Origin of the sequence: Bradyrhizobium embrapense, from assembly GCF_001189235.2 — a bacterium.
In the GTDB taxonomy this organism is placed as follows: domain Bacteria; phylum Pseudomonadota; class Alphaproteobacteria; order Rhizobiales; family Xanthobacteraceae; genus Bradyrhizobium; species Bradyrhizobium embrapense.
The window spans coordinates 1-57,671 of record NZ_LFIP02000014.1 but is presented as its reverse complement, the minus strand read 5'-3'; the positions used below and the strand labels follow the sequence as shown (position 1 = coordinate 57,671).

Annotated in this window: 38 protein-coding genes and 9 pseudogenes (1 of these 47 running past the window's edge); 27 read left to right on the top strand and 20 right to left on the bottom strand. The window is 58.6% G+C overall.

Annotated elements, in window-relative coordinates; all coding sequences use genetic code 11:
• On the bottom strand, window positions 1-45 hold the start of the coding sequence (locus tag AKN83_RS35105; protein WP_244522219.1) for an autotransporter outer membrane beta-barrel domain-containing protein. The gene continues 3,348 nt to the left of window position 1, outside the view; only the first 45 of its 3,393 coding nucleotides appear in the window; the start codon lies at window positions 43-45; its stop codon lies off the left edge, out of view.
• 970 nt (window positions 46-1,015) lie between these two features.
• Here AKN83_RS35105 and AKN83_RS35100 point away from each other — a divergent pair.
• Window positions 1,016-1,411 (top strand): MFS transporter, encoded by a 396-nt coding sequence (locus AKN83_RS35100; protein ID WP_143278146.1) that lies wholly within the window; start codon window positions 1,016-1,018, stop codon window positions 1,409-1,411.
• Between the two features lie 1,694 nt (window positions 1,412-3,105).
• Here AKN83_RS35100 and AKN83_RS35095 read toward each other — a convergent pair.
• The 4 genes from AKN83_RS35095 to AKN83_RS40255 form a co-directional block, all read right to left on the bottom strand.
• Window positions 3,106-4,413: a type II toxin-antitoxin system HipA family toxin gene (locus tag AKN83_RS35095; protein ID WP_050399955.1), complete on the bottom strand. Its 1,308-nt coding sequence runs from the start codon at window positions 4,411-4,413 to the stop codon at window positions 3,106-3,108.
• Window positions 4,413-4,667: a helix-turn-helix domain-containing protein gene (locus AKN83_RS35090; protein ID WP_050399954.1), complete on the bottom strand. Its 255-nt coding sequence runs from the start codon at window positions 4,665-4,667 to the stop codon at window positions 4,413-4,415. Before AKN83_RS35090 ends, AKN83_RS35095 begins: the two co-directional genes overlap by 1 nt.
• A gap of 197 nt (window positions 4,668-4,864) precedes the next feature.
• Window positions 4,865-5,086 (bottom strand): hypothetical protein, encoded by a 222-nt coding sequence (locus AKN83_RS35085; RefSeq protein ID WP_050399953.1) that lies wholly within the window; start codon window positions 5,084-5,086, stop codon window positions 4,865-4,867.
• 662 nt (window positions 5,087-5,748) lie between these two features.
• Window positions 5,749-6,102: a hypothetical protein gene (locus AKN83_RS40255; RefSeq protein ID WP_157113715.1), complete on the bottom strand. Its 354-nt coding sequence runs from the start codon at window positions 6,100-6,102 to the stop codon at window positions 5,749-5,751.
• A gap of 163 nt (window positions 6,103-6,265) precedes the next feature.
• Between AKN83_RS40255 and AKN83_RS35080 the strand changes: the two genes are divergently transcribed.
• Window positions 6,266-7,597, top strand: a complete 1,332-nt coding sequence (locus AKN83_RS35080; protein ID WP_050399952.1) for an MFS transporter — start codon at window positions 6,266-6,268, stop codon at window positions 7,595-7,597.
• A 121-nt stretch (window positions 7,598-7,718) separates the two neighbouring features.
• On the opposite strand, the gene AKN83_RS35075 is transcribed toward AKN83_RS35080, so the two are convergent.
• Window positions 7,719-8,723, bottom strand: a complete 1,005-nt coding sequence (locus AKN83_RS35075) for a nucleotidyl transferase AbiEii/AbiGii toxin family protein (RefSeq protein ID WP_050399951.1) — start codon at window positions 8,721-8,723, stop codon at window positions 7,719-7,721.
• Window positions 8,716-9,315, bottom strand: coding sequence for a DUF6088 family protein (locus AKN83_RS35070; RefSeq protein WP_050399950.1), 600 nt, complete (start codon window positions 9,313-9,315; stop codon window positions 8,716-8,718). The genes AKN83_RS35075 and AKN83_RS35070 overlap by 8 nt, the downstream gene beginning before the upstream one ends.
• Window positions 9,316-10,088: 773 nt before the next feature.
• On the opposite strand from AKN83_RS35070, the pseudogene AKN83_RS35065 reads away from it, so the two are divergent.
• From AKN83_RS35065 to AKN83_RS35050, 4 genes and pseudogenes are all read left to right on the top strand, one after another.
• Window positions 10,089-11,613 (top strand): annotated as a pseudogene (locus AKN83_RS35065) (Wadjet anti-phage system protein JetA family protein).
• Window positions 11,603-12,241: a DUF4194 domain-containing protein gene (locus tag AKN83_RS35060; protein WP_050399949.1), complete on the top strand. Its 639-nt coding sequence runs from the start codon at window positions 11,603-11,605 to the stop codon at window positions 12,239-12,241. Before AKN83_RS35065 ends, AKN83_RS35060 begins: the two are co-directional and overlap by 11 nt.
• A complete protein-coding gene (locus AKN83_RS35055) occupies window positions 12,238-15,672 on the top strand; it encodes an SbcC/MukB-like Walker B domain-containing protein (protein ID WP_050399948.1) in 3,435 nt (1,144 codons plus the stop codon). Before AKN83_RS35060 ends, AKN83_RS35055 begins: the two co-directional genes overlap by 4 nt.
• A gap of 2 nt (window positions 15,673-15,674) precedes the next feature.
• Window positions 15,675-16,844: a Wadjet anti-phage system protein JetD domain-containing protein gene (locus tag AKN83_RS35050; protein ID WP_050399947.1), complete on the top strand. Its 1,170-nt coding sequence runs from the start codon at window positions 15,675-15,677 to the stop codon at window positions 16,842-16,844.
• Between the two features lie 620 nt (window positions 16,845-17,464).
• Here the strand turns inward: AKN83_RS35050 and AKN83_RS35040 are convergent.
• From AKN83_RS35040 to AKN83_RS35020, 5 genes are all read right to left on the bottom strand, one after another.
• Window positions 17,465-19,132, bottom strand: a complete 1,668-nt coding sequence (locus tag AKN83_RS35040) for an ABC transporter ATP-binding protein (RefSeq protein WP_050399945.1) — start codon at window positions 19,130-19,132, stop codon at window positions 17,465-17,467.
• Between the two features lie 1,210 nt (window positions 19,133-20,342).
• Window positions 20,343-20,501, bottom strand: a complete 159-nt coding sequence (locus AKN83_RS35035) for a hypothetical protein (RefSeq protein WP_244522218.1) — start codon at window positions 20,499-20,501, stop codon at window positions 20,343-20,345.
• A gap of 1,489 nt (window positions 20,502-21,990) precedes the next feature.
• Window positions 21,991-24,219 (bottom strand): hypothetical protein, encoded by a 2,229-nt coding sequence (locus AKN83_RS35030; protein WP_050399944.1) that lies wholly within the window; start codon window positions 24,217-24,219, stop codon window positions 21,991-21,993.
• Window positions 24,220-24,826: 607 nt separating this feature from the next.
• Window positions 24,827-25,168: a hypothetical protein gene (locus AKN83_RS35025; RefSeq protein ID WP_244522217.1), complete on the bottom strand. Its 342-nt coding sequence runs from the start codon at window positions 25,166-25,168 to the stop codon at window positions 24,827-24,829.
• A gap of 280 nt (window positions 25,169-25,448) precedes the next feature.
• Window positions 25,449-26,687 (bottom strand): cytochrome P450, encoded by a 1,239-nt coding sequence (locus tag AKN83_RS35020; RefSeq protein WP_050399942.1) that lies wholly within the window; start codon window positions 26,685-26,687, stop codon window positions 25,449-25,451.
• 932 nt (window positions 26,688-27,619) lie between these two features.
• Between AKN83_RS35020 and AKN83_RS35015 the strand changes: the two genes are divergently transcribed.
• Both AKN83_RS35015 and AKN83_RS35005 read left to right on the top strand, forming a co-directional pair.
• Window positions 27,620-28,498: a radical SAM/SPASM domain-containing protein gene (locus AKN83_RS35015; RefSeq protein ID WP_083992383.1), complete on the top strand. Its 879-nt coding sequence runs from the start codon at window positions 27,620-27,622 to the stop codon at window positions 28,496-28,498.
• Between the two features lie 1,632 nt (window positions 28,499-30,130).
• Window positions 30,131-30,580 (top strand): RICIN domain-containing protein, encoded by a 450-nt coding sequence (locus AKN83_RS35005; protein WP_050399940.1) that lies wholly within the window; start codon window positions 30,131-30,133, stop codon window positions 30,578-30,580.
• A 278-nt stretch (window positions 30,581-30,858) separates the two neighbouring features.
• Here the strand turns inward: AKN83_RS35005 and AKN83_RS35000 are convergent, their stop codons facing one another.
• The 3 genes from AKN83_RS35000 to AKN83_RS40250 all read right to left on the bottom strand — a co-directional run bounded on the left by AKN83_RS35000 (window position 30,859) and on the right by AKN83_RS40250 (window position 33,422).
• A complete protein-coding gene (locus AKN83_RS35000) occupies window positions 30,859-31,629 on the bottom strand; it encodes a hypothetical protein (RefSeq protein WP_050399939.1) in 771 nt (256 codons plus the stop codon).
• Window positions 31,592-32,458 carry a nodulate formation efficiency C protein gene (locus tag AKN83_RS34995; RefSeq protein WP_244522216.1) on the bottom strand — a complete coding sequence of 289 codons (867 nt, stop codon included), beginning with the start codon at window positions 32,456-32,458 and terminating at the stop codon, window positions 31,592-31,594. Before AKN83_RS34995 ends, AKN83_RS35000 begins: the two co-directional genes overlap by 38 nt.
• A 748-nt stretch (window positions 32,459-33,206) precedes the next feature.
• Entirely contained in the window at window positions 33,207-33,422 is a 216-nt protein-coding gene (locus tag AKN83_RS40250) for a hypothetical protein (protein WP_157113714.1), read from the bottom strand.
• A 116-nt stretch (window positions 33,423-33,538) separates the two neighbouring features.
• On the opposite strand from AKN83_RS40250, the pseudogene AKN83_RS39045 reads away from it, so the two are divergent.
• The 3 genes and pseudogenes from AKN83_RS39045 to AKN83_RS34985 all read left to right on the top strand — a co-directional run.
• Window positions 33,539-33,745: pseudogene (locus AKN83_RS39045) on the top strand (IS630 family transposase); the annotation flags it as partial.
• A gap of 852 nt (window positions 33,746-34,597) precedes the next feature.
• Complete coding sequence (locus AKN83_RS34990; RefSeq protein ID WP_050399937.1) at window positions 34,598-35,542, top strand: hypothetical protein; 945 nt, start codon at window positions 34,598-34,600, stop codon at window positions 35,540-35,542.
• Between the two features lie 217 nt (window positions 35,543-35,759).
• Window positions 35,760-36,080: a hypothetical protein gene (locus AKN83_RS34985; RefSeq protein ID WP_050399936.1), complete on the top strand. Its 321-nt coding sequence runs from the start codon at window positions 35,760-35,762 to the stop codon at window positions 36,078-36,080.
• Between the two features lie 346 nt (window positions 36,081-36,426).
• On the opposite strand, the pseudogene AKN83_RS42170 reads toward AKN83_RS34985, so the two are convergent.
• Window positions 36,427-36,654 (bottom strand): annotated as a pseudogene (locus AKN83_RS42170) (ankyrin repeat domain-containing protein); the annotation flags it as partial.
• Between the two features lie 434 nt (window positions 36,655-37,088).
• Here AKN83_RS42170 and AKN83_RS34980 point away from each other — a divergent pair.
• Both AKN83_RS34980 and AKN83_RS41570 read left to right on the top strand, forming a co-directional pair.
• Window positions 37,089-38,072: an MBL fold metallo-hydrolase gene (locus tag AKN83_RS34980; protein WP_347336851.1), complete on the top strand. Its 984-nt coding sequence runs from the start codon at window positions 37,089-37,091 to the stop codon at window positions 38,070-38,072.
• A gap of 453 nt (window positions 38,073-38,525) precedes the next feature.
• Window positions 38,526-38,618, top strand: a pseudogene (locus AKN83_RS41570) (DUF3892 domain-containing protein); the annotation flags it as partial.
• A gap of 54 nt (window positions 38,619-38,672) precedes the next feature.
• Here the strand turns inward: AKN83_RS41570 and AKN83_RS39025 are convergent.
• Both AKN83_RS39025 and AKN83_RS41945 read right to left on the bottom strand, forming a co-directional pair.
• Window positions 38,673-40,227: pseudogene (locus tag AKN83_RS39025) on the bottom strand (ISL3 family transposase).
• Window positions 40,228-40,284: 57 nt separating this feature from the next.
• Window positions 40,285-40,458, bottom strand: a pseudogene (locus AKN83_RS41945) (IS21-like element helper ATPase IstB); the annotation flags it as partial.
• A gap of 492 nt (window positions 40,459-40,950) precedes the next feature.
• Here AKN83_RS41945 and AKN83_RS39020 point away from each other — a divergent pair.
• The 14 genes and pseudogenes from AKN83_RS39020 to AKN83_RS40230 all read left to right on the top strand — a co-directional run bounded on the left by AKN83_RS39020 (window position 40,951) and on the right by AKN83_RS40230 (window position 54,239).
• Complete coding sequence (locus tag AKN83_RS39020) at window positions 40,951-41,229, top strand: DUF3892 domain-containing protein (protein WP_050399935.1); 279 nt, start codon at window positions 40,951-40,953, stop codon at window positions 41,227-41,229.
• Between the two features lie 794 nt (window positions 41,230-42,023).
• Window positions 42,024-42,557 carry a transposase DNA-binding-containing protein gene (locus tag AKN83_RS41565; RefSeq protein WP_244486438.1) on the top strand — a complete coding sequence of 178 codons (534 nt, stop codon included), beginning with the start codon at window positions 42,024-42,026 and terminating at the stop codon, window positions 42,555-42,557.
• A gap of 40 nt (window positions 42,558-42,597) precedes the next feature.
• The gene (locus AKN83_RS41560; protein ID WP_244486437.1) at window positions 42,598-43,005 is read left to right on the top strand and encodes a hypothetical protein; all 408 of its coding nucleotides are present in this window, start codon (window positions 42,598-42,600) and stop codon (window positions 43,003-43,005) included.
• Window positions 43,006-43,310: 305 nt separating this feature from the next.
• Window positions 43,311-43,567: pseudogene (locus AKN83_RS41555) on the top strand (transposase); the annotation flags it as partial.
• Between the two features lie 381 nt (window positions 43,568-43,948).
• Entirely contained in the window at window positions 43,949-44,518 is a 570-nt protein-coding gene (locus tag AKN83_RS39010; protein WP_128089705.1) for a hypothetical protein, read from the top strand.
• A gap of 34 nt (window positions 44,519-44,552) precedes the next feature.
• A pseudogene (locus tag AKN83_RS39005) lies at window positions 44,553-45,593 on the top strand (IS5 family transposase); the annotation flags it as partial.
• 578 nt (window positions 45,594-46,171) lie between these two features.
• Window positions 46,172-46,342 (top strand): hypothetical protein, encoded by a 171-nt coding sequence (locus tag AKN83_RS40240; RefSeq protein WP_157113713.1) that lies wholly within the window; start codon window positions 46,172-46,174, stop codon window positions 46,340-46,342.
• A 336-nt stretch (window positions 46,343-46,678) separates the two neighbouring features.
• Complete coding sequence (locus tag AKN83_RS34945; protein ID WP_050399933.1) at window positions 46,679-47,884, top strand: HlyD family secretion protein; 1,206 nt, start codon at window positions 46,679-46,681, stop codon at window positions 47,882-47,884.
• A gap of 176 nt (window positions 47,885-48,060) precedes the next feature.
• Window positions 48,061-49,854 carry a glycosyltransferase gene (locus tag AKN83_RS34940; RefSeq protein ID WP_244522215.1) on the top strand — a complete coding sequence of 598 codons (1,794 nt, stop codon included), beginning with the start codon at window positions 48,061-48,063 and terminating at the stop codon, window positions 49,852-49,854.
• A gap of 9 nt (window positions 49,855-49,863) precedes the next feature.
• Window positions 49,864-50,952 (top strand): cache domain-containing protein, encoded by a 1,089-nt coding sequence (locus tag AKN83_RS34935; RefSeq protein ID WP_050399931.1) that lies wholly within the window; start codon window positions 49,864-49,866, stop codon window positions 50,950-50,952.
• A gap of 375 nt (window positions 50,953-51,327) precedes the next feature.
• A pseudogene (locus AKN83_RS34930) lies at window positions 51,328-52,418 on the top strand (IS5 family transposase).
• On the top strand, window positions 52,418-52,762 hold the full coding sequence (locus AKN83_RS34925) for a hypothetical protein (RefSeq protein ID WP_050399930.1): 345 nt from the start codon (window positions 52,418-52,420) through the stop codon (window positions 52,760-52,762). Before AKN83_RS34930 ends, AKN83_RS34925 begins: the two are co-directional and overlap by 1 nt.
• A 237-nt stretch (window positions 52,763-52,999) precedes the next feature.
• Complete coding sequence (locus AKN83_RS40235) at window positions 53,000-53,860, top strand: hypothetical protein (RefSeq protein WP_157113712.1); 861 nt, start codon at window positions 53,000-53,002, stop codon at window positions 53,858-53,860.
• A 34-nt stretch (window positions 53,861-53,894) separates the two neighbouring features.
• Window positions 53,895-54,239, top strand: coding sequence for a hypothetical protein (locus AKN83_RS40230; protein WP_128089702.1), 345 nt, complete (start codon window positions 53,895-53,897; stop codon window positions 54,237-54,239).
• A gap of 1,021 nt (window positions 54,240-55,260) precedes the next feature.
• Here the strand turns inward: AKN83_RS40230 and AKN83_RS41835 are convergent.
• Window positions 55,261-56,664: a GGDEF domain-containing protein gene (locus AKN83_RS41835; protein WP_050399929.1), complete on the bottom strand. Its 1,404-nt coding sequence runs from the start codon at window positions 56,662-56,664 to the stop codon at window positions 55,261-55,263.
• 785 nt (window positions 56,665-57,449) lie between these two features.
• Window positions 57,450-57,671, bottom strand: a 222-nt coding sequence (locus AKN83_RS34915; protein ID WP_172803664.1) for a transposase domain-containing protein, incomplete at its 5' end; no start/stop codon positions are given.

Genomic DNA, 57,671 nt, shown 5'->3' with positions numbered 1-57,671 from the left:
CAAGGCACTAGCCGCAAGCACGATAGTCGTAATTGTCTTCTTCATACTACAGATTCTGTTTGAGGTCTTGATTGCTGGCGTGCTTCGTCATCCAACTTGGCGCGCGTTCACGCAGATGCGCCAGCGAAGCGCAGCCGTCATTGATCGGACATCGGCCTCGCGCCTTCTTAGCCCGAGTCTGACGGTAGAACTTCAATTCGAAAGAAAGGCTAGTTCTCTGGAGGGAGGTCCGCCTTGATGAAGTCAAGTCAACTCACAAGCACGTCCCTCATTGCTGGTGACTTTGATTTCAACTTCCTCAAGCTCAAGCTCCGGCACCTCACGCTTGCCATTTGCGATCCGCCGAGCCGCGGTAGCCTGAGCGAAGATGACCGCCCGATGCTTCGCGGCCGTGGCCGATGTCGAGCGTTTTCATGGTCCCCGTTAACAATGCGAGCTCCTATTGTCTTTTGATCGCAGACAGATCCTGCATTCTGCCGCGCCAATCCCGACAAAGCAGGCGACTGCACGCAACTAACAAGCAGCGGAGCAAAAGTCGGGCCAAATCGCCTGATGCCTTCGCTGTGCGCAAACAGATGAACGCAGCAACGCCATGCGGAGGCCCTTCTGCGTGAAAACGCGCGATGCCTGTTCGTCGCCCGCCAATGTTGTCGCAAACTCGCCATTGCACAGGAGAAAAACGACTGCCCCGCCCGACAATTGCAGCGCGCCCCGTTCATCTTTGCTGGCGATCGCCGTGATCGGTTCAAGGCTTGAATGGGGCGCAAAAGGCAGGCATTTTTGTTGCACTCATCGTCGTGAACTTCGCCCTGGCATGCGTCAGGCAGATGTAGAGCACCGGCACGTAAGCCCGGCCACCTCAAGCTAGACGACGCGTTGGGCAACTGAAATGCAGCGTGCGCGACCTGACTGGTCGAAATGCTCGGCCGGCGATTGAACTCCAGACGGATCGAGGATGGCTAGGCAGTCTACTGGGGAGAAGCCGGAACCCGTCCTCTTTCCGGCAGACGAACGCTTGACCGGCCGCGCCGTGTGGGGAGCAACCATCGGCAATATTCTCGAGTTCTACGACTTCGGAACCTTTAGCTTTTTCGCCATCCAGATCGGTCATGCATTCTTCCCGGCAGGCGACCCGCCGATCGGGGCCATCCTGCTCGGCTCGTACTCGGATCGGGCCGGCCGCAGATCCGCGATGAGCGCCAGCTTCACCTTGATGAGGGTCGCCGTCCTCGTGTGCACCTACGCCCTCGTACGAGACAATAGGAATTGCCGCTCAGCTGCTGGTCATTTCGCGCGTTTAATGCAGGGCTTCGCGCTGGGCGGTGAGGTTGGTCCGACAACCGCCTATCTGATTGAAGCGGCCCCGGCCGAAGCGCGCGGTCATGCCCAGGCTCTCGTAGCGCTGGGCTAGCGCCTTGGCCGGCATGCTTATCATCTGCGCGACCGCTTGCTCGCCGACCTGGGCCGTCTGCCAGACCTGCGCCAGATCGTGCCATACGCAATCTGGGTCGAACGCGCCCAAAAATATCGCTTGCCCAGGATCGTACAGGAGCGGGATAGTCCATTGTGACTCGCATGACATGTCCCCGCCCCAGTCTCCACTCTGAACTCAACAGTCTGTGACTTTGACGACCTCTCTACGTCTCCCAGAGCATCTGTGGGGCTACATCTTCCCAAAAAGCCGGCCGCGGACGCTTGCCATTTGAATAATTCCTGTTGATCCTCCGACGCACGGACGCGTCACGCCGGGGCGAAGCTCTCGTTCAGCCGAGCCGCTCTTTTGGGCCTACATGCGAGCCGGCGCCTTCCACGATGCGCACTGCGTCTCATGGCTTGGAAACATCCCGCCAGAAGGATGCTTTGAAGGCGGCTTGCACCGTATCCGCCGACATTGGCGCGATCCAGGGCAATCGCCCGAACCACCGCACCCGACTGATATCGCAAAATTGCTCTAACAACATCCGAACTAGTTTCGACAACGAAAGCCATAGAATGTCGATCTGGTGTCGTCGGAGCGCGTCTATGGACAGCAGTGAACGATTGATCGCTCCCAAGTTATGCTCGCCCAGAGCACGACAGGAAGTTACCATCTCTCCAAGACATCAATGTAAAGCGAACCGCAATTGAGCGGCTCCATGAGCCCGCCGGTCCCCGCGATCACTGGCGGCTGCCCTCCTGGGTCTCACACATTCTATATGCTGATGACGAAAGCAAGACGGCCGACGGCGCTCACATGCGCGTGAGCGCGCCTTCGATCTCGCCTGCCTCGATAGCCGGGCATCTCGCTCGAAGAAGCCCTTGCCGAGATGCGCGTCGTACTGGACTCGGTTCAGTGCTGCTGTTCCCAACGCGACCGGCGCTTCCAATAGAACAAAGCCGTCCGCCATTGTCTTGCACGAGCATGGCAGAGTCCTTTGGCAACTCCTTTACTGTTGTCGCCGTGACGGCAGACAATATCTCGGCGGACGGGCCAGAGCAGCGAATCTGGATCGCATTCGCCAAACCGAGCCAGGCCTCGACGTTAGTGCTCACCGCAGTCCCCGAACGCTGAACAGCGGAGGTTGTGGACATGGAATTGATGGACAAACTGCGATGAACGTTCGAGGAAACTAACGTCAAGCTCGGCGATGTTTACAGATTGAGGAAGTATAGCCTGCTGCATCGCAGCTACCTATTCGACGCTTACGTCGTTTGCTCTCAGCCTGTTCGCGGCCTTAGGCTGGTCTGCGATGTGATCGGAGATGTCGCCTTCAGCTTGCAAGTCGGCCTGGATGTTCGGAAACCGAGCCCGTAATAGCGAGACTCAGCCCGTTCGTTGAATATCTCAAGTGCGGCCCGAATCGAGCTCCTCTGGAGCGATCGGGCCATTATAGCGGGAACTCCCTGGAGCGCGCAGGGCTGGCGTTGCTGATAACCATGATCATCATCGGCGCGCCGATCATCGCGTTCCGGCAATTCTGGCGCCGGCGCCGCCGACGGCGATCATGGGCGCGATGATCGCGCTGTCGACATTGATACCCACGCCGACGATCCTCATCCTGCCGGTACCGGTGTTGGTGCCGCCAGCGCTGGCCGGTTCGCACGCAACCCCTTAGGCTGAAAGTGTCAACGGTCGTTTATAAGACTGATGCGGCGAATAGCGGCGACTCTTATCGAGTCTGCCAATTTTTTGGGAAAGCCCTTCGGAAGGCCCTTTACCACTCTCGCAAAGGCGGCCTCGAAGTTTTCGACGAGATCCTCAAAGATTGCGTGGACTACGGCCGGCCCAACACCGGAGATTTCGGCGGTCTGTAGGAAATGACGCGGCAAAATATCAGTCATTCCATAGTGGCGATTTTTGCCGACCGACATTGCAAGTTTAAAAGCTTTGCGCTGAATTTGTCCGGCGTCGAGGCTTGGTTGCGCGCTCAAGACGTCATAAAGCGGCGTGAGTCGGAAGCGCCCACCGGGGCTCAGGAATAGGCTAAAATTCTTGGCGTGTCCGTCGGTTGCGCCGATGAGCCAGAACACGATGCTGGCCCGCAAAAATGTCGCGATGTCTTCGGTCGGTTCATCGCTACCCTTGAGCAGTTGCAGGATGTCTTTCACGCCGGGGCCGCCATCCGATTGATATTTCTGGGTGGTGGGTACGGATAGAGCCTGGCAGCAATCTTCCTGAGGAAGGCGCAGCAACCTTTTATCATTGGTCCAGCGCCTATCGAAGCGTTCGACAATCAACGTGCGGCGACCACCGAAATCGGCGATCTCGACGTTCGCCGTTGGCACGCCAAGTGCGGCCAGCAGCTTAAGGCAGAAATATTCGTTCTCGACGCTGTTCGAGAGATTGATCCCGTTCGGCAAACGACCGATTTGCGGTTTGAGAATGTGCGTCGTCGCTGTGGTACCAGTCGGCTTGTACCATTTGCCATCTCGCCGCAGCAGGGCGGTCTTCTCCTGGGCACCAGCGATGGAAATCCGGAAATCGTCGTCTTCCCCCATCCCAAGTGGAGCGCTCGCAAGGTTCTTGATGATGGCGGCGACATCGCGGTCGGTGACAGCCTTCCCGCCGATCGTACCGGCAGGTGCAGGATCGACACGCTGTGGAAGAAACTGGAGTGCACCAACGCAATCATGCCCGAGTGCAGAGAGCATGCTGTAGGCGTCAGTACCTTTTGCCCCCACCCGCTCCGCGACTCGTTTGCGTATCTGTTCGCTATCGGGCAACAGGTTGTCAAAAGCGGCGATTACAGGTGCGCCGATATAGCGGTCTTCGCGCAAGGGCAGCGATAGCGAGATTGGGAAGGTCGATTCCCAGGAGAGCCATTGCGGCGTGTAACGAAAATCGATCGCACCGCTGGACTCGCGCCGGAGCATGCCTGCCAGGCGCGCGTTGACGAACACATTCAGGGGCGCGTTTGCTGGAGGCCGGCCCATCAGAAAATGTCCTCGATGTCAGTCGAGGTGGCCTTGCTGCGGGTACGGACCACCAGTTCAAGATTGAGCGCGGCCAGCGCCTCCATGAGGGTGTGGAGCTGAATGGCAGGCTCGCCCGCTTCCAATCGGGATACGGTGCCCTGACGCAGATGGATCTGCTTTCCTAAGCCTGACTGGGTAAGTCCGGCCTGTCGGCGGGCCCGCCGTAGAATGGCGCCGAGTTGCTTTTCCGTACGAGCAATATGCTGCGTCATGTGAATCTCCGCGTTCGATATACGCGAATCCGTATATATTATAAATATACGCAAATCCGTATATCGCGTCAATATACGCATATGCGTATATAAGACGAATATACGCGATCACGTATCGGCTATTCTCGATTGCGGGCCGTGCGGGGTGGTCCTTGGCAAGTCAGTGCAACATTCCAAAATGTCATCGATCGCCGCCATCAATGCTGCCGTACTCGAGGCGTGCTTAATCCGTCGTGCCAGATGGTCGCAAAGAAGCATCCGCTGTTGGGATGGAAAAATGCGGCTTGCTCGTCCTTCTTGATCTCCTTGCGCTTGGCCCGAAGCAACTGAGCGAGACAGCGTCCCTCACCCGCATTGACCAGAAAGTAGCCGGTCGGTTTGTCCTTGGGTTCGGGTTCGACGACAGGAAAATGCAGCATTTCGAGGATGCGATACTGGCGGCGAGAACTTCGACTTCAGCCTTTCGAATTTGGCATCTTACGAGCATTCTTGGGCGACTTCTTCAGTTTGCCGCGCGGCACCATCACGACGGGCTGCGGCGGAGGTCTTGGTACTGTTGTTTTTCTCCTTAAGGCTGAGTTTGTGCGCGGCAAAAAGCCGCCATAACCCCTGCCTCGCAGCGCGTAGCGAAGTGTGCAAGGCGTAGGGGCTGAAGGAAGTTGGAACAATTTTTTTGGGGCACCGCGGACCGTGGGGGAGCCAAAACCGAAGGCCTGTCCTTGCGCCGCGCTGAGGGGCGACGCCCCTAAGCTGCTGCTGCGGCAGCGGCGATACAATGCTTTATAGAACTAAAGGCGCGCAGGGCTTCCAAAGCCTCGGGAGAGTGGCGCTCCGGCCGCACCAGCCTTTGAGCGGCACCCGTCTGACGCGGCAGCGATAGCGACGGGGGCTGACCGCCGGGCCGCTTCAGCGAGTGCCCCGGCGAGGAGAACCTTATGTCTTGCGCGAGTAATCGTGCCCCGAGGCCGAGACAGCATGCTCGGTGAGCCGGCGCATAGACGAGGTCGTCACCGCGTGTAATGGCGATCCGCGCAGCGCCCTCAAGGTTCTCTTGCTCGTCAAGGAGCAGTTTGAGCACATTCTAAACTGTTTGAACGCCAAATTGAACGAGCATATGCGGCGGCATCATCGACAGCAGGCGTTGCATTGCAGCGACAATCCCGACAAAGTAGGTGATCGCACACAATTGGTAAGCAGTGGAGCAAAAGCCGGGCCAGTTGCCTGATCCTTTGCGCATACGCGCGCCGGCTGAACCCTGCGTGCATGCGCGGCCATCTACGTGAAAGCAGGCGCCTTCCGTTCGGTGCCCACCAATATTGTCGCAAACTCGCCATGCACAGAAGCACAACGAGCGCTGCGCCCGACAATTGCAACGCGCTTGCTCATCTTTGCCGACGATTGCCGCGATCCGGTCGAGCTTTGAAACGGGCAGCAAGAGGCAGGCATTCTTATTGCATTCATCGTCGTGAGCTTGGTCTGTCGGGACGCGGCCCAGCCCACCTCGAGCTAGAGGACGTGCAGAGCAAGTGGAGTGCAATGCGCCTGAACTCGCTGGTCGAAATGCTCGGGCCGGCGATAGCGCCTCAGACGGATCGAGGATGGGCAAGCAATCTACTCGGCTGAAACCGGAGCCGGTCCTCGTTCCGGCAGACGAATCCTTAGCCCGGCGCGCCGTGTTGGGTGCAACGATCGGCAATATTCTCGAATTCTACGACTTTGGGACCTATAGCTTTTTCGCGATCCAGATCGGACAAGCGTTTTTCCCGGCAAGCGACCCGTTCGCCAGCCTCATGCTGTCGCTCGCAACCTTCGGCGCGGGTTTTGTGACCAGGCCGATCGGGGCCATCGTTCTCGGCTCGTATTCGGATCGGGCCGGGCGCCGGCCCGCGATGACCGCCAGCTTTGTCCTGATGAGCGCCGCGATCCTTGTGTTAGCGCTCACCCCCTCATACGGGACAATAGGAGCTGCTGCTCCGCTCCTGGTCATTGTCGCACGTTTGGTGCAAGGCTTCGCGCTCGGCGGTGAGGTTGGTCCGACAACTGCCTATTTGCTGGAAGCGGCGCCGGTCGAGGGGCGCGGTCTTGCTGTCTCGTTTCAGCCTGCCAGCCAACAGATCGCTGCAACGGCGGGGGCGCTTGTTGGAGAAATACTCTCCCTGACCATGACAAGCGAGGCACTCAACGCGTACGGATGGCGGATCGCGCTCTTGCTCGGCGCCGTTACGCTGCCGTTCGGATTTTGGCTGCGGAGCGGCTTGCCCGAAACGTTGCACCGGCCCCAAACGCCGGCTCCGGGCGTTCCCCCTGTAAGAAGATTGCCTGCCACTCGCCGTATTATGAGCTTGGGATTCGTCGTCCTGGCCAGTTGCACGATCATCACCTACGTCACGGGATATATGACCACCTATGCACTGAATACCCTGCAAGTTTCCGCGCCTCTCGCCTTTGGCACCACGCTCGTTAGCAATACGGTAGGAATTGCTGCCGCGCTGCTGGGCGGCTGGCTCGCAGACCGCGCGGGCCGCCGGCACATCATGATATGGCCGCAGATCGCTGCGTTGTTGATGACCTATCCGGTGTTCCTCTGGATCTCAGAGAGCCGCAGCGCCGTCGCACTTCTCGGGGGTCTCGGTGCGCTCACACTTATTGGAACGATTCCGTACAGCGCCTTCTATGTGAGCATGGCCGAAGGTTTGCCCAAGAATATTCGTGGTGGCGCCTTCGCGATCATCTACGCTTTTGCGATAGCGATCTTCGGAGGCACAGCTCAACCAGTTGTCACCTGGCTGATCTATCTTACCGGGAGCGCGCTGGCGCCCGCCTGGTACATGCTTATCGCTAACGCGGCTGGGCTCCTTGCCATGCTCATGATGCCGGAGACGGCACCGCTCAAAATTAACAGCGCTGTAAACAAGCAAAGCACGCTATAGCGGGGCGAATGTGCTATTTTTCCAAAGTGCAGCAGCGCGTGCTGGGGCTCATCTTCGGCAATGCTCAGCACAGCTTCTATACGTCGGAAATCTTTCGAAGCGTCCGTTCCAGCAACCGGCCTTACTTACTATTTGCGCGCCGCTGCAGAGCTTCCCAGCGTTTCATGAGCTGCTCAAACGGCTCAGGTTCGCCGAGAAGTAATCCAGCGTCGATCGTCTTTTGATAATCGGCCTCAAGGTCCTTACACATCTTTTCGTCAGGAACTAACTGAAGCTTGCCGGATACCGCGGCATGATAGTCAATGACATTGCCGTCGCGATCTTTCTCCCGGAAGAACTTGCTCTTCCAATCGGCGACTTCCTGCCCCAACACTTTGTCATCGAAGGCAGCTTGCGCAAATCCCTTATCATCGAGCTTCACGAGATCGTACCAATGGCGCGACACACGATCGCCCGCGATACCCTGAGCGCAAAGAACGTGGACGGCCGTTGCTTTCTCCCAAACGGTGCGCTTGGGAAGCATGATTTTTGGGGTCGCTACAGGAAACTCGAGTTCGGGCAGGGATTTCGCCGCATCGCAGGTGATCTTTCTCGTCTCGGACGGCTCACCGGTCGAGCGCGCACCGAATTCAAGCTTGATCCAGGGCGGAACATAGTCCGAGCCCTGGATCAGCTTTTCATAGTCGACATAGATGACATCGTTCTCAACACGGAACGTGACGTCGACTCCTGTAGCTGCTGCGTGTTTCTGTAGGGCAGGAAGGGTCTTGTCTTTGACCCAGTCGGTGAGCCGCTCGCGCGCAAGCTTTGTCCACTTGTCGGCCTGGCTTCGCGAAGCGGGTATGGGTGGGTCGCCCGTGGCAAGCTCAGGAATGATCCGGCGGATATCGTAAGTGAGATCGATATCCTCCGAGAAACGTTCGATGACGTCGTAACCTTTGGAGAGGGACGTACCTCCCTTAAAGACAAGATGCTCACCCAATTCAGAGTCAAAGAGTCCTTGCAGGGCCCAAACGGCCCAGATGTCCTTCTCCAAAAGATGGACCGGGCGGCCTGAGGCGGTGGCGGCAACGCCAAGTGCCTCAAGCCTCTCGTCACGAGAGAGCGTCAGGTAAAGTTCAGCCATGATTTAGAAGGGATTGGCTGACGGATTTCGACATCCACGGAGGCATCGCGCGACGCAGCGCGACGAGATCCTGCAAAGTGTCGTCGGGCAGCTTGCGCTTCAATACTTTAAGAGCCTCGCCCGCCTCTCGCTCGCCGAGCCAGGCAAGAGCCCGGATTGCCTGTCCAGCAATCGAGTCTGTCGGCAGAAGCATCCAGTGCGGTGCATGCCGCATCTCAACCGTCTGTGCTCCGAGACGAAACTGACGATCAGGACCGGAGGTCAAATAGACGAGCTTCGTCGGCACTTGCGTAGTGAGACCAAGTTTATTCGCGGCCGCGGCTCCGTGTGGAACGATCGTTTCTGCGTGCGTGGAAGCCAGCGCTTCGATGACCTTTTCAGCAGCCGGCGCGCGTAAGCCAAAGCGTGTTTTCACTGGCAGAGCGTAGAGCCCATGGGCAAGACGCATCAACTCGTCGCGTTTGGCGAGACGCTTCAAAGCTTGATCGACCGCAGCACGACTTCCCAAATGCAAAACTTCCTTAGCACCGATCAAAGTGCCTTCTGGAAGTGCTTGGGCGTAACTCAAAATACGCTCGGCGACGGTTTGCATGGCTTCCCCCCGTTGTCAGAAACATAGGACAATTTCTGACAACACGCAAGGTTTATCTAAACAACAATAAAAATCAATAACTTAGCCGCTGCTTGATATTACTTAGCAGGGGCCTAACGGCAAGTGAGCGTGTAGGGTCTCATTGCTCGAGGCATCGACGGTGGACTCAATCCTCAAAACCTCCGTCGGCAAACGAGATAGAGGCGGCAGAAGCGCGACGTGCAGGGCCAGGAAAAAACGTGATCGGACATCGCGAGCGCGATTCCGACTCTCCCTTGAACACTCTATTATGGGTGCTGGGTATCGAAGAAAACGACACTGAAAGATTGGCCGTTGCACACTTCAGCGGTTAGCAGGGCACAAACTACAGATCGCGACTACCTTAGCACCACGCCCGGCTTGGATACTCAACGGAGCCCTGCTCGTTCGTCAGCCCGGAGGCTTCCGTCCTCAATAGTTCCTCCCTAAGATCTCCGCGCCGACTACGGCCGAATAGCGGGGCTTTTTGTCTCATTGGACAACATAGCTTGCCGAAGTTCTTTGAACGGCTTTCCCCGAAGACTCATCCCTCCCTCAAAGCGCCGGCACGGAGCCGTGAGGCTCGACAGCTTCCCTTCGGCAAGCTATACAGGAACATACAGCGAACAAAATCCTTTTGGTTGCGAGTCCTTCGTGATGCATCTCGACGGAAGTATTTCCTCGGTAGATCATAAGGTTAGGGGCAGGGCGGCTCGCCCCTTCTCTGGATGACGCCAGTTCAGGAGTGGTAGCGATTGTCCTTATTCCGTCATTTGCATGATGAGGCTTTTTTGGCCTTCTCGCGCGATCACAAGCACCTGTACGCGGCCTGTCTGCTCGACCTCCTTGAACGCTTCTTTTCAGGCGCGCCATCGTTCCCAACTCCGCAGCAGGTCGCCCACGCCATCTACGACGTCATGCGCGCCAACCCGGCCCTCTGGAGCGAAGGCGATGACTTCGGCACCCTGCCGGAAATGATCTCGGCAGGTCGCCGCCGTATCCGGAAGGCCGACGTCGCGCTCGCGTCCGAGAAGGGCGACAAGGCGCTCGGTCTGGCGCGGCAACTCTACGCGCGGCTGCTCGCCTGGGGTTGGCTTGAGGAGGAGGAATACGGGCTCCGTGTCACGGTCGACATGGCAATGGGACCGCTGCTCGTGATCCAGCGGCTCGCGAGCCTCAATAAGGATCTCTCGCAGCGGTTCGGCGGCTTGATCGTGCAGATCCGCCTCAATCTCGAAGCCGTCGAAAAGCTGAGGCCCGAGATCACCGACCGCAAGCAGCGCGAAGCCGCGCTCGCCGTCCGCGAAGCACGCAACCAGGCCGACCAGTTTACCAAGAGCCTGCGGGCCATTCTGGCCGACCTGAAGCGTATCCGACGGACCGTCATGGAATCGAAGACAGTGGCTACCAGGCTGGAAGCCTTCTTCGAGGAGTTCGTCGACCAGCTCCTGCTGAAGGATTTCGATCCTCACCGTCAACCATCCGTACCGCTTCCGCGATGCCATCGTCGATCTCGCACGGCGAATCTCCTACACCCCGGACACCATGCAGGTCCTCGCCGAGGAGTACACCGCTTCCAGCATGGCCGCCGACGTCGAGGACGGTCGAATGGCGGCGGCCGACGATCTGCTCGCAATCGAAAACATCTTCGAACAGATCGGCGAGATGTTCGAACGGATCGAGGCCTTCCGCAGGCAGCTCGAAGCCCGGGTCCGCAACACCATCAAGTACGCCGAGCGCGGCGGGCAGGGACTCGTCGGCCGGGCCGGCGACCTGGTGCGGCGGCTGGACGCTCTGCTGCGAGACGGCAGGCACGACAGGGCGACCGTCGAGTGGAGTATCGAGCCGCTGCGGTCGCCCTGGTCGGAGCACCATCAGGCGCCAGCCAGGCAGCCGCGCCGCCCGGTCGAGGCGAAGGAGCTCGCCGGGCCGCCCTCGGACCCGTTGTACGAGCTGAGGAAGAAGCTCCGTCTCGAGTATATCGCTCGCATCGCGCCTCGGCCCGAGGATGTCAGACGATTCCTTGAGGGCCAGGTGCCGCCATTCGCGACCAAGGAAGCTCGCTTCATGGAAATCGACACTGTAGACGACTTCCTCGCCTTCGATTGCGCCCGCCGCTATGCGCTGACGGGCGAGGTTCCGCCGCAGGTCGCGACCGGATTCGATCTGGAGCCGCGCCCAGACACGCCGCCACACGACAGCGAATGGCTGCGTTGCGCGAACTTCCTGGTCAGGCGATCCGGCAGGCCCCGGAAAGCGGAGGAGCTCCATGCTCAGTGAGTTCGAACACGTCGAGCGCGCCTTCGGTGCCGAAAAGGCGGCCGACCTCCGCAAAGCGCTGCACTTCCTGCTGCGGCGGCAGTTCGTGTTCGCGGGAGATCCCAGAACCGGAACCGTCTACAACATGATCATGGACGGCCGCTTCCGCAACGTGGTCGATGGCTTCTTCGATAGTTGCGGATACCGCGTCCATCGCGATCCGGAGGCGCAGTGGGCCGGCATCGTCGCCATGGACGAGGACGTGGCGCTGCCCCGGATGAAGCTCGATGAATCCATCGTTATTTTGGTGCTGGCAGCGTACTGGCAGCAAGAGGTGAACGTCGGAGCAGTCGAAGACCGGGCCGTCGTGGTCGCCACCTTGAATGACTTGTTCGACCGCTACCGCGAGATGGCGCAACACGGCGGCGGAGGCGCGATCTCGGCCGCCCGCTTCCGCGACATTCTGCGCGAGGCTGCCCAGCGCAGCCTTGTCGAGATCGGCGACTTCGACGACGAGCAGCGGGACTGCGAGGTCAGGATCCGCCCGATGATCAAGCTGATCAGCGGCGGCGACGCGCTGCAACGGCTCGAGCGCTACGTGCGCAGCGAGGAGGCCCGTTTTCCGCAGCCCGCGGGAGACGAGGCATGATGGAGCTACGCCACCTTACGATGGTGAACTGGCACCTGTTCGACGTCGCGGACATCGACGTGACGGGGCACGTCGGCGTGCTTGGCGAGAACCGTTCCGGCAAATCGACGATCCTCGACATGGCCCAAGTCGTGCTCACCGGCGGCAGCCGGCGGTTCCTGCGCCTGAACGCGGTCGCCGGCGATAGCGGAAAGTCGCGTAGTGGCTCGAAGCGCAGCGTCGTCGACTACTGTCTCGGCACGCTCGGCGAAGACCAGCGCCGGCGCGACGAGGCGCGCACCTACATCGCACTCGGTTTTGAAGACACGGAAGGCGCGCGGCCGCCGGTCACAATCGGCATGGCGCTCGAGGCGCGGAAGTCAGACAGCCGGGAAACCGTGCTCGCGCTGTTCGTCACCGTCGGCGCCGTTCTAAGCTCCAAGGACTTCATCGAACAGCGAGGGAAGTTGCAGTTCCCGGCGCAGTGGGAAGACGTGCGCGCCCGGATCGTCGCGGCGGTTGGCGAAGGCAACTTCGTCAACCACCGCGATCGGGCCGGCGACTACGTCCGCGAGTACATGCGCCATCTCCTGCCGCATTCGCCCTACGGCGAGCAGAACGCAAGCGCCCTGCAAAAGTCGATCGTCAATGCGATGACGCTCGATCACAACCAGACGGCCACGCAGTTCGTGCGGAACTATATCCTCGAGGACAGTCCGATCGGTATCAAGGAGCTGCGCGAGTCGATCCAGACCTACCGCAATATCAGCGAAACGATCCGAAAAATGCGCCTCAGACTCGAAGCTCTGAGAGCACTTCGGGGAGTTCTCGCCGCACTCGAAGAGGCGCTCGAGACCAAGTTCAGGGAGGAGTGGATTTCCAAACGCGCGGCCTGGCTCGCGGCGCGGGCGATCAACCTGGACTTTAAGACCAAGAGGCGTACCGAGATGGCGCGCCGAGATGCCGCAGCAAAAGAACTCGAATTCATCGAGGAGGATGTCAAGGCCATCGATCGGGAGATCGAACGCCTGACGGCGGCGATCGCCGAGCACGACGCCAAGACCGGAAGAAAGTCGCTGCAGCAGAGCGCTGATGTGGCCGCGCAGGCGGCGCACCGCGCCTCGGCCGAATTCAAGGCACGCCTGGATAACATCCGTCGCCTGCATCCGCTCCGGGCGATGTGTGCAGACTCTTTCGAAGACTTCGTCCCTGCGCTGGAGCGCCTTCTAATCGCCGCTGTCGGGGCAGACATAGCGGGCGTCTCAGACGAGCTCTCCGCGGCCGAGAAGTCCTTCGCGACCAGCGGTGCGAAATGGCTGCCGAAGATCGACGAAGCGCGTCAGGCGATCATCGCGGAGCTTTCCGGGCTGCGAGTCCGGCGTGACGAGGTGCTCGAACGGGTCCGACAGCACGCCTCCGGAGGGACGCGGGCCTATCTTGGCGACGATACCGAACTCCTCTGCCGAAGGCTCCGGCAGAAGGGAATGGCCCCGCGCGTGCTCTGTGACATCATCGAAGTCGTCGAACCCGAATGGGTGGAAGCCGCCGAGGCGCTCCTCGGCCGCGACCGGGAGGCGGTGTTCGTGGACAGAGCGGACATCAGCGCCGCCACGGCGATGTTCAAGGAAGGCCGCCGCGAGTTTCGGCACGCATCCCTCGTGAGCCTGAACAAGCTCGAGCAGTTCCGGGCCAAGCCGGAGCGCGGCAGTTTCCCCTGCATCTTCCGGAGCCAGGATCCGGACGCGATGGCGTTCATCATGCGCCGCTACGGCACGGTCCGTCTCGCCGACACGCTCGATCAGTTTAATAGGCCCGGCCGGGCCATCATGAAGGACGGCCTCTACGACGATGGACTCGTCAGGACCCATCGCTGGATCGAAGCCTCGCAGCACAAGATCGGAAAAGCGGCCCAGGCGAACGCCCTGCGCTCCCTGCAAGATCAGGCCGAGGAACTGGATCGGCTCCTGGCCGACAAGAGCAAGGAGGCCCAAGCCGCGGAGCAGGCCTTTGCCGCTCTGAAGAACATCTGTGAGGGGCGTGACGACCTGAAGACTTTCGCTGCGGCCTTCGCGGCCGCGCAGACCGAGATCGGCGAAGCCCATTCCAGGCTCGATGCGCTCGACGGCGCGGGCGACGGCGGCCTTCGCGACAAGAAGCGGGCGCAGCAGAAGCTGAAGGACAAGAGGCTCGACGAGAGAAAGACCCAGCAGAAGGCGTTTGGCGAGCATGACGGCGAACTCAGATCGGCCGAGAGAAGGCTCGGAGACGGGGAGAACGTGCCGGGCTCCGAGCTCAATCTCCGGGTCGCCCGGTCGATCTACCGCAAGGCCTTCCCGCTCTACTCCGCCGCGAAAGGCAGGCTCGTCTACCGCGAGCGCCTCGATGCCGCAGCAAAAGGCGGTTTTGCTGAGAAACACCGTGCCATCGCAGACAAGGCGGTTAAAGATGCCGACGCCTCGGACGTCGAGCGCGTCCGGATCGAGCGACGGGTCCGCGAGCTCCTTTACGATTACTTCGATCAGTTTGGGATGAGCTCGCAAGTTGGCGCCGAAAGCGAGCCGCTACGCGAGGTGAAGCCCTGGATGGAGCAGCTTATCTCGGATATCGAGTCCAACGAACTGCGCCAGTACGAACGGCAGGCCCGAGAAGCGGCAGAAAAGGCCTCGACACTGCTCCGCGGCGAGTTCATCAACGCGCTCACGGCGCGGATCGGCAAGATGGAGCGGGAATTGCAGTCGTTGAACCGCAGCCTCTACGCACATCCCTTCCACAACGAGAGATATTCGTTCCATCGCACCCAAGTGGTGGAATTCCAGCCCATCCTGAAGATCATCGAGATCGCCAAGACCTCTCCGGAGGCGCTCGACATGCTGTTCCGGGGCGATGTGCCCGATGACTTCCCGCACAAGGATACGATCCTTGCACTCGAGGCGCTGCTAGAGGATCCCGACAAGGACTTCACCCAGTTCGAGGACTACCGCAACTTCTACACCTTCGAGATCCACATGGAGGATGTCGCTACCGGCCGCTCGACCCGCTGGGAGCAGCGGCGCGGCACCGGATCGGGCGCCGAACAGCAGGTCCCCATCTACGTCGCCATCGGCGCTTCGCTCGCCGGCGTCTACGGCAGCGCCGAGCGTCGTACGGGCAAGCCCGCCGGCTTCGCTCTCGCTATGTTCGACGAGGCCTTCTCGAAAATGGATGGCAAGAACCAGCGGCAGATGATGAGCTTCTATAAGAATCTCGGACTCCAATTCGTGATCGCGGCGCCGTTCGAGAAGCGGGTCGCCGTGCTCGAACACATGGATACGATCGTGGAAGTGGACCGCATTGGCGAGCAGTCCAGAGCCACCGTGGTGCAACTGAAAGAGAAGGCCAAGCGCGAGCTGATGGCCATCGATCCGGACCTCATGTCCGAACATGAACTCGCCAGCCGTCTGGCCGCCGAGTAGCCATGGCGCGGCGTTTCACGGACGCGAACGGCCTCTTGAATGACCTGCTCGATCGCTTCGAGGCCGGCGCCGCGAGCCCGATCGCCCACCCGTATTATGCCGCCTTCGCCTCGGTCGTCGCGGCGGACGCCTTCCTGAAACAGATCAGGGAAGCCGAAGCTACCGGCGCGGTGTCCGTTGGCTGGGGCCGAGGCGTCAAGCGGGATCAGGTCGCACACGTGCGGCTGGCCTCGGCGGAGATCCTATATCGATATCTCGACCGCACCCCCGCGTCGCGGATTGCGCAGGACGCTGCGGCAAGGCTTGCCGCCGGATCGGCGCTGCGCGACTCTCTGAAGAACAGCGCTTCCCAAATCGCCGAGGTCTGGGGACGGGGGAAGACGTGGCACGGATTCGCTTCGTCCGACGTCGAGATGCTGCGCGACGCCTTCGTTCTCGCCCAGGCCATCCTGGACAACAAGCATCTCGATGTCGACTACAAGACCTTCTCGCGACGGACGGTGGGTCACAGCAAGACGCTCGAACGCATCGAGGGTGCGGTCGTGCGGCTCCTGAGCTGCATCCTGGAGTTTCCGCCCGGCGCGCGGCCCCGCGAGGCACTGCGAGCAATCGGACTGGAACGCTTCGCGCCACCGCTGCTGGTCGCAGGAAAAATCGACCTCGAGGGAGCCGACCTCTCCAGGATTTGTCCACATTATCTCGGAATCACTCCCAAGGAAGCAGATCGCGTCCGTTTTCGGGAGCCGCCGGCGTACATTCTGACGATCGAAAACTTCGCAAGCTTCAACCGGCACATTGCTGAGGCGGACCCCGGTCGACTGGGAACGACGATGTACGTCGGCGGTTACCCCTCGCTCGCCACCCAGCAGGCGCTGCGGATGATCGCAGGGTCGGTATCCGAACAGACGCCAATCTTTCATTGGTCGGACATCGATCCCGACGGGACCTGGATATTCCACACCATCGAGCGAGCCATCGGCCGACCGATCCGACCCCACCTGATGAGCGTCGAAATCGCCGAGCGCTCGGGACAAGTGCCGTCCAAAATATCCGCACCCGCCAGATGCTCACCAGAGTCCGGTATCGCGCGGCTGGCAGCGTACCTGGCAGAAGATGGAGCCAAGACGCTTGAGCAGGAAGAACTCGATCCCGTTTTGCCAGAGCTTCGTTAGATAATCCGTGTCGGTGTGAGGCCGACATCGCGCCGTCCGCAGTTCAAGGATCTCGGCCGGCGGTGTTTGAACAACACCTGTGATCGGCAAACCGGACGCCATGAGTAAGGCAGCTGCTTGCCGAAAAGCGCCGTCGGCACGCGCTCGACACCACCCTCGTGTTCAAGCGCATGCATGCAAGGGCGGCGCCTGCGATCCGGGTGACGGCGCAGGACCATGTCCATCTCGCCGATGCCCGCGAAGGCGCCGTGGCCGATGTTGCCGTCCGGACGCAAGTAATGGGTAGTGGGGCGATGTCTTGCCTTGTCGACGAGCTCATCAATCGCGACACATATGCGCAGAATTCCGTCTGGTGCAGCCTGAATTCAGGACGAAGGAGCCTGTTCCGACCGCAAGCCCGCCGATCGCCAACTTAAGCCCGCCCCTGCCGCCTGGCGTCGCAGAGTGGCAATCGGCACCCTGGAATACTTCACAAGTACCGGAGCACAGGGCCCCGACTCCTTCATAGATGCCGAGGATGCTCTCTATGACGTGGGTAGCTTCTTGAACAGCGAAAGTATCTCGTCCGGCCATGCACCTTCTGTGCGGCGTCAACGCGCCGGGCCGATCATTCCCCTCGCCTATGTCACTGACAAGCCGCAGTCGGTCAGGTCGACCACGACGTCGCTTGTAGAAACGACGCCCTTGCGGTGAGTGATCGCCAGCACGGTCACATCTTTGGCTAGCGTACGGATATGGTTCATAATGCCCTGCTCGGTTTCTTCGTCGAGCGCGGAGCTCGCCTCGTCAAGAAGAAGGATCGCCGGCTCGCCATAAAGCGCGCGGGCAATAGCAATACGCTGGCGCTCCCCGCCGGAAAGCTTCAAACCACGTTCTCCAACCGCTGTATCAAATCCTTCAGGCAAGGCCTCGATCAAGGGGAGAATAGCGGCTTTTTCCGACGCAGCACGAAGGCGCACTTCGTTGCGGGGCCGCCCTAGCAGGATGTTGTCGGCTAGCGACTCATTGAGCAACATCACGTCCTGCGGCACGACAGCGACTGCGGCATACCAATCCGCGCGTTCGATGCCCGCTATATCGATTCCATCCACCAGAATACGACCGCGGTCCGGTTCAATCGATTTCAAGACGAGCCTAAAGATTGTCGATTTTCCAGATCCCGATTCACCGACAAGGAAGGTGATCCCACCCCGCCCAGCTACAAACGAGACGTTCGTAACGCCACGACCGTTGTCGTAGGCGTAACCAACGCCCTCGAAAGAGAGCTGGCCACCGGAGGGCGCGAAATCTTGAGCGTGAGATGGTCGCCGCTCTTCGGGTGCGGCCCATAGTCTAGCCAGAGGGATGAGGTCGGCTCGCGACCGCGCCGCGTCAGAGATGGCACGCGCAACCATCTCGAATGGCATATTGAGCTGGAGTAAAAGCGTGTTGAATAGCACCATATCCCCGATGGTGACCGCCCCGACCTGGTATTCAGGTATGAGAAGGAGAAACGTGACCGCAAATTGTAGCGCGACCGCTGGGCCGAGCACGGCGATGTAGGCAACGCGTTGCAACACATAGGCCCGCCAATTATCACGCACCTCCCGCGCCGTCATCGTAAAGCGCTGGCTCATCCAGGAATGACTGCCGAAATAGCGCAGGGTGTCCATGGAGCTCATGACGTTGCCAACGAAACGCGCATTGTTCTGTCCGGCTTCTCTGGCTCGTTCCAGGAACACGTACGCCCGACGCGTGGAACTCCACGTCAATGTAATCAGGACAGCCCCATAGACGACGACGATTGCAGCGATCTGGATATTGAGGAGCGCGCCGAGAGTAACGAACGTAAGTAGAAGTTGTGTTGCAGCAGGGATGAAGACCACGATCCCAAGCTGGACCAAAGCCGTCAGGGCGCTGCGCCCGCGCGCGGCCGCATTCTGTATTTCTACGGGATTGTGCTCAAGAAAAAAGGCTGCGGTTTTCCTCAGGATGCGATCAAAGAAGCCCGTTGCAGCGATGAAGCCCAGGTTCTCGGCTGTCATAAAGGACAGATACTGCAGCATGCGCTGCAATACGGATGCTACCCCAAGTAGAACCGCATAGCCTGCGAAGCCCCACGCAAGCACCGACATGTCTTCCTCGCGCGGGAGGCGGTCAATGAGACACGAAAATACATAGGGCGTTGCGACGCTGGTCGCGCTTGACATCAGCACTACTGCGACTACGACGAGAAGCAACCACCGGTCGGAACGCCAGTACGCATGCAAAATTTCGGAAACCGGTGATAACGTGCTGCCGTTCGACATATCTAGCGGATAGAGGAATGGGCTTTGCTTAGATTGGAAGAGCCGACATAGCCTTTTCGCACGATGATTCCATGCGAGCGCATGAAGATGCTCGATGAGGACTCGCCAGACTTTCCGTTTACCATTGCTTGGCTTCAAATCACTCGATCCAGCACGGTCATCAACTCACCAAGACTGGTAGGTTGTCGTCCGCCTTCCCACATGAGAAATCATGTTTTGTTGCGGGGCAGGCTAAAGGCCAGCTGCGAATTTTGCGATTCTTGTTTGGCGATTGCGAACTCGACGGAGCGCTATGGGATCCACCTTGAAGCGCGCCGAGGCAACGTTAGGCAGGACGTTTTAACTCAACGATTTTGGCCGCGGTTAGATCTCGTCGCGGCGTTGGTGACAAAGTGGACCTCAGCAGTGCTTCGTTGCCTAATCGTTGTTAAGCACCCTGTCCTTATCCGCGCGATGAGAAAGCTCCGGTGGCGAAACTAGAACAGCTTCAGAGACAGGAACGCAACGGCTTTGATCAAATCGCAATTGGCTTGGCCTTTGAACGGAGCCGGACGCACACACTACTCGGTAAGTTTTGATCTTTACCGGCAGGCGAGCCTTGGAGGCTAAGGGTGAGATAAATGTATTCGGGCGTTCTGAAGTTCGCGGCTATGTAGGAAAGTACGGCCCCCGGGGTGCTCAATCGGGAACGCCGAGTAGCGACGTCCGCCTGCCTCTTTGCCGAGTCGCCGGCGAGTCGAGACCGCTTTCAGCCTCTCAGATGGCTCTGCAGTGCCCGCCAATCGACGACCAGGTTCCTAGATTGAGGTCTGGCTGCGGACCTGCCGCTAATCGACTGACCAGTGCCCGGGTGCCATCAACCACGAAGACGCCGCAGTCATACTCATTTCTCCTGGCTTATGGGCGCGTCTTGCAGGTTGGCCCCGACCCGTTCAGCGATTGTTGCTGCAATTCTGTCGTTATATCCTAGAATTGAGTCATAGTGATAGGCAACCAGCCGGCCTCGTACGCGGCGATCCACCAGCAGAAACGACCAATGGGAGCCACGGCGATCGAGGTCTGTAGACCTAGCATCATTCACCGGCAAGAACAGGAAATCGGCTAAAGCCGGAGGAGGACGCGGCCGCTGTCCAGCGAGTCGCCGGCGCCTCTATCCTCGTTCTATGCTTGATTGTCTTCCGTCGTTAGTGCTGCACGCACGACGGATCGGTCAAACAGAAAAATAAGTCGCAGATACCATCCAACGGAATGTATCGGCTACCTGCACCTTCGTGGCGACCGGTTGGGCGGCAACCTCCGCAACAAAGGTCGGCATCGCCGCCGTTCCGAGCGCGAGGGCGCTCGCAGTCACAATCACGAATTTTGTCATTCTAGAATCGCTTCCCCAGGTTGGCCCCAGCCCGTCCATCACGTCTATATGACCGCACCGCAAGTGGTAAAATTGATTTTCTTGATTTGGTCTATCTACGGAATGGATACGTTCAGATATCTCGGCAGGGCCTCGCCTTAAGTCGATCGGAGTCAGCGGAGCCATTTATGCTCAAGCTCTCGCCCAGCCATCGAAGCTATCGATGCAGCTGTCGAAGCAATCGAAGCACCCTCGTTTGTTGATCATGGCACACTGTGCGTTGCAATGGTTGGAACCGTGCGGGTTTCCCGACGACCCCTGCGTCCCCTTGCGATTAGTGAATACGCGATTTCTTCACGGACGACACGACGATTATGGGGATCGCTCTGGTTCCTCTTTGTTATGGCTTCGGTGCAGACACACCGCAAGGCTTGCTCGGCTGTAGTGCCAAGTCCGGTTGGCAGTTCAACGTCTCGATCGAAGCGCCTTAGTGGTGAGCGATACCCCAGCCGAGGAGCGCGAGGTATTATTTCTGGACGGGAATCTGGATGATTATCGGACCGCTAGCGAATCGAATCCGTAAAGAAAGTCAGAGACGAGAGGCTGAGGCTAAAGGGTGCGAGAAAGCGCGACATCTCTTGTCGCGCTGCTCGGAAGCAGCGTTCCGCGGCATCTATAATGCCTGATCTGGGTGGCCGGCGGGGGAGTTGATCGGGTAGCGCACGTCGACCATCAAAGTGTCCGCCGAGATCTGTACCGTCTTCAAATTCGTCGCACTTGTCGTCGGAGGAAAGCGAGGCATTTCGCTCGCCGATAGGCCACTATGCCCCCGTTATAGTCGCCAGAGCTTCCCGCTCGAATCCGCAAAGGCCAGCGGAGCACAACGAGCTTCCCGCCACGCCGACGCGGTCGTGGCCGTCACAGGATCAGTGTTTGCAGAGAAGCAGCTCCGCCCTCACCGGCTGGGACACTCCGAAGAACGAAAAGCCCTAGCACCTTCTGGGGGCCTGGAGGCCGGGATGCTAGGGCTCTCGTCGCCTTATCCAAGTGAAGCAAACGGACAGGCGGGCTCATTGTGCATTGCGAAGTCGATTCGTCAAACCAGAGCGCATGGTTTTCTTTTGGCATGCCAACCATCGAAGCAATCCCTCTGGAGGTTTACTTGTCAGTTGGCGGCGCACATGCCGGCCTTTCGCAACGAGCGCGACGGCATCCGGCCGTATCGTCTTCGGGATCACGCACATGTTTCTCCGGCTGCCGCGCTCAGCGGTTGGCTTTCGGCGCCACCAATGGCCTCATAGTGAGAGCTTACTTGCCCGTGATCGAAAATGATCCGGCTCTCCGGCCAACGAGCCTCTCGTGGATTTGGTGCGTGTTCTCTTCCTCCGAGCTCCACCCGTTGGGGAGGCGGAATCTGAAGAGCCCGGTGCGGCTCAGGCAATCCGCCGAGCCGACCTGGAGGCATGAAACCTGCCATCGAACGGCATACTGCCGCAAGACAAGAAGCTCACTAGATTCCCAGTCGCCCCATCTGCGCTGACACGTGCCCAGCATCGGAAAGGTGGTACAACGCCTGGCCGCCAGCTGCGGTGCTCAACAATGACTTGCAAAACGCAGGTGTGAGCTTGCCGCGGTGGATCACGACGTTATTGTACCCCTCGGCGGCTCGAGCGTTCTGCCAGTGCCGATTATAGCCGCGCTGTTCATCGGACTTCACGTGGCAAGCGGCGAAGTCACGGTCCCCCAGCATTAGCAATTGCCAGGCATGTACCGGCCGCTTGGTATGGATGTGCAGCCACATCGGGCTTGGCCTCGCACCACTGCTCAGCGCCTTGGGCTGCAGCTTGACCTCGAACAGCTTCCCTGGCTCTCCCTGCAAGGCGCGCGGTGGATCGACTGGCGCCAACTCCCCCGCCCCCCGCAATTGTTCAAGGTACCTTTGCGACGGAAACCCATAGATCTTCATGCAATCGCTCGTTATTGCGGCCTTTCGCAAGTTCAATGAGTTTGCCTGCCCCTGCACCTCGGACCGCATCGCCTTGAGCCGAAATATTTTCTCGTGCACTTCGGGCACTTGCATCGGCGTGAGCAGGCCCCGGCGGCGAGGCTCCTCCAGCGCGACTACACAGGCCTCAATCTCGGCAGCCTGCGTCTGCAAGCGCTTGCTGACGAGATCCAAGACGTGGTCGGCGTCCTCGGGCTTCATCTGGCGCGCTTGCGAGATGGCACTTTGCTGAGCCGGTAGATCAAATTGCACCAGCTCGTCCAGTCGCTCGAGTAATCCCGCCAGCGCTTTCCTGGAGGGCGGAGCCTGCCACATCTGGAGGTGCTCGGTAGCAGAGGTTGACGCGCTCGCGCGTGCCTCCTCCGCGGTCGCGAGTTTTTTGGTACCGAGGTCCGAGAGCACGATAACCTTGCCGGTCGGGGCCGTGGCGGCATCGGGCCTGGCGAGTTGCGGCTCGGGCGGGCGCGCCGTCGAACTCCCCTCGCCTGCGGCCGCTGCGCGCTTTCCTTTGCCCTTTCTGCGCGCTCTGCCGCTTTCGCCCACCATGGCGGTATTTTCCGGCAGCGCAGCCCAGGCCGGCGGTTCAAGTGTGGCTGCCAATTTTGGCTGCACTGCCAGCAACCGCATGACTTCGTTCGCCGTAAGCCACGCACTTTCCACGATCTGGTCCAGCAACTGCAACGGAAGGTCAGCTCCTGATCCGCCTTCCCTCAGCGTGGCAACCATGGAACTCACCCCTGAAGCGAATTCCGAAAGCCGCTCCATGACACCTTCCAGAACGGCGCGATGCTCGGCGTCGAGCGGTGCCCCGTTGCTGTTCAGAACGGCATGGCCGGTCGAGACGAATGCTGGAAAAACATCTTCGATGAAGGTCCCGAGCAGACGCACCCGCCCGTTCTCGTCCATGAGGGCCTCGTGCGCGTCTGGTTCCAACGTGCTCGCTTGCGAGTCAATCAGGAGCTCCGCGAGAGCTATCCGGGTTTGCAGATACATGCACTTCGTATTGAGCGCATGACCGGTATGCAGCCTTAGCGCGGCCTCTTCGGCCTTGCGCATCGCGGGCGTAGCGCTTGGCAAGTCCGCAGTGGCTGCGCAGACAGATTGCATCCGCTCCAAGCGCACCGTCTTCTTTCCCCACCACACCATGTGGGCCGCATAATGTTCCGCCACGCTTGTAACCGAGCGGCTCAGCTGGTGGGGCGTTGCGATGCCTTTCAACCTCTCGAGGCATCTCAACGCTTCTTTTCTCTTGTTCTCCAGTTGGTCAACAATCTGCCTGGCCACGGTGTTACATTGGGTGGCTGCGTCAAGCACGTCATCGCGGAGACGGCGGGCCCGATCGTCGGGCAGAATGCGACGCGCCAAATTTGGGGGCAGATCGGCGTAGTAGTCCAGAGCTGCTGAGCCTGCCCTGACGACTTGGTCGATCAGCTCTTGCGCCTCGGGCAAGTCCCGGGCGCGCATGGCCGCTTGACGACAAGTTTCAAGCTCCTCAAGGAGACTCTCCAATCTTTGCTTTGCTGCTCTGATCTCGTGCCGCGTTGGCGCCACCATATCTGAATCTGGTGGCTGGCTCGCGAGCGGCACGGCCCGCTCCTCCGGCCCGGAGCGCATCCGCTCCACGACGGCGTCGAAGGATTGACTGCGTTCCCCCGGCACGACGCCGAGTTCCCCGGCGCTGTCGGCTGCTGCCGCCCCAACATGCGATTTCCCGGATCGGCCAATGCCCGTCATGCTTTATCTCCGATTAAGTCGACGATGTGCAGCCTGCCTGGATAGACCGCTTGGCTGACGAGTAGCTGACCAAGAGCGTTCTCCAGGGATACGCAAAAAAGCGTATGTCGCCTGTGGTTTCATTTCCCATCGCAGCTCCTGTGTTGCTGAAGTGGGGGATGACCGCGTATGTTGCCGGATAATCAGCTGAAGCACATGACCACGGACTGACCTGTGCTGGTCGTGATCTGCTTTTGCCGAATGCGATAGTACCGGCCGCGAGGCGATCCCTGATCATCCTGCCTCCTGGCCAGTGGTGTGTTCACACGAACTGGACGAAGCCATCCAAGTGCTGGAGAGCACCAGGCAACGCTGTGGTCGGGCAGAAATTGGCCAGCGAAGACTGATCAAGACCTACGGCCGCCCGGCACGCGTCTCACTATCCGGCAAGGAGACTTCGAGAAGAGTTTACGAAGCCAGCGGCCACGCACCGCCCCTGATGAAGCGTAGAAAGCCGATCAGCAACAGCATTAGCCCGGGCCGAAGCGAGCAGAACCGACGATGCGCAGGTCTTTTGCAACTACATCTCGGCGAAGCTGGTACCCATGCAGGCTCAGTCAGATCAGCCTCATAGACATACGGCAGCGAGCGTACCAAGCGCACCGAGCATCAACCCGATCAGCGAACCGGTCGTCGGAACGTCTCTAAAGAGGAGAAGAGTGAGTATCGGCTCCACCACCAGAATAGCTCCCACCGATATTGCGACAATGATCCAGATATTCTTCAGATGCATGTAGCCCAGCGCGTATCCGAAAACGAGAAGGATGCCACCGAAAGATATCAGGAGAAACATCGGCGGGAGCATTGTCACATCCCCGCCCGCCTTTCCAAACCGCCTTGAGGCAATCAACTCGGCGATGATCAAAATCGCTTCTCCAAGGAAAACCGCTGCCACCGCTACAATCTTCAATATCAAGCTCGTCGGCTGTCCATGGCGGCCCGGATATGGGGAAATCGGAGGGCACCGTTGGCGTTGCTTTTTCGCTTGTCCCGCGCCTGCACGGCGCCGGGCCGGCTCACCTGTCGCTCCTTACGCGGGCTCGTCAACGCCTGCCTGATTACCGACAGGCTCGCGACATGCAGCGATTGTTTGGCGCCGATCACGCCGCTTTCGCTAGCGGCGTCAACGAATGCGGTTCAAGACGAGCCCAACCGCACCGCGTGCCGCCTGCCGCCGACGCGATCAGGGACTAGGCTGCAATCCGCACTGGGAGTGAGGAATAGCCGTGCACGAAATTAGATGCGATTCGCTCGGGTTCGCCGACAACGCTTACGTCTAGCCCGGCACGCAATATTTCGTCCCAGAGGATATTCAACTGCAGTTGTGCAAGATGCCGACCAACGCACCGATGGATACCAAATCCGAACGATAGATGCTGCCGCACATTCTTGCGGTCGATCACAAAGCTGTCGCCATTCTCGATGACTTCTTCATCCCGGTTGCCAGAGATATACCACATAACGACCTTGTCGCCTTTGCTGATCTGCTTGCCACCCAGAATGCAATCTGCCGCCGCGGTGCGGCGCATATGGGCGATCGGTGTCTGGTAACGAATAATCTCAGACACGGCGCTCGACACGAGCGCAGGGTTATCGCGCAGTTTTCGCAGCTCGCCGGGGTACTGATTCATGAATAAGACGCCGCCGGTCATCGAGTTGCGGGTGGTGTCATTGCCTCCGACGATCAGCAGGATTAGATTGCCGAGAAACTCATCCGGCTTCATATGCCGCGTGTCGGGCGAATGTGCCATCAAAGAAATCAGGTCCAGGCGCGGCTCGGCATTAATGCGCTCGTTCCAAAGTCGCGTGAAATACTCAAGACATCCGGACAGGATTGTCCTTCGCTTTTCCCAGCTGTCGATGGCATGGCCGGCTCTCGGAGGCGTAACAGCTACATCTGACCAATAGGTCAGGAGCCGTCGGTCTTCGAAGGGAAAGTCGAAGAGCGTGGCAAGCATCTGCGTCGTCAGCTCGATCGAGACCATATTCACCCAATTGAACGGATCATTGCGCGGCAACCCGTCCAGAATCACCCTGACCCGCGAACGGATCAGACTTTCAAACTTCACCAGGTTATCCGGTGCAACTATCGGACTTACGGTATTGCGCTGCCCGGCGTGTTTTGGAGGACCCATCTTAATGAAGCTCGGGGTCCAGTGCTCGTCAGGCACATCGACGATCGTGACACCCTGTTCTGATGAGAATGCCTTATGGTTTGTATCCACCGCGACAATATCGCGGTACTTCGTGACGGACCAATAGGGGCCATAGCCGCTGTCTTGGCAGTAGTGAACGGGATCTTCCCTTCGCAGCCGCTCGAAGTACCCCCATATGCTATCATCCTGAAAGCGCTTGGCTTCGCTAACATCCAGCTTGCTCAGCGGGATACTCGACGCCTCATCGGCTCTACATGCCGATCTCGCTTTCATGATGGTCTCCGCAGATTTTGTTCATTCGAGAGCATACGGGTCCGCATAGTCGCTCTCCACGACCGCCCTGATGTGTTGGTTGCGAGCATGTCCTCGCTCCAACAGAGTATCTCAAACCGCGAGCCGGCCCCTCCTACCATTTCTGGCAGGACAGATCGCATTGACTATCCAAGTCGATCCAATCCAGTGGACCTTAGAACCATCACGGCAACGCTGGCATCGCCCGAGATCGACTATATCGTTGCTCGAAATCAAATAGCTGACTGCCACCATAGCTTTCCAGGTCTTGAAGATCTCAAATGCGAGCCTCTTTACCTCCTCACGGCCGCATTGAAGCTATTTTTGGGCCGCAGCGCGTGCGGCGACAATCATTAGCGCTGCTCATCTTCCATGACACCACTTAGCCCTGTCCCCCCGAGAGTACGCAAATGTTCTGTTCGACCCGACAAACGCCTGCTTGATCCAACATCCTGGCGGGCAGCCCAGCAACTGAACGAGACAGGAGCTCTCGACGACGATCGTCTCCGAGACTACGATGCTCAATCGCCATCCACCCAGTTCATGCTCGCGGAACCATTGGCAAGGACGATGGCTTGCGACAAGTAAAACGGATGGTCCGGACCCTGATACCGTCATAGGCAGAACTCCAAACAGCCCTTTCGCCCGTTCAGCTTCTGATCAGCATCGCCGCTGCTCGGCAAGCTCTGCGCGGACCATTGCGACGAGGAAGCCAAGCTTGGCACCCGGCTCACGCTAAAGATAGACGAGGATATCAGTGACAGCGAACGGTACTATGCGCAGTCAGCACGTAGAAAGCGGTATTCGCCCCCGAGAGATCGGTGCCACGTTCAGCAAGCGCGTTGTCGAACCCGGCGCATTGCCGAGCGCCCCTGCTCTCCTTCCAGCAGTTCCACCTGAAAGGATCAAAGAGAATGACGGCATATCCGACGACGTTGCAGAATCTGCGCGCGGCCGATCCTGGTAGCAAGGTATTGGAGATAACCACGACCACCGGCTGCATCGTCAGATGTTCTTATTGCTCCCAGGACAAGTTTGCAGATCGCCAAAGGCTCGTATCCCAAGCCAAGCATCTGGGTGTTCAGGATTTCAAGCAATGTCTCTCACGCGTACCGAGAGCTACCGGCATTAGTTTTGCCGGATATTCGGAGCCGTGGTTGCATCCGCATTGCAGCACAATGGTTGAGCATGCTTACGCACGCGGCCACGACGTCCGGATCTTCACGACCCTTGTTGGAATGAACGGAACTGACGTTCGGCGCTTGCAAGTGCTCCGGTTCAAGACTTTCGTCGTTCACGTACCCGACGACGGCACCTATATGAACAGCCGCCTCGTCGGAAAAAACTACATCAATGTCATGCGCCGATTGATTGAGGCAAACATTCCCTCAATTCAATTGGTGGTCCTGGGTAAAATCCATCCTGATCTAGCCGACGTAATCCCCGCCAAAAAGCTACAACGCTTGCGGCCGCTGAGTAGCAGGCGAGGACGTATAGATCCGAGAATGATCACCTCCCGGCAGCCGACCGCCGGCACTCTGACATGCAATGGGAAACAGCAGCATCGGAATGTTCTGCTTCCAAACGGCGATGTTACTTTGTGCTGCATGGATTTTGAGCGGCGTCATGTCCTTGGGAATCTTTTGCGCGACGAGTACGAAGATCTGTTCGAAGGACGGATATTTAGCGAAATCGCCGACCGCATGAACGGTACGGATGGCTTTCTGCTGTGCAGGACGTGTGAATTCGCCAAACCGGAGCCGGAATGTAGGAGCCCTGCCCGCGCGCTGTGAGAATGGCCATACCGATGGAAGCGCGCCGCACCAGCTGGACTAGTGCCAGAAGGCGGATCAGAGTCGCGCTTCGGCGAAATGCACGACCGGGGACCGGCCCTTAGGAGAGCTCCAAGAAATGTGTTGCGGGGGCCCTTTCCCCGCACAGAACAATATTGGCAAATCCGTCCCTCCATGGCCTGAGCTGTTTCAGCCACTTATCCGACTCGCCTTACGCTCCACTTGAGGCTGCGCCTCACTTGTGACTCAGGTACAATATGATGTCCAGGGGATGGACGCGGACGGGTGATGAAGGAGTTGATCCGAGACATCCAACGTTTGCTCGCACGCAAGTCCGTCGAGGTCGAGATCACTCGACTTTGCAAAAATAAAAACGTGTGCTGTCTCGATCAAAAAGAGACCAGCGACTTGATGATCCGCATTATCAGCACAGCGCAGTCTGTCACTCGCGGCTCCAAAATTGCAGGGTTGCCGACGACTGGAGCTCCGCGAGATGGATGGTTGGATAGTAACGGTCGCCATCGAGCATGATGACGACGACGACGCATTCAGGCACGTAACCTACGCGGTCGCGACTGCTGACCCTGCAGAAGCTGTGAAGCTGTGGCGCTGTGCGCCTGAAAGATAGCGGCGGCAAGGCTGCAATGCTAATCTGCCCGATCGAAGAAGAGCAGGTGCAAAGGCTCGGCTTACAGCCCGGGGAACTAATCGCGATCCACGATGACGAGATTGATCCGATCAACTCGCGCTCGCAGCGGCACTAAGCGCGTTTGTTTCTTTGCCCGACTTCAATCATTTGCTTGACGTGATGACGGGCATGTCCCAAAGCTGACACTGATTGACCGCGAGAAGCCTAGGGGCGCTGTGAAAGCACATCGTCTTCCCTCGAACATCCAATGACCGTCTGGCACGCAAGTTGCTGAGATATCGACGGCTTGGGTGCTTCTACGTTAGTGACCCTTACGAGACAACCAAGCCCTTTCGTAATCCAACTCGCACGGGCGGCGATCCACCCCACCGCCCGTGCGTCTTTTCCCGCGACAAGGCAGCCAAGCTCCAACTCGCGCGGGTGGTTCTTCCCGTAACCCCGTGCGTCTTTTACGGTTGCTCGGTCTCAGCCATCCATCACAGGGAATCATGCCCTGGCCCGCGAAGAGGCTCTGACAAAGGCAATAGCGGCGCTTAAAGAATGGTCCGAGGGAAATATCCCGATGAGCGACGTGCTCGACGCGATTGTAGAGCTTCACGAGACTTTTTCGCCACCCGAGCCCCCAAAGCCAACAAAGCAGAAGAGTCATTCATAGCATTCCGCTCTCTATTGCTTGGGGGCGCACACACCAAGAGCGAGATGCAGCCGTGATGGCGCGCTCGTGCGTGCGGTTGTCGAAGAGCTATTCCGGAGAACCTGAACTCGCGACGTCTATCTTCATTTTGAAGGCTGGCCAAAGTACGTGATTTTGAATATCGGGCTCGAGAACAGCGCAAGCGTTGCTCGACTAGCCTCTTCCCAGAGCACAACGCAGCCGTGGCATGTCATTTGCTCAGATCACAACGAAGGCTCAACCGCCCAAACCCTCTGCGTGCTGGACAGGACTCGCCTTCGCAAACTTACCAAACCAACAGGAGGCAAACATGGGTCTGTACCTTATCGAGTACAAACAAGACCGGCACTTCGTGCTCGGCGTGAAGGATCAGCAAGACGGTGCGGCGGTCGTGCTAAGAAAGAAAGACACGCCCCTCCGCTACGTTCTCTGGGACCTCAATTTCGATACTGGAGCGATTACACTGAACTCGAGCGGGGGCAATCTCGCGGTCGGCACCGATCGCGTCGCGCCGGAGGCTCTCCTCTCGCTCAAAGTGTATAACCCAGCCATCCAAAGTCAGCGGTGGGAATTTCTCAAGAGTCCCGGCTTCATCCTTAGCCTCCCGGATAACAGTCTGTGTATCGATAATAAGAGTCGTGGCACGAGTGACGGCAACCCGGTTTGGCTGTTCAAGTTCAACGGCTCGCCCGCGCAGCAATGGAACTTCGTTCCCTTGATGAACCTGCGGGCCTTGGAAGTTGCGGAGAATGCGGCCTGACGCCGTTCGGCCGCATTTAACGCGACAATTAACGGTACGCGACAATGCGGCGGCGAGCATTCCGGTTGTGAATATTCGCCGCCACAGAACCGGACGCAGCGCAGCCGGCGACTCAACCCTAAGGTCGGCCGTTCGCGTGGTCACCAACTGTGTCGGTCTGCGCCCACCAACTCATTGACCTCTTCTCCGCTCGGAGGCGTCTGGATAAAGTTGGCTCCTTGTACCGCCATTGGCGGCGCGTTCAATGCTTTGGTGGCACACCACACCTCTCGATTGGACTAATGTCCCCGAACTCTTTCCGTCCGCGAGGCGCTCCAAACTCTCAAAGCCCGGGGTGTGAGGCTTGCACTGACAAGTTCCCTCCAGGACTTGCGCACGTTGATCCATCGGATTTTACGTGCGGGCAACGTATCAAGCAGCTTCTGCGCAAACGGTGCGAGGCGCGCAGCATCGGAATCGGGGTCATTCTTGGCATCTTCAACAACGCCTAGAGCGACCTTTTCGGACCGAGTCCACCCCGATTCAGTGAACCTGCTCTCCGCGAAATACTCAAAACAGCTCCGGAACGTCAATGCACGGCCAATGATCGTCTGGTTTGATAGGTTCGTCTCACTCAGCCACTGCCGAAGATAATCACACCACGCTCGGCCGCCAAAGACGAGAAGATCATGACCTTCGAACACCAGAAGCGTCGCCATGCCGGCAGTCTCGGTTCGCACCTCTTCATCCTGTCGGTCGAACCAGCCCCGGATTGCCTGCAATGGTGTTGCCGGCTGGCTCGCCATCGATATCTGTGTTGGGCCGGCGCGATGGAACTGGACCACGTTGTCCAACGGGGGTATGCGCGGCCAAGGCCTCCCCTCCGCGTCCCATAAGACCCAGCGCTCGGCGATCTTTCTTGCCTCTTCAGGAGACTGGGTTTGCCAAAGCTCCTTGAGTGCCTCGTTAACGTAGTGGGAGACGTCAGCTTTGAGGCCGCAGGTGCGGGCTATCTCTGCGAGGCGCCTGGCATCAATGAGCCGCGCCGCGAAGTTGTTCTCTGCGTTCATTTGTCGAAGCCTTTTGCGCCTTCTCGCCGTCCGTGTACCCTTCATGTTCATTCGGCTTGATGCAATCGAACCAGGAGCCCGGGGGTAATGCCGCGATACGCGTGGCAAAGAAGGATTTCGCCTCCCAATCCTGTCCCTCTCGTTTCTCGAATGCGATGACCCCGTGGCGGATGCAAAAATCGGGACCAGGGATATTGCAGTTCACCAAGAGCACAACGCACCAAGAATCACCTTTGGTGGTCTGCTCCTCATTGACCTTCGGCGAGTAATCCACGCCAACCGAGTCAACGATCGTACAGGAGCCGAGCCGCAAGAGATCGCCCAACTTGCCTTGTACCGCCGTCACGAAATTGAAATTGGTCTGATCGTGGAGGAAGCGACGGTTGACGTCCTTCTCGCTGTCTTTGATTTCATCGGCGATCAAGGAGAGTGCGAATGCACGCCAGCCTAGTTCTATCGGTTTGGCATAAGGCGAATCAATTTTAATCGTCTCGTCGGGCGCGGTCTTCCAAGTGATTGCGTATTCTTCGTGCAACCTATTGTCCGCGTGCCTGGTCCAGGAAAAGAGCACATATTCCGTTCCGTTGGCGCCTCTGGCGACACCCCACATGCGAGGGACGAAATGCGCCACCTTCGAGACGTTCGCGATGATTTTTTCAGCGCTCTCGCCATCTCGCGCTCGCCAGGTTGATTTAACTTTGTGCGCGAGCGGATCGTCGTGCACGAGCGGATCGTACTTGGCGCGAACAAGGCAGCTCATAATGGCCGGCTCAACCAGGCTGATCAACAATAGACCGAGACAGGACCAAAGCGCGGATCTTCCCACCATTTTCATCACCCCTGGGACTGTATGGCCTTATCAAGACATCTTAAGCCGACCAGCTCATACGATCCGAGCGTTGGAAGTTAGCGGCCGCCTGACCAGACGCCCGTCGGTGTCGGCCGAGCGGACGCCGTCCCGCGCCTCAAGTCACGCGCCGCTAACTCCGCTGGCCAGCCAAAGCTTCAACTTGCGATGGTAGCCATACCCAAGGGAGGGCGCCCTGGGTAGCCTGAAGAGCTGCATTCTTTGTGCCAAACAAAGCCCTGCAATTTGCACCGTAGTTGTGACAGCTTTGTCTGCTTTCCGACTTGTTTGTCATTCTTGTCACCTGGGGCTATCTCACGTGGCTTGATGTCAACGTCGCTCCTAGCAATCCGGCGGCGAGTACGTTCCGCCAATGCAAGCCGCCAACGCAAGGATCAATCAAGAAGGTTTGAGTTGCCGTTATCGACGCCGCTTGGGTCCGCGCCATTGCCACGATCTTCGCGTCCAAACCTGGTCGCGCTTTTGGCTTCTGGCCAAAGCTTCGAACGCAGCTGCTTGACGCTCCAACGCAAGCACGTTGCGTTCCTGGAGCTTGAGAGTGGCGTTCGCCAGTTCTACGTAGCGCCCCACATCCGCGATGATGCGAAACTTTTTTTCCAGGCGCTCCGTTTCAACATCGAGAAAGTCTTCGGCTTCAACCGGATAATCCGGTCCCGCGTTCGAACTTCTGCGCGGGCAATGGCACGTATCAACCTGCCATCTTCCCAATTCATGATTGGAGCACCCGCGCTTTTAACATCGCGTCGGCTATCGGGCGTAAGCTGTGGAACTCGCGGCGTTTTCTCTGTCCCGAGCCGGTCAATAATCTTGCGACCATTTGCCGGATAGTTTGACTCATGAACGGTTTCGCCAACCAGCCGAGTGCACCAACTGCAAACACATAAGTCGCAAACACACCGAGCGCACTCCAAACAGCGATTTTCATTCTGGTACTCCCTATTGCGTGGGCCGGTTCGATACGTGTGAGTAAACCCAATATGGCCAAAGGCCGTTCGCAGGGCTGCTACCGGAATCGGTAGGGACCTCGTTTTGAAGCGCCCACGCTGGTTCGCTGAACTCACCAGAAAGCAAATCCAGCGAGGTGTTCACACCTCGGTCAAACAGCTCGAGGCCGACATCCGTACCTTCATCGACCTGCACAACAAAAATCCGAAGCCCTTCAAATGGACCAAGTCTGCTGACCAGATTTTGGCTTCCGTCAAACGCTTCTGCCACAAAGCCCACCAGACTTTATGTGGTGAACTTTAGATTCACGTGACTAGCCTTGCCGAGTTTGATGCATGTTTCTTGGGTATCAGACGGACACCAGCGGGGAATAGTGGCACAATGACACCTCCCTACGGTTCATCAAGCAGTTTGCCGGAAACGTTAGAGCCGGCGTAAAACTGGCGAACGTTTTCCGGTCAAGCTCCTGACGACAAGGAGATTGGCACAAAGCCTTCGCGCAAAACCGAAATCGCACAAGCCTTCCTCCGCTGACCCGGACCTAAACACTCTACGATCCTTGGCCGCCAAAAACCCCGAAGTCCTCGAAAACTTTCACCAACTGGGGCGCCGGCTGGCCGGTGCGCTCATACAATCGGGCCACGTCGAACGCGCGGCAATGCTTTCGGTGTCCGTGGATCAATTCGACTAGTGAAGGTGGCCGCAGCGGTGCGCCCACCTCTTTTGACGCAATTGGCTTTCAATCTCGCAGTTGTCCGGCACCAGGTTCTTCGCATTTGACTGCCAATGTCGTTGCACGGACTGCCGGCGATCACCGTCATGTGCGTCAATCAGCTTAGCCCGCTCTGTTCAGTAGTGCCTGCCCGCTTCGCTTTTTGTCGCAGTCTCCCGTGTCTGGTTCGGTACTTTGAGGTAAGGAGTCGGACCTTGCCAGCATGAGCGACCCGAGTCTGGTGCTAACCAGATGCTTTCCTCGCGCTCGAATACAACTCCTGTGTGGCACACCGTTTGCTGAGTCAGCGACGGGATCAAATTCGTGCGGTCGTCAATGTCTCGCAATCGCGAGATGACACTCAAATGAGCCACCAGACAATGTGAGTATCATCCCTGCTCACACCTGGACGACCGACACCCACCAGAATTGAGAGGAACGTCATGGCCACCACAATCACAATCAACGTGCAGAACAACAGCCCTGCGCTTCAGAATTTCTTCTTCTTTCAGCAACCGGCGATCTACACCGGCGGTCCCGAGGTGTACACCAACAGCCTATACTCTCAAGCGCTGCTACCCTTCGAGACGTCAGGAGCCATCCTGACATTCTCGCTGGTGATACAAGACTACGCCGGCGTCCAACAACAGGTGACACCGCCGACCGTTGGCAAGCCGTCCGGACAACTCGCGGCCTCACAGGCAATCACCGTAACCCCCGCGGCCGGCGGAACGCCCACCAAGAACACGACGACCATGACCGTCAATCCCTCTCTTGGGCTATCGCCGCCGGTTTCCACGCCGGGCCCGCAGGCTGGCTCCTTCCGCATCATAACGCCGGTCTTTAACCCGACCTTGGAGAACTACAATGCCGGCTCTGCCTTACGAACTCTAACTGGCGGTGTCACACTCTCGAATTTCGTCACAGCCCAACCAAACACCAATTTGGACTGTCAGCCCATTCGCATTTTCTATGTTCAAACCGGCAACTATACGGCCGGCACGGTGATGAACTTCACCGCATCCTCGGCCACGGCGGCCGTTTGCGACGCCACGCCAGGATATTCAACCTTCAGCGTCGTGTACAATGCTAACGGTACGTGGACGGTCACGCCTTACGCGCTCGTCCGCGGGGCTAATGGCCGCGGTAGACTGGTCGAAGGTGCGACCGCTGTAAATGCCGAGGTCCTAAACGAAGCTGGTACAGCTACAATCTCGACGGGCTACGTTGCGGACAACGATTTCAGTCCTCCTATCCTCGTGCAGAATTTGAGTCACCCCGCAGTGATCAACGTGCTTGCCGACTATCAAGTTGGCCCTATCGGCGGCCCCAAACTTGGCACCACGTGCATCGAGAAGCAGGGAACTTCCGCTACGTTCGCCCCCTAGGCGGTCGCGCCGTATGAAGCTAGCGGAGAATTCTTGGCGGGTACGCTGCATGCGCCACTTGTTCAGCCGCACCAGGCTGGCTTGATCGGTCACATTGGGCTCACGATGCCAGGGACATTGAAGCACATGCCCTTGGTTGGACCACGTCAGAGCAAGGTACCGGCAACATCGTCTGCCGGTACCTATTTTCAGATACTACGCTGGCAAGGAGATCGTAATGACAATCGAAACCGAAATAAGTGATGAGATGAACCACGCATCCGACGCGTTTCAAGACCTCACTAGGCGAGCGATCGCAACGCAAACTGAGTTTTCGAAGAGATACCTCGAGACGTACTGGCACTGGCAAGAACGCATGCAGGCCGAGACGACGCAACTGACGGATCTCTACAAAAAGGTGTTTTCGACGCTTTCAACGGCCGATCAGATAGGCATCTTCCAAGTTTGGATGAAAGGTGCCACACAGCGAGCCGCGCGGGATTTGATCTATTCAATCGAATCCGCGAAGGCTATCGCGAAGGTCGAACCCCTGGCTTGAACGCTCCAGTCTGCGGATAGTACTTCCTCTACGCTCACCAGCGAACCGCGGTGGCATTTTGGCCTTTTGGCTACTCCGTTTGCTTTCAGTTGTGCGGCCAATGAAGCAATCGCCGTTAGCAAAACAAAGAAGCCGGCGGCGCGCTATCCGTCTGGGGCATCCGCACGGGACGAAACGGTGTTGCTTGGTGCGCCCGCATTGTGGGACATCAGTCGGAAGTTACCAGGGGAAGCCAAACGAAATGCCCCTCCACCGCAGTGGAAGGGGCTGTCGTGGTTCAGACGGCGGATTGCCGCTGCTTCGATCAGTTTGATGATCACCATGTGGCCCTCGCCGGCCGCACAGATCAGCGCGGTGTCCCCAGAGTTGTCCCGGGCGTCGACGGCCGCACCTTTGGCCAGCAGGGCCTTACGATCGAGATATGACCGAACACCGCCGCTAGGATCAGGGCCGTGTGGCCATCGCTGTCACGGAGCTCGAGAGCGGTATCCTTGGCCAGCAAGGCCTCGACGATCGCGGGATGATCGCTGCAGGCCGCCCAGATCAGCGCGGTGTTGCCATCACTGTCCTGAAAGTCAGTTCTGTGCCTTCGGCGAGCATGGTCTTCACGGCCGCAAGGTTAAGGTCGTGGAAATCCCCGAGCGTTTCGACGGCCCAACGAAGAATTCGGATGGATCAACACTAGCCTTGCGGCCATCCGCTCGATGAGGTCAATCGTCGGGTTCTTCGATTCCCGCTCAAGACTGGCCAAATATCAGCGGTCAATCCCAGCGTTGTAAGCCAATTGCTCTTGCGAAATGCCGCATTCTACACGGATCCGACGCAAGTTCCAGGCAATGAGTGCGCAAACTTTCATGCAGCGAAGCATGCCGCTGCTCAAACAATCAGACCATTGGTTATGACCCAACGATTAGCATGGCTAGCGGGTGAGGAGTGGTAGACAAGAGCATACAGCCGACCGCAATCCAACGCCTCAACATCTGAAATCTTCGCCAATAAAGACGCGCAATGGTCGATCGCCCGCTTGACGCAGATCAAGGCAAAATCATCGATGCTGGAACAGTTTCGCATGGTGACGCAGATGGCTGTCGAATTAATACCCAGGGATCCATGATGAACAGCGAAGCTACACGTCAACCTGACGTGAAAGGTTTCTTCGATACCATTACGGGTACGGTCAGCTATGTCGTGTCGGATCCCGATACGCGGCGAGCAGCGATTGTCGATTCAGTACTCGATTATGACGCGAATGCTGCGCGTACGCGCACGCAATCTGCAGATGCGATTGTTGCCTATTTCAAGGAGAGACATCTTGTTCAGGAATGGCACCTCGAGACACATGCTCATGCCGACCACCTGTCCGCGGCGCTTTATCTAAAGGAGAAACTGGGCGGCCGGATTGCAATCGGCGAGAAAATTGCGATCGTCCAGGAGACCTTTAGGAGGATACTTAATCTCGAGCCCGCATTCGCGACCAATGGCAGCCAATTCGATCACCTGTTCAGGGACGGTGAGACGTTTCGGATTGGCGAACTGAAAGCTCGCGTCATCCACACTCCTGGTCATACGCCCGCCTGTCTGACGTACCTGATCGGCGATACCGCGTTTGTCGGCGACACACTGTTCATGCCGGATTGTGGAACCGGCCGATGCGACTTCCCGGGTGGCGATCCTCGCGAGCTTTATCGCTCGATCCGAAAGCTGTTCGCACTTCCGGCGCACACGCGGCTTTACGTTTGTCACGACTATCGGCCGGATGGGGGCGCTCCGCTCTGGCAAACTACGGTCGCAGAAGAACGCGAAAAGAACGTCCACGTTCATGATGGCGTCAGCGAGGAGGAATTTGTTGCGATGCGCCACGCGCGCGACGAGACGCTCGACTTGCCCGTGCTGATCCTGCCCGCCTTGCAAATCAACATGCGGGCGGGTCGGTTCCCAGCGCCCGAAGACAACGGCGTCAGCTATCTGAAGATACCGCTGAACCACCTATAGCGGGTTTGCGAGGGATTATTGGAATTTGCGTAAGGGCAGTGTTGACCCGAGACGAGATCCTCACGCAGGAATCAAGGCTAGCTGGCCCTAGACGGGCAGCACCTGCGACGACTCAGCTACGGTGAAGGGATAGTCCAGACTACGAACGCTCAATGGCGGCGGCGAAAGTCGAAGTAGTAAGAAAATCCGTTGGGGATTACCATGCCGGTTCGAGTCCGGCCGCCCGCACCATCACGGTAATCCGACCTCGAGACTACTTCCGAGACCTGGGCGTCCAGCTTTCGATCAAGTCAGACCATCACACGTCAGGACGGTAAGTGTTCGACCGTATTGACCAAGCCCCACAACATCTTCGTGCACTCGATAGATGCGGTTGCCTCCCATCCAATCGTTCAAGCGCCCATCATCACTATCTCGCTCGCCTACACGCGCGAAGGGAATGAGAGCTCCTAGGTTGGCGTACGTGAGAGTGCCGCTGGCAACAAGTCCCTGCAAACCTATGCCGACGGCATCTGGAAGGACGATCTCCTCGCGCTCAATGAGTGTTCGTGTCAATCGGCTTGCAAATGTGGCTCTGACGCAATTTTGGTGCAGCTCCGATTATTCTGCGCCGATTAGTCTCGCTTGAAGCAGATCGATTTTGCCGCGGCCGTACATTTGGCGTTTGATGAGCTTGAGGCGCGTGATCTGACCTTCAGTCTGGCCGTTAGACCAGGGCAAAGTGATTGCTGCTCGGACCGCCGTTTCGTCCCTGGCGACGCCGCTGGCGAACGAGACGACGAGACTAGCGCGGGCGCGCTCGATCCACGTCATGAGACGCACCTCGATCTTGCGGCGGATCATCATGTGGAATTCGGCAATGATCTCGCGTGCCTCGACCAAGGTTGGCACGCCAGCTTCGATCGCCACGACCGTGACGGTCTCCGCTTTCGTGAGGGAGTCCCGCCCGATTGTCATGAGGCGCGCGATCGTCCTGGCCGACGGAATCCTCTGCAAGTTTTGTGTCGGCGCTTTCCGCTCGTCGTCTGCGGGTGGCCCACTCGCTGATGACGCGGAGCGAGCCTCGGAATCCAAGCCCTGTTAAGCGGCGCCACAGTTCAGCTCCATTGCGGCAGCCGGACGCCCACTGCTCGTCCAGCCATGGCAAGTGCAGATCCAACGAACTTTGCCGGGTTCGGAAGACGTCGTGACATTCGCCGCGGACCACCTGTCGTATCAGCTTCCTGCTGTGGCCGGTCTGACGCACAATCTGCTTGATAGGTATGCCGTTCTTCGACAGTGCTAAGATGGCCGCGTTGGTCTCCTCGCGGCGCAGATAACCCTCATACTGAAGGCGTTCGGCGGCCGTGAGCAGCTTGGGGTTGATTGTGGTGGCGCCGATGACGGTGCGTATCTGGCGCATCGATTTGCGTACGGCGTCGAGGAAAGTCCGACTGGCGTTCTCCATCAGATCCCAACGATCGGCGACCTGTACTGCATGCGGTAGAGCCTTGGCTGCCGCTTCGCCATATCCGCCGCCACGATCACGGGCGACGATTGCGATCGTGGGATGAGCAGAGAGCCACGCTTGGGCAGTTGCCGGTTCACGATCCGGCAGCAGGGTGACCACCCGGCGCCTTTCCAGGTTGCAGATGATGCTGGCGTATCGGTGATTGCGCCGCCAGGCCCAATCATCAACGCCGATAACCTTGAGCGGGTCAGTTGGACGACGGCTACGGCGCCGAACTACCCGAAGAAGCGTATCTTTGCTCACCGGCAGCATCAGCCGCTTTGCAAAGCCTGCTGCAGGTCGACCGCCAAGCGCCAGACCGAGGTGATGGACGATGGAGTCCAGGCTTGCCGTACGTCGCGCCGATGGCGCCAGTACGCCTTCGGCGAATCGCTCGGTGAAGATTTGGCGCCCGCATAGAACCGCGCCACAGCGAAAGCGGCGGGCGATTACCAAGAGCTGGACGATCCGCCCCGAGAGCGGCAGATCGGTCACGCGGCGTCGATAGCGGCGATGGACACTTCGGGAAACCGTTCCGCAAGATGGACACAGGCCGACGCTTCCGGACGCCCGAACCACAACAATGGCCTTATCACCCTCGTAGTAAGCACTCTCTACAACAAACCCACGCTGCACCAAACTGGAGCGGTGGAGTGCCTGCTGCATGGCGCTGATTCTCCTCCAATCAAAGCGCAGACATCCCGCAAACTGCATCAAAAGTGAGTCAGAGCCCAATTTTGCCCCCTTTGCGCGGCGAGCATTGCTGGTAGCGCTCGTCTCGTCGGAGCTGGCCGGGATAGCGGAGGCGAGACGAGCGCGGGTGGCGTGATCGTCGTCTCGGCTCTTGAATCGCCAACTGTCGTTGCCGGTCTCGACGATATCGCAGTGATGGGTCAGGCCACGTGTACGCGCGATTGCTGCTTATGCCGACAGATTAGAAACGGGGCGATTAAGTGGTTCCCGAAGAATGGGACGATTTGGACAAGAAGAACGGATCGAGCAGGTTACTTTCACTTTTCGCTTGAGCTTGCCCTCCGGCAAGGACGGGGGCTCAACGTCGGCTGCCGAGGAATGTCGAAACCCGTTGCATCTGAGCACTCGGGGCCCTAGCTAGAAGTCCGGGGATTTGCCCCGCTTAATGACCAGGGGCAGTGATCCGATTCACCAGATCCCCATGTGAGACTTGAGCGTATCGATCCGATCTCGGCACGGCGCAAGCGGCAGAAGAACGACTCGCGCCGTGCGTATCCCACGTCCGATAAGCAATGATACGCCCCCCACTATTCCAGGGAGGGGGGCGAGCCCCAACCATGTGGCAGCATGAGCGGATAGCGTGTCCGATTCTCCGCCAGCGGTCCCGAGCTTCGGCTCACAAAATAGGAGTGGTTCATGACTCGCCGGATTACATGCATTGTCAAGCTACCCACGCATCAAGACCGCCATCGGCGCATTCAAGCCGTCGGCGGCTCAGGGTGGCAACACCCGGAAGAGACAGCCATCGCAAATGTCAAACGCGATCCGAAAGCTTATGATGTCAGCGAGCAAGGCAAGACGGCCTGGGTGATCGTCAGAAAACACGACGGTCGCGAGTACCTGAAGACCGAGAATGATCGTTTTCTCCCCGATAACCTTTTGAGCCTTGATGACTGCCTGCGACTAGAACGTTAAGGGGATTCAATCCGCGAGCCGTCGTATTTGCGGGGTCAGCGGCGCCCTGCTAACCGGCAATTCGACGCGATTGCGTACTAGCCCCCCCGCTGAGGCCCAGAACAATTACCGGCCGATTACTTAATCGAACTGTTTTGGCGCGGGACCATTAGGCGATGGTGGATGCGTTTCCCAGCCCCCAAGTTGGCGCATTCACTTTCGGTCCCAGCGCTCCTTCTGAGGAGCGCTGGGACTCTATTTGCCAACCGCTGTTTGGCCCGATCTCAGGACGAGAATCGGCGCCCCATCGGCTATTAGCCGGAGTCCGCGGGGCGGGCTGGCTATCCACGCCGGAGACTGATGATCATTTTCGCGGCGAAGTTGGTTACCGGACTGCCCCTCCAAGGACATAGCGCTGCGATCCCGGTTCACCTGCCTCTTTTTGCGCCCGGCTGATTCGACGAAATCTCGATCTCGCCCTTAAGCCCCGCCCCGTTCGTAAGCGCTCAGCCGGCTTTCAATGTAAGCGGCGAGCTGAGCTTTCAATTACCCACATCTGAAATCGGATTTGAACGGCGCGCGGCGGGCAAAATCTTGAATCGGCAGAATCTGTTGTGATTCGTTGTTGAGCACCTGATTCGAAGACGTGGGGTGCTCGATGGGCTTGGTGAAGGAACGCGCGGAGGCGCGTGCTCAGCGATTGACCGGCGGTATTGAGACTTAGGCGTGGGTTGATCGGGAAGCTGCGGGATGCGAGTAACGATGAGCGGCTTGGCCGCCGGTTCTGCAAATTGCTCGCACAAATCGGGAGCGACATGGGTCAAAGCATCCCGCTGGTTTGTCAGGACTGGGCCAACACGAACGCCGCCTATCGCTTCCTCTCGAACGAATGGGTCAACGAGGCAGATATTCTTTGCGGTCATTTCGAGGCGACGCGCGGGTGCGGAACGGCGACGAAGGGACCGATCCTCGCTCTCCATGACACGACGGAGTTCAGATTCAAGCGTGAGAAGCCGGATCTGATTGGCTTTACAGGCAAGACGGCGGGGCGCACGCAGTGCGGCATCCTGATGCATTCGAGCCTCGCCGTGACGACCGAGGGGCTTCCGCTCGGACTGGCGGCAATCAAGTTCTGGACACGCAAGAAGTTCAAGGGGACGACTGCGCTGAAGCGAAAAATCAATCCGACGCGTGTTCCGATCGAGCAGAAGGAGAGCATCCGCTGGCTGGAGAATTTACGGCAATCGACCAATCTTCTCGCGTATTGGCGATCGCGAGAGCGACATCTACGAACTGTTTTGCCTGGCCGAGGAGGTTGGAACGCATTTCCTTGTGCGAACCTGTGTTGATCGGCTTACCGGGGACGGCATTCATACAACTGCCGACGAAATGGACGAGGTTACGGTCAAAGGCCTGCATCGGATCAAGGTCAAGGATGACAGAGGCAACCCGGACGAAGAGCGTCTCGAAATTCGTTTCCGCAAGCTTCGGATTCCGCCGCCGATCGGCAAGCAGAAGAAATTTCCCGCACTCACTCTGACCGTGATCCATGCTCAAGAGCGGGGAACGCCGAAACGGCGAAAGAAGATCGAGTGGAAGCTCTTCCCCGATCTCCCGGTCCAATCGCGCAGGGATGCCATCAAGAAAATCGAATGGTACTCGTTGAGGTCGAAGATCGAAGTCTTGCATAAGATCCTCAAATCTGGCTGCAAGGCGGAGGACTCGAAGTTGCGAACCGCTGAACGTTTGGTCAATCTGATCGCCGTTTTTTGTATTGTAGGCGCGTCTTCTGGATGACGATGCTCAATCATTCCTCACCGACTGCCCTACCGCAGACGGCGCTGACAGATTCCGAACTCAGGCTTCTTGATCATTTGGTGAAAGACAAGGGTGACGATCGCCCTCGACGGCGTACGCTCTCGCACTATGTCGTCAAGATCGCGCGGCTCGGAGGATACTTGGCCCGAGCCAACGATCCTCCTCCAGGAAATACCGTCATCTGGCGCTGACTATGGCGGCTGACTGACATCGAACTGGGAGCCGCGATCGAGGCAAAGATTATGGGTAATTGAACAGTCTCCTTGCGGCTTACGATCGATGGCGTTCGAGAGGCCATCCAGGCAGTCGGAGCAAGCCTGCTCTATCTCCCGCCCTACAGTCCGGACTTCAACCCGATCGAGATGGCCTTCTCGAAATTGAAGGCTCTGTTGCGCGCCGCCGCAGCACGCACCATGCCCGACCTCTGGCAAGCAATCGCCAGCGCTCTCAAACGTTTCTCACCCGAGAAATGCCAAAATATCTCGTCGCAGTTGGTTACGACGCAAGGCGATCGGATGCTCTAGCTCATCGCTCCCTCTGACAGCATGATCTGGGGCTAGGCGCTGACGACGGACAGAAGTATGCGCTCGCGGTGACGTTCACTCGGAAGACTTGACATCATCGGGCAACACCAAGCCGGGTGGCAGTCATGGCACTAGCGATTTTTCGAGACTTCGATGTGACGGCGGTCGTGCATCTCGCTGGTCGGCGCCCGACCGGCAAACGCCACGCGTGAAGCTGTGGGCCGGAACTCCAACTATGCTCTCTGTCCGCGATCGAACATATAATTATTTAATGTGATCGCGCCTGCAGGATCTTGTAGTTGACCGGTATAGCATTCTCTGGGTCAAATCGCGGTCAAACCCATCTTTGCCAGTCGTGAGCACTCAAAGCGCGACTGAAAGGAAGCAGAGCTAAAGCCATGTCTCCTCTAGAAGCAATTTGCCGCTGGCTGGGATCACAAGACTTAGACACCCAGCTCGATTTCGCAGCATACGCCGCACCTTCGATTTTTGAGGGCAGTGACATTCTCACGCTTGGCGGGCCGGAGCACCTCGACGCGCTTCTGCGCTGGTTGACCGAACCTGAGTTGGATCCAAGGGCCGCCGCAGGTCGTGCTCTGACCTTCCGAATCGTCTTCGAGTACTTTGCGCAGAGCAGAATCAGAGGGGATGGATGGAAACGAACCGAGGAACTAGAGCGCAAGATTCTGGAACAAGCTAAGTGCGACGGAAGGCTTGCGGCTGCACGCAAGACGCAAAGGAAGCTTCAACTGTTACCGGCTCGAAAAGAGAACTGGTATCGTGTTGTGAAATCCTGGAACAGACTGGCGGCGACTTATCTGACACGCGAGGCTCTCGCCAATAATGCCTCGCCACGATGGAGCCTAAGGGTCATTTCAACTGGCGACTGTCCTCCGACGGTTGCCCGCAGTCGCGAAATCTCAAGCGACCTAAGTTTTGTACGCATCCGGCGGCGCCGTCTTGTCTGACACGCTGCAATTCGCCAAGCGTGTGAACTTACCCGAGTTCTTCCAGCACACCTTCCCGCACGAGCGCCCGGACCTAAGCCATTGGCGCAAGCGGCTCGGCGACAAGCTGGAGCTGCTGCTGGCTGAGAGCCTGCGGGTGGCGCACGCGGCCGGCGCATTGCGGAGCCGGGACCTCAAGCGAGTCACAGTCGACACGACGGTGCAGCCGAAGGCTATCACCTTTCCGACCGATGCCAAGCTCTTGCATGCGGCCATTCAGGGGGCCCAACCGCCTGACGAGAAGGCTCGGCGTCAGGCTGCGGCAATCCTATTGTCGCGTGGCCAAAGCTGCGGCGATGATGGCGGGTCGCTACGCTCATGCAAAACAGTTCGGGCGGCATCAGCGGCAGTTGCGCATCCTGCGCAGCCGGCTAGGCCGGATCATCCGCGACATCCGCCGCAAGATCGAGGGCCAGCCAGCACTGGACGAAGCGTTCGCCCTGCCGCTTGACCGAGCCACGCAGATCCGCTTGCAGCAGCAGCGTCAGCGCGGATGGAAGCTTTATTCTTTGCATGCCCCAGAGGTGGAATGCATCGGCAACGGCAAGGCCGCTGCGCCTTACGAATTCGGGGTGAAGGCCTCCATCGTCACCAATAACAGCCGGGCTCCCGGTGCCTGTTCGTGCTGCACGCCAGGTCGCTGCCCGACAACCCTTACGACGGTCACACCTTGCATGACGTCGCACCGAGACACTCACTGGCTCGATCGAGCGGGCCTATGTCGACAAGGGTACCGTGGCCACGACGCGCAAAATGCCCGTCGCGTCTTCATCTCTGGTCAGAAGCGCGGCGTCTTCGGCATCATCAAGCGCGAACTGCGCCGCCGCCCGCGATCGAGCCCATCATCGGGCACATGAAAGCAGAAGGTCATCTCGGCCGCTGTTACCTCAAAGGCCGTGCCGGCGATGCCGCCAACGTCGTCCTCTCAGCCGTCGGCCACAACTTGCGCCGCATCCTCGCCTGGCGCAGGGAGCTCTTGCGCCCGTTCCTATGGCGAACGCTCGTCGGTTCCGCAAAGCTCAATCCGGCTTCTTAACGAACGACTACCCATTGTCCTTTCTTGACAAACACTGGACGCTTGTCATCGCAAGATGATGACGTCCACGTGGACGTCTCGGGCAATGCCTTTAAAGATCCTCGGAGCTTTTTGGAAAATACCGTTGGCTGATATTAGATTGACTCAAGTTACGCGTCGCATTCTCACGGCCACCCCTTCAAAATACCGCATTCAACCATAAGTTCCGGAGTTTGTTGGCCAGTGAGTATCTTCGCGTGAGAAAAGCCCCGGTCCAACGCTGATTGACATCCGTCGCACGTCTTCATCACCCGTTCCATGGATCAATCCACGACAGCCTTCCGTGAGTCGTTCCTCACTCATTCGCTCTCCTCGGCTATCCAAGAGAAGGCGAAGTTGGCCGCGGATCGAGCATCATCAGATGCAGACGAATTCTGCGCAGTTGAGACGTCGGACTTCTTCCCGCGGCCAAGTACCTACTAAGGGAGGTAGGCATGGACATGCTGGAGGTTGTGCTACCTTGAAATAGTTGATGATCGGAACTGAGCAAACAACCACGCGGGACATCGTCAATCCTTCTTCAAGTTAGGAGACACCGAATGCCCACGATTGCAACCGACGATGAGAACGCGAACGGCGAACACGCACAGCGCCCGTGCTGGCTGAGCCCTTCGTTTACGACGCATTGGCGCTGCGGAACCGGCCGCACCTGCGTCGCACATTTCGATTGGGTTTCTGGAATGGGCGACAACAACCCAAGCGACGACTAACGTTTTGGTTGCGGCAAGTGGTTCATCCAAGGCTCGACTATATTTGATCAGCTCAAAGTGCGGCCATCGTCTACAACGCGGTAATCAATCCGCCGAGCGTGAACAAGGAACGACAGCGCTCTATTCCCTCCGGAGAGCTCGCGAGATGCAGAGCCTGCACGATCTGCGACCTCGAACAGTGTGACCTTGCCGATCGCCGTCGTTATCAACTGTCTCGCATTCTAACGATCCAATTCATGTTCAACGTCTGACTGCAGTGTCACATTTGCTTGCCTCCACAAATTCGCCTCTAAGTTGCGCTAGAAAAGGCAGCTTGAATGTGATTGGAAGTCTCTCATGAAGCTCATACGTGTGGTCATTGGCTTGATCCTACTGGCCGGCGGCCTGTACGTCATCCTAGGTGAGCACTTCGCTGGGACTTCGGCTGATGCCACGGTAAATGCCCGACTTTACGTCGTGCGTGCCCCGATCGACGGCCGGGTAACGCTTTCCGTCAAGAGCATTGGAGCGCGCATTAATGCAGGAGAACTCGCGGCTGAGGTCTCCGATGAGCGATTTGATACCGCTCGGCTTCTTGAACTTGAGCGCGACCGCGACAATCAACGCATCGAACTCAAACGGATTGCCGGCCAGAGGGACGCGCTGTCGCGGTCGAGAGCCGGATTTGACGCGCAATCAACCGACTATCAGCGTGGCAGGATTCGACAGATCGAGGCGAGGATCGCTGAGACAAAGGCGGCGCAGGACGCAGCAGCCGCACGCCTGCGTGAGGCGGACGCCGAATTCAAACGCGCTAATGAGTTAAACAATCGCGGCGTTCAGACCGTGGCCAACCTAGATCGGGCGCGCGCGACATTCGACGTCACACAACAAGAATTGGAGAGTGCGCAGCAGCGGGTCAACTATTTCGAGACGGAACTCGCCTCAGCCCGCACCGGCGTCTTCATCGGAGAGTCCTATAATGATGCCCCCTTTTCGACGCAGCGCATTCGAGAACTAGATCAACGGCTTGCAGAATCGTATGTCGAAGAGGAGCAAATCAAGGCGCGTATCGCTCTATTCGATCGGCAGATCGATGCGGAGCGTCTGCGCGTCAATCGGCTGACTTCCGCGACGCTCAATGCCCGGGTTCTAGGGCTTGTCTGGGATATACTGGTGGACAATGGCGAGTACGCCCGGCGCGGACAAGATCTGGTCAAGCTTGTCGACTGCAATAGCCTTGTCGTCACAGCGGGCGTAGCCGAATCGCTTTATGATAACTTATCCGCGGGGACGGCGGTGCAGTTTCGGCTGTTCGGCGACGAGCGAATTTTCGACGGAACGGTCACCCGGCTCGGCGGATCCGGTGCGGCGCCCCTCTACGCGAACCTGGCCGTTGGTCCGAGTCCGCAGCATCTGCAGCGCTTCGACGTGACAGTGACGGTGCCGGGTCTCGCACAACAACCCGATCTTGGCTGCGCCATCGGGCGCACCGGACGTGTTGTGTTTTCGAGCGGCCCGATCGCCCAATTCCGTCGCTTTTTCACACGGTACGGCTTCTGATGGCTCTGCTATCGCCACTCTTCGCCGCTCTAGCGGGAGCCGCCGTCATTATCGGGCTCCGCCTGACCGTCCTCCCGCTACTTAACCCGAACCGATGGTACTGGCGCACCCTTCTGCTTGGAACGGCAACACTTCTCTCGTGGCGCTACGTTGCGTGGCGGTTCACTGAGACCTTGGTGCCGCTCGACTGGACCCCGGATGCCTTGGTCAGTTGGGGCTTCGCAACGCTCGAGGCCCTGACTGTTCTCTCCTCTTCAATCGCATTCGTGATCCTCTCGCGGGTGAGAGAGCGCACGGCAGAGGCCGACGAACACGTAGGATGGTGGTCACCTGGAGAAGCGCCAAGCGTAGACATCTTCATCACGACCTACAATGAACCGCTCGAGATACTCGAGCGGACCATCATCGGGGCCAAAGCCGTGCGCTTTCCAAAGCTTGGCGTCTTTGTCCTTGACGATGGTCGCAGGGACTGGCTCCGACAAGCCTGCGAGCGGCACTCTGTCGGATACATTGCGCGCTCCGACAACGCGCATGCCAAGGCGGGAAACATCAACCACGCGCTTGCCCAGCGTGCCCTAAATCCAGATCGACCGGATTTTGTCGCCATCCTGGATGCGGACTTCATTCCACATGTCGATTTCATCGACCGCACAGTGGCACTGTTTTACGATCAAGGTGTTGGCCTAGTTCAAACGCCGCAGCATTTTTTTAATCCAGATCCAATCCAGCACAACCTCGGCATCAGCGCCGGGTACCCGGACGAGCAACGACACTTCTTTGACAATGTGCAATCGGCAAGGGATGCCTGGGGAATCGCGATCTGTTGCGGCACCTCATCCGTGATGAGAGTTCATGCAATCCAACAGATCGGCCTGCTTCCGACGCAAAGCGTGACCGAGGACTTCCTGCTCACGCTCAAGCTTGCCGAAAATGGATGGCAAACCGTCTATCTCAACGAAGCGCTGACCGAGGGCTTGGCTCCAGAGGGGCTCAAGGAATATATCGTCCAGCGCGGCCGCTGGTGCCTCGGCCTGATGCAAATTGCGCGCAACTGTTACAATCCATTTGGTTCGCATCGATTGGGTTTGATGCACCGGATCAGTGTCATCGATTCCGTGCTCTATTGGCTAACCACCTTTCCCTTCCGCTTGGCGAGTCTGATCTGTCCGCTCCTGTACTGGTGGCTCGGCATTACGATCATGAATGCATCGCTCGTCGATATCACCAGATATTATATCCCGTACTACGTCATGGTCCTCGTGGCTCTGAATTGGCTCTCGAAGGGGTTGTTTATCCCCATCGTCAACGATACGGCGCAGCTGATTGCTGCGTGGCCGATTTGTCGGGCCGCGGCGCTCGGCCTCTTGACGAGAGGACCGCATCGTTTCTCGGTGACGGCCAAGGGCGGCGACAGAACGAGGATCGTTGTCCAATGGTCATTGATGCGACCTTTCCTGATCCTTTTTGGATTGACCGTTGGCGGCCTGATCGTGCCGCTAAATTCCGATTTCGTCTTCAATACCTCTTTAGCAGCCGGGGACGGCGTCGCCATCGTTCTGTTCTGGACCGTCTACAACGTTCTGGTCTTGCTGGTGGCGATCGCGGCGTGCATTGAACGCCCCCGATACAATAGGCCGCAGCGCCAGGTGCTTGAACCGATCACTTTGACGATCGGAGACGATCTGCACCGTGGCTGGCTCGTGAATCTCGGGCCGGAAGGCGCCCGCATCAGCGGACCGTTCGGCCTTTCGGTCGGGGCGACAGGCAATTTGACGATCCCAGCTATTGGCGACGTCGAGGCGCGTGTTCTTGCGTCAACTCGTGACGGTTACCGGCTAAAGTTTTCGCCGAGCATCGAGCAGCGGGCCCAAATTATCGAGAAGCTTCACACCGCCCGAGCTCTTCCCGGAGCCGATCGCGGGGACATCGTTCGCATCATCCGCGAATTGGCCCGGGCTCTTAACCGTTGAGGAGGCGTGATGGCGAACAGAGGCCTGAGCTTGCGCACGCTTGTGTTCGTCGGCGGCGCAACGTTGATGCTGGTGCCGGCGATCGTGACAGCCACACTGTACACCGCGGCCTTGGAGCAGCGCGGCGAGGAATTGCAGGTCGAGAAATTGACGACCCGCGGCGAACTGAGCGCGAACCTGCTGGCGCGGCGCCTCTACGGGGTTTGGATGGACCTAGCACGTATGGCCGACCTGATCGACCCCACCGACCCGGCAAATGCCCGTGAGCACATCCAATTCCTGAGCCGCTTGGATGGACGATACTCCTGGCTCGGCATAGCCGATCTCGAGGGCAAGGTACTGGCGGCCAGGGATGGGATGCTTGAGGGCGCAAGCGTTGCGCAGAGACCATGGTTCAGGCGCGGCCTTGATGCGCCAGCTGCGGTCGATGTTCACGAGGCCCAACTCCTCGCGAGCCTCTTGCCTGTATCCGCTGAGCCCTATCGCTTCGTCGATCTGGCCGCTCCCTTACGGCATGGTGGTTCCGTCGTCGGCGTAATCGGGGCACACCTCAATTGGAAATGGGTGCAGGAGGGGATGGCTGCTTTGCAGGCGCCCGGAATCGATGTGCTGCTGCTTTCGCGGGACCGAACCGTCCTTTTTGGTCCGACCGATCTCGTCAACAAGCGGCTAAGCGTCGGCTCAGCGCTTGCCGCCAGCCGCGTCACCAGAGCGTTTTCGAGCGAGCGGTGGCCTGACGGCAAGGACTATTTCACAGTGATCGTTCCGAGCATTGGTTTTGCTGACCTCCCTAGCTTCGGCTGGTCTCTCCTGATCCGACAGAACGCTGACGATGCTATGTCATCAACCCGAGAACTGATCCGATTGTTCTGGATCATTCTCGGCGCTGGCGCGGTTGTCGCACTCGCGCTACTCCTATGTGCCGCCCAATGGCTCAGAACGCCGCTGCGCCGGCTGTCGGAATCCGCTCAGGCCATCCTGCTCGATCCTGGCGCGCGTCCGCCGCACCAGGAGACCCGTTTTGAGGAAGCAGCAAGGTTGAGCGACGCGCTTGCCCACATGCAGTCCAAGCTGATGGGTCGTCGCTCCAATTCGTAGTTGCAGTCCCAAGAACGAGAGTGGAGCGCCGTGACTCGAACGATGATAGAAGTAATCTTCGTCAGGCGCGCCTGACATTGTGGGCCGCGGCTTTCGTTCGATTGCTCCGCATGGCGATCGTCGTGCTTAGCGACTGGAGGAGTCGTTTTCGCCTCGAAGCCGATCTGATCTGGCCAATCCGGCCTGCTCGCTTCGCTGACGCAGCACGCCGAAGGCACGTTCGAACCTACCGACGCCCCGCTCGGTGCCCAGTTCGAACTTGAGGGAACCCGGGCGCCGAGTCGGTCACCAAGACTAGCAGGCTGTTGAAAAAAGGTAGTCGCCGCCGACCGACGATCATGATTCATTGGCTCCGACGAGATTCGGAGACGGTGCGTGCGCGGCGGCGACAATCGAACGGGCGATTTGTTCAGCTACGTCGACCTGGAAGCAAGGGTGCGGCGTGATCATCCGCTGCGAGGGATCCGGACGATCGTGAACGAGGCGCTGGCGGCGCTGGAGCACGATTTCGCCGCCCTTTATTCGCCGATTGGACGGCCGTCGATCCCGCCGGAGAAGCTGCTGCGGGCGATGCTGTTGCAGGCGTTTTATTCGATCGCTCGGAGCGACTTCTGATGGAGCGGTTGGAATATGATTTGCTGTTCCGCTGGTTCGTCGGAATCGGCGTCGACGATGCAGCCTGGGACCATTCGGTATTCTCGAAGAACCGCGACCGGCTGCTGGAAGGCGACATCGCGGCGAAGTTCCTGGCGGCGGTGCTGGCGCAGCCCAGGGTGAAGAAGCTTCTGTCGAGCGATCACTTCTCGGTCGACGGCACGCTGATCGGGGCGTGGGCCTCGATGAAGAGCGTCAAATCGAAGGATAGCTCCGGCGAGCCGCCGGCCCAAGGCGGCGGGCGCAATGCTGAAGCGAACTTCCATGGCCAGAAGCGCTCCAACGACACCCATGCTTCGACCACCGATCCGGAGGCCAGGCTCTACCGCAAGGGAAAAGGCAAGGAGACGAAGCTGTGCTTCATCGGGCACGGGCTGATGGAGAACCGCCACGGCTTGCTGGTCGACGCCTGCCTGACGCAGGCCGGTGGGCATGCCGAACGGGTGGCTGCGCTGCACATGATCGAGCCTCGTGCCGATCGACCGACAGCGATCACGCTTGGTGCCGACAAAGCCTACGATGCAGAAGACTTCGTCAACGAGCTGCGCTCGATGAACGTGACGCCGCATGTTGCGCAGAACACCAACGGCCGCAGCTCTGCGATCTACGGACGTACGACACGGCACGGCGGCTATGTGGTCAGCCAGCGCATCCGCAAGCGCATCGAGGAGGCATTCGGCTGGATCAAGACGATCGGCGGGCAAGACAAGACCCGCTTCCGCGGCCGCGATCGGGTCGGATGGGCCTTTACCTTTGCTGCCGCCGCCTACAATCTGGTGCGGTTGCCCAAGCTGATCGCGGAGGCCGGCTGATGGCCAAAGTGCCCGGCTTCGCCAAGGCTTTTGCCGGCCGCTGGCGCATCGTCGAAATGGACAACTGGGACAGCGACTTCCTCGATCTTGTCGGAGAGGCGCATCTCACCTTTCGGGGCAAGTCCGATGGCGAAATAGCGTTTGGGGCTCTCAAGGGCTTCCTGGATGCTCGCTACGGCACCCGCGACGGATCGGCCTGCGCCGAGTTCTCATGGGAGGGGCACGACGAGAATGATCCGTCCTGTGGTCGCGGATGGGCCATGATCGGCTCTGCCGGCAGGCTCGTTGGCCACTTCTACATCCACAATGGCGACGATTCAGCCTTCGTTTGCGAACGCGGCTGAGTTCTTCAACGGCCTGCTAGATGACGCCTTCGCAAATATGCGAACCTCGTGAAGTTTTGCACTCGGCAACACAAGTAAAGTGCCGCTTACGCTCGGGCAATTGCGCGGGACTATTCTCTTTATCGGGCGAGGTCGCGGACGCTCCTATCAGTATCAGGAGGTGATCTGCCCCCTATACGAGGTAACCTCGCTATCGCTGGTTTCGCGACTCATCTGCCTTGCTTGACGGAGGCTAATATGACAACGGTGGTAACGCTGGACGTGTTTTCGGGTAACGCGAACCCGAGTTGGCAGCTGACGGCCGCACAAGAGAAAGAACTTGACGAACGGATCAGAGCCTCGTCGACGTTCACCCACTCGAGGCCGTCAGGGGTCGTCGGCGGATTAGGGTACCGCGGGTTTCATATCGCGCAGCACGTCGAAAGCTTGACCGGGCCGAAACGCCTGTTTGTGCACGAAGGCATCCTCGATCGAGGCCTTGGCCTTGCCAACTACGTTGCGGATTCCGACATTGAGGACTGGCTAATCACCACATCGGGGAGCGCCATAAACGACGAAGTCCGCCGGCACGTCAGTTCGCGCACTGCCACCCATGCTCAGGCTAGGTTTGAAGGCAATTTGGCGGGCGCACCTTCATGCCCGCAATGTCGCGCCGTTGATGCGCCAGCCTACAACCCGGGCCTCTGGAATGTTCCCAACATTCAGCCTTACAACAACTGCTATAACTACGCGAACAACAACGCGACAAATACCTTCGCTCAGCCAGGTCGCGCCAGTGGACACCCCGCGACAGCCATGGCTTGCAGCAATGTGAGTGCCGCAGCTCAATCGGATGGATTGAAACCGGCAGCGAACTTCTCGAGTCCCTTGGCCGCAGGTTCCGGCTGGTACGTGGCTCTGGTCGTTTGGCCGAACAATGACTATCATTGGTATCGACAAGACAACGTTGGATGTTGGTCGCATAAGCCGGGCCAAACGGCAGCGAGGAACGTCGACAATGCTGGCGCTGCAATTTCGGATCCGAGGACTTGCAATCGCGGCCCTTATACCGATTTCTGTACTTACATGGTCACAAGCCGAAGCGTTCATATCCGATAAGGCTTGGCCCGAGACCCGGCAAGCTAGGAACTCGATGGAACAGCTACCCGATCGCGCTCAGGTAGAAATTGACATTTTTTCTGGCCGTCCCAACCCAACGTGGAAGCTTGGACGCACAGATACGACTGCCCTTCTAAAACTGCTCAAAAAAGTAAGGAAAGTAGAGACTGCTGCCGGTGGGGCGGGCGAACTCGGCTTTCGCGGCTTTAAGGTGAGCTTTAAGACGGGGGGGTCTGGACGAGAACTCCGTGTCAAGGGCAACTCCGTGTCCGATGGCGCTCAACATTTCTCTGACGATCGTAGGATAATCGAAAAATTTCTTTTGGCGAAGATGCCGCGTGAGCTTCACGATCGGTTTCTGAACGTCTTACCTCGTTAGCCCTCACTTCTCACGCCATCGATTGGCACGAAGTTGCTGTGCTAGCAGTCTAGTGGCGCGATGCGATACGCTGCGTCGTACACGCATGAATCGCCGGACGATCAATCTTCGTGTTTATTCCGGCAGGCTAGAACAATTTCCGATCACGTTACGTCGGCAGAGATCGAGCATAGGGCGCGCTGCGGCGACCCGCACGCCCCGTGACAACGTCGGTTAGGCTGATAGGAAAGTTTGTCAAGACGTTGCGCCCAAGCAGTGCGAACTTCTTTCGACATGCCGGGTACGCGTAGTGATCCACATACAGTTGAAAACGCTCCCAAGTCTCCTAAACTACCTCAATTTAATACACCATCAATTCAAACGGAGCACAGCTACGGCCTCGAACCTCTCGATCTCCGCCTCCGATGAGTGAGAGTATTGGAAGGGGGTCGAACATCTGGACGGCCCCGCCCTGTGAGCACACGTTGATGAAACCTCATCGTGCGCAGAGGATTTAAGTTACCCTGCAACTTCAACCTCGAGATCCGTAGCGCGCAGGCCCGATAGTGGTACCAAGTTCATAGACATACACCAAGATCGAGGCGAGAACGACGCCCTCAAAAAGAGCTATGGCATCTCTTGTGGCAGAACTACGCCAGTCGAACCAATCAGCGTGCAATACCCCTGATCGGGGCGTTCGCACACTCATGACAGTCGAACCTTCGCTGACCACGTCGTCGATATCGATCGTCGAGTGAATATTTTCCGCGTCCAGTCGACGCAGAAGTCACCAGAACGCTCCTCGAAACGAAGACTGTTGAATAATGCCGTACCAATCGCCGACATGGCAACTCTCGGCAAGTTAGTGGTCCAATTCTAATATTGGCATCCTCCTGCGGCGAACTCATACGCGAATGTTGAAAATTGATGAATTACTAGCGAATAGCAATTTGAAGTCCTGGGTCCGAGTTGGAGAATGAAGCCGAGTAACTATCGTCACGGCGCGGAACGTCAGGGGCTACGCGCGTGAATGAACGATGGCCTACCCGACAATCACACGATTGCGTCCCTCAAATTTTGCGCGATAAAGGCGCTGATCGGCGACGTTCAGGAATCCGTCAAGCGTGTCTCCATCGCGCCCGAACTCCGACACCCCAACGCTGATGGTGACGCCAACCGACGGCTGGGCTCCGACGTCGAACGCAGCGCCTTCGATGGCTGATCGAAGGCGCTCGGCTACCGCGCAAGCGGCGTCGAGCGTCGCGCCCGGCAGCAACACCATAAATTCTTCACCTCCCACGCGCGCGACAGAGTCGTAGGGGCGGATCGCCTCCAGACACTTTCGGACGAATGCGCGGAGGACCTCATCGCCGACACTGTGACCACGTGAGTCATTGATATCCTTGAAATGATCGAGGTCGATCGACAGCAGAGATAATGGAGCTCCGCTTCGTTTGGCCCGCGTGATCTCGTTGCTGATTTGCTCGATGAAATGGCGCCGATTTCCGGCACCGGTCAGTGGGTCGGTGGCGGCAAGGCGTTCCAACCGTTGATTGCTCAGTTGCAATTGCTGGAGCGCCCTTTGCGTCTCGGCCATCGACTCGGCCAGGCGGGCAGTCATTTCTTCCTGGCTGTAGATGGTCGAGAATGATTGCGTCGTTCGGAAAGCCTGGGCAACGCCATAGCTGAGCAGGAAGAACCCGCCAGCGAAGATCGCGTGGGCGAGCCACCACATATGGTTCCAGGGCGCCGCCAGAATGAATGCGAGCGACGATAGGGCAAACCACGCGACCGAAATACCGAAAATGAGCATGAGCGGCGCCTGAATCCGTCGCATCAGCATGGCCGCAACGTTCAACGCGCTGAACACCAGTGCGCCACCTTCCATGGACAAGCGTACCGCGGCATGCCCCGCATAGGGGGAGTAGGCGATCAGGCCGACGGCGATGTCCATCGTCAGGAACAGACCGATCCACATCAGCCATGTGCGCGTATCGGAGCGCTTCTCGACCTCGTCTGAGGGCTGGTCATAGCTGAACAGCCCAACGAAGAGCAGAATCGACATCGCAAGACGCGACGCCGGCCCATAGAGAAGAAACAACCAAATATTGCGGTGTGCCATCCCGGTGAAGGCGCCGTGGGGCGAATAGATCAGCACGAAGCCGAGAAAACCCAGGGTCAACCAACGCAACAGAGGTTCACCTGAAGCTTGGTAGCAACGCCACGTCACATAGGTGACAAACAGCCCTTCGAGGGTGGCGACGGCAATCGCGAATTCGTGGAATAGGTGATTCTCGAATTTTAACGCGGGATCCTGCTGGAAAAACAGGTAGGCGATGAACTGGGCAGGCATCAGGGCGAAGGCGACGAGGAGAAGGCTCACGTACGCCTGTGTGACCAGCCGGAGCGTGTTGGTCGCTTCGTGCACCACAAGGTTGGTGCTCATATGCATATACCGTCTGTCATGATGCCTGCGGCCGTCTCATGAATTCTTGGCGTCTCGGAGGGATATGCTCCTCCCAGAGCACCTTCAGTCACTGCTGTAGTTCCCAGATGAAAAACCATGATTCGTCGCGGCCGGAAGGCCAGTCAACAACTTGGCGCGCGCGATCACCGCTGCACTGTGCAGACCGATGGCAGAAACTCCAGCTTTTCGTCCATCTGTGCTGCACCCCGTCGAGCAGGCGGCGGCGCCGACAGGAGTGGCCAGCTCCCGCCGCCGTGGGATCAATGCGCCGTGGCCTGCGTTTACGTATACGCCCCCACCACGTTCAGGCCACCCGCTCCGCTGAAGGTCCGGTCGTCACGGTCTGTAAGGCGTTCGAGAACTCGCCATCGGAAGACGAGGAAATCACGAGCCCGTTGAGAAACGGACTCTGCGTAGCGTACCTCGACGGTCTGCCCGCCAGTAGCGCCACCGCGACGATCGGTCCGTTACTGATTCGGCTCCGGGCCAACACGCGTGATGAGCAATACGGCAAGCGTCGCAGCTTTGATTGACGATTTTTGTAGGCTCATCTGCAATCTCCTTAGTCTGGGATGTCCCCGCAGTGCTCGACCGAGGCCATTAGGATACTTAAGCTTGTTGTGTTGGCCGCCTGCCAACCCTTGTAGGTTGCCTGACGCAATCTGCAGACTTGAAGAAGGAGGAATTACGTACGCATACGATGAAGACCGCCCGATTGACGCGTGCGCGCGGGCACGGCGAGCTATGATGGCGTTGCGTGAAGGTCAGGCGGCCTGCTGACCGGCGGGCTTGCCGGCTTGGCCCAGGAGCTTCCATTCCCAGGGCAGCAGTTCGTGCAGACGCGATGCGGGAAGATCGGCGATGCGGGCGAGGATGTCGGCGAGCCAGACCTTCGGATCGACCTCGTTGAGGCGACAGCTCGTGATCATCGTCAGCATGATGGCGGCACGGTCGGCGCCACGCTGGCTTCCGGCGAAGGTCCAGTT

Excerpts from the sequence above, each read along its gene's own strand:
- AKN83_RS35005 (WP_050399940.1), top strand. The coding sequence starts at position 30,131 with ATGGGTCTGTACCTTATCGAGTACAAACAAGACCGGCACTTCGTGCTC.
- AKN83_RS35050 (WP_050399947.1), top strand. The coding sequence starts at position 15,675 with ATGGCGCGGCGTTTCACGGACGCGAACGGCCTCTTGAATGACCTGCTC.
- AKN83_RS35055 (WP_050399948.1), top strand. The coding sequence starts at position 12,238 with ATGATGGAGCTACGCCACCTTACGATGGTGAACTGGCACCTGTTCGAC.
- AKN83_RS34925 (WP_050399930.1), top strand. The coding sequence starts at position 52,418 with ATGGCCAAAGTGCCCGGCTTCGCCAAGGCTTTTGCCGGCCGCTGGCGC.
- AKN83_RS35075 (WP_050399951.1), bottom strand. The coding sequence starts at position 8,723 with ATGGCTGAACTTTACCTGACGCTCTCTCGTGACGAGAGGCTTGAGGCA.
- AKN83_RS34980 (WP_347336851.1), top strand. The coding sequence starts at position 37,089 with ATGGTCGATCGCCCGCTTGACGCAGATCAAGGCAAAATCATCGATGCT.
- AKN83_RS35040 (WP_050399945.1), bottom strand. The coding sequence starts at position 19,132 with ATGTCGAACGGCAGCACGTTATCACCGGTTTCCGAAATTTTGCATGCG.
- AKN83_RS35035 (WP_244522218.1), bottom strand. The coding sequence starts at position 20,501 with ATGACAAAATTCGTGATTGTGACTGCGAGCGCCCTCGCGCTCGGAACG.
- AKN83_RS35080 (WP_050399952.1), top strand. The coding sequence starts at position 6,266 with ATGGGCAAGCAATCTACTCGGCTGAAACCGGAGCCGGTCCTCGTTCCG.
- AKN83_RS35015 (WP_083992383.1), top strand. The coding sequence starts at position 27,620 with ATGACGGCATATCCGACGACGTTGCAGAATCTGCGCGCGGCCGATCCT.
- AKN83_RS35060 (WP_050399949.1), top strand. The coding sequence starts at position 11,603 with ATGCTCAGTGAGTTCGAACACGTCGAGCGCGCCTTCGGTGCCGAAAAG.
- AKN83_RS35090 (WP_050399954.1), bottom strand. The coding sequence starts at position 4,667 with ATGACGCAGCATATTGCTCGTACGGAAAAGCAACTCGGCGCCATTCTA.
- AKN83_RS35030 (WP_050399944.1), bottom strand. The coding sequence starts at position 24,219 with ATGACGGGCATTGGCCGATCCGGGAAATCGCATGTTGGGGCGGCAGCA.
- AKN83_RS35020 (WP_050399942.1), bottom strand. The coding sequence starts at position 26,687 with ATGAAAGCGAGATCGGCATGTAGAGCCGATGAGGCGTCGAGTATCCCG.
- AKN83_RS34945 (WP_050399933.1), top strand. The coding sequence starts at position 46,679 with ATGAAGCTCATACGTGTGGTCATTGGCTTGATCCTACTGGCCGGCGGC.
- AKN83_RS41565 (WP_244486438.1), top strand. The coding sequence starts at position 42,024 with ATGGGTCAAAGCATCCCGCTGGTTTGTCAGGACTGGGCCAACACGAAC.
- AKN83_RS34935 (WP_050399931.1), top strand. The coding sequence starts at position 49,864 with ATGGCGAACAGAGGCCTGAGCTTGCGCACGCTTGTGTTCGTCGGCGGC.
- AKN83_RS34985 (WP_050399936.1), top strand. The coding sequence starts at position 35,760 with ATGACAATCGAAACCGAAATAAGTGATGAGATGAACCACGCATCCGAC.
- AKN83_RS35085 (WP_050399953.1), bottom strand. The coding sequence starts at position 5,086 with ATGCTGCATTTTCCTGTCGTCGAACCCGAACCCAAGGACAAACCGACC.
- AKN83_RS34995 (WP_244522216.1), bottom strand. The coding sequence starts at position 32,458 with ATGGTGGGAAGATCCGCGCTTTGGTCCTGTCTCGGTCTATTGTTGATC.
- AKN83_RS39010 (WP_128089705.1), top strand. The coding sequence starts at position 43,949 with ATGTCTCCTCTAGAAGCAATTTGCCGCTGGCTGGGATCACAAGACTTA.
- AKN83_RS35070 (WP_050399950.1), bottom strand. The coding sequence starts at position 9,315 with ATGCAAACCGTCGCCGAGCGTATTTTGAGTTACGCCCAAGCACTTCCA.
- AKN83_RS39020 (WP_050399935.1), top strand. The coding sequence starts at position 40,951 with ATGACTCGCCGGATTACATGCATTGTCAAGCTACCCACGCATCAAGAC.
- AKN83_RS40230 (WP_128089702.1), top strand. The coding sequence starts at position 53,895 with ATGGAACAGCTACCCGATCGCGCTCAGGTAGAAATTGACATTTTTTCT.
- AKN83_RS35000 (WP_050399939.1), bottom strand. The coding sequence starts at position 31,629 with ATGAACGCAGAGAACAACTTCGCGGCGCGGCTCATTGATGCCAGGCGC.
- AKN83_RS40235 (WP_157113712.1), top strand. The coding sequence starts at position 53,000 with ATGACAACGGTGGTAACGCTGGACGTGTTTTCGGGTAACGCGAACCCG.
- AKN83_RS41835 (WP_050399929.1), bottom strand. The coding sequence starts at position 56,664 with ATGAGCACCAACCTTGTGGTGCACGAAGCGACCAACACGCTCCGGCTG.
- AKN83_RS40240 (WP_157113713.1), top strand. The coding sequence starts at position 46,172 with ATGCCCACGATTGCAACCGACGATGAGAACGCGAACGGCGAACACGCA.
- AKN83_RS40250 (WP_157113714.1), bottom strand. The coding sequence starts at position 33,422 with ATGAAAATCGCTGTTTGGAGTGCGCTCGGTGTGTTTGCGACTTATGTG.
- AKN83_RS35095 (WP_050399955.1), bottom strand. The coding sequence starts at position 4,413 with ATGGGCCGGCCTCCAGCAAACGCGCCCCTGAATGTGTTCGTCAACGCG.
- AKN83_RS41560 (WP_244486437.1), top strand. The coding sequence starts at position 42,598 with ATGGACGAGGTTACGGTCAAAGGCCTGCATCGGATCAAGGTCAAGGAT.
- AKN83_RS34990 (WP_050399937.1), top strand. The coding sequence starts at position 34,598 with ATGGCCACCACAATCACAATCAACGTGCAGAACAACAGCCCTGCGCTT.